Consider the following 57,671-nt stretch of genomic DNA (forward strand, 5'->3'; position numbering starts at 1 on the left):
TCCAGCCGCCTTCCTCGATGATATGAACAATTTGTGCAAACAGAGTGTCTGGTGCGGTGAGCGCTTCGCCAACAAACAGCGGGTTGCGCAGCATGATGGCAAGCCCGACCACGATCCCGGCGAAGGGGAACAGCAGAACCGGGGTAAACATTGCACCACCAAAACGTTGTATTTGACTGAGCATTTTTAAATCCTCATGTAACAACTTCGTAGAGTAAGAGGCGGCCTTATTTTTTTAGTTGGCCTGAGGCTGAGGATATGAGCGCGGGCGGTGGCTCGCCGCGTCAGGCGCAGCGATTCGTGATCGTATTCATGGTTTTTATTTGGCCAAAGTTGTCTACTTTTAGAGTTAAAACTAGACAATTAACCGACATATAACGGCGTGATAAAGCCTGGAGATGTCCAGCTATGATCTACAAATCAATTGCCGACAGGCTACGGCTGCGGCTTAATTCTGCCGACTACACCCTAGGCAGCCCCCTGCCTGGGGAAAAGAAGCTGGCTGAAGAATTTGGCGTGTCGCGCATGACGATTCGTAAAGCGGTGGATTTGCTTGTGGGCTGGGGTCTGGTTAATCGCCGCCAGGGCAGCGGCACCTGGGTGACAAAAAAAGACGTTCACCACGAAACCACTAACCTGACGGGTTTTGTGGAAGTGATGCGCAGCCAGGGCAAAGAGGTGCTGAGCGAGGTGCTGGAATTTAACGTGATGCCCGCGCCCCCGGCGATAGCCAGCCTGCTGCGCATTAAGATCGACGAAAAAATCTATTACTCCCGCCGCGTGCGCGCCGTGAGCGGCAAGCCGCTGATGGTGGAAGACAGCTATATGCCGGTCAAACTCTTTCGCAACCTGTCCCTGGCCCACCTTGAGGGGTCAAAATTCAGCTATATCGAAGATGAATGCCAGATAGTCATCAGCGGCAACTATGAAACGCTGACGCCGGTACTCGCCGACGCAAAAACGGCAAAACTGCTGAACATCGCGGAGGCGACACCGATTTTGCGCATCACCTCGCTCTCCTACAGCGATAAAGGCGAGTTTCTTAACTATTCGGTGATGTTCAGAAATGCCAGCGAATATCAGGTGGATTACCACTTACGCCGGGATCATTCGAGGGTGCCGCCCGGCCAGTCGGGCGGCGGAGAGCTATAGTCCCCAGAACAGCAGCGCCAGCAGCTGGGGAGTAATAATGCGCAGGAACATCACCAGCGGGTAAACCGTAGCGTAAGAAAGCGCGGCGGCTCCACTGGTCGCATGCAGCCCGTTGGCAAAGGCCAGCGCAGGTGGGTCTGTCATCGAGCCCGCCAGCATGCCGCACAGCGTCAGGTAGTTCATCTTCACCAGCAGGCGAGCAAGCAGGCCGACGGTAATCAGCGGCACCGCGGTGATCAGAATGCCGTAGCCAATCCAGCTTACGCCGTCGCCCACCAGCAGCGTGTCGATAAAATCCCCGCCGGACTTGAGCCCGACCACCGCCAGAAACAGGACGATACCCAGCTCACGCAGCGCCAGGTTCGCGCTCGGCGGCATAAACCAGTAAAGCTTGCCGATGCTGCCGATGCGCCCGAGGATCAGCGCCATAATCAGCGGCCCACCAGCCAGGCCAAGGCGCAGCGCCGCCGGGAAACCGGGGATAAACAGCGGAATGGAGCCCAGCAGCACGCCAAGCCCGATGCCGATAAACACCGGCAGCATTTGCACCTGCTGCAACTTATGCTGCGCGTTACCGACCTCTGCGGCCACCGCGTCGATCGATTGAGGGCGTCCGACCAGGTTGAGGATGTCGCCGAATTGCAGGCTGGCGTTGCTGCTGGCCACCAGCTCGACCCCGGCGCGGTTAAGGCGAGATATCACCACGTCATATTTCTGCTTCAGATGCAGATCGCGGATCTTCTTGCCCAGAACCTTTTCGTTGGTCACCACGACGCGCTCAACCCGCAGATCCGTGCCTCGCGTGGAAAGCGAAGTATCCACTTCGTTGCCGATCACCAGTAGCGCTTTGTGCAGATCTTTTTCTGCCCCAACGAGGTGCAGCAGGTCGCCAGTCTGAACGAGGGTGCCTGGAGAAGGCACCATCAGCAGTTCGCCGCGCTTGAGGCGGGAGCAAATTATCTCGTCGCTGTTAAGAATAGGGATGTCCTGAATCATCAGACCGTTCAGGTTTGGGTTGGCGACGCAGATATTCATGGTGTGCAGCTGGGCGTGATTTTGGCCGCTGTTGGCTTCAAACTGCTGAGCTTCTTTGTCAACGCTGACGCGAAAGGCCATGCGTAACAGCCACATGGTCAGCAGGATGCCGCAAATCCCAAACGGATAGGCCATCGCGTAGCTCATCCCCATTTGGTCAACCAATTGCCCCGGCGTGCCGAGATCGGTCAGGATCTGCTGCCCGGCCCCCAGCGCTGGCGTGTTCGTAACGGCACCGGAGAAGATCCCCAATACCACCGGCAGCGGCACATCAAACAGCTTGTAGACCACGGCAGTGACCAACGCACCGAGCACAACGATAAGAATAGCGAACAAATTTAGCCGCAAGCCGGAAACGCGCAGGGATGAGAAGAAGCCGGGTCCGACCTGGATGCCTATCGTGTAAACAAACAGGATCAGCCCAAATTCCTGGATAAAGTGCAGCATGTCGCCGTTCAGGCCAATCCCGGCCTGATTGACAAAGTGGCCGACAATAATGCCGCCAAACAGCACGCCTCCGATCCCGAAGCCTACCCCGCGGATCTTGATATTACCGATCCACAATCCCACGACGGCAACCAGCGCCAGCATGCTGACGGTTAACGCTATTCCACTCATATATAATCCCTGTGAATAACATTATTGTTACTAAGGATTCTGGCAGAGCTATGGGGAGGATAATGGGGTGCGGAGCACAAAAAAGGCCCCATTTTCAGGGGCCTTAATACTTCATATGGGAAAATTATTTAGCTATTCAGCGCCGGGCGTTCGCTAATGGCGATCCGCTGCGGAGCAACCGCTTCCGGGATGTCCCTCACCAGGTCAATGTGCAGCAAGCCGTTGGTGAACGTTGCCCCTGAGACCTGCATATGCTCGGCCAGGGTAAAGCTCAGGCTGAACGGCTGAGTCATCAGCCCCTGATGCAGCCAGTTGGTCTCTTTTTCCGGTTTAACCGGGGTGCCCTTCACGCTCAGGCGGGTGCCTTCCAGCTCGATATCAAGATCTTCCTGGCGGAAACCGGCCAAAGCCAGCGTGATGCGGTAATGGTTATCGTCGCTTTTTTCGATGTTGTACGGCGGGAAGCCCTGGCTTTCACCGCTGGACTGCAGCGCGTTGGCCAGTTTATCGAAGCCGATCCATTGACGCAGAAGTGGGGATAAATCGTAGTTACGCATAGTGTTTTCTCCTTCTTTGAAGCAAGAAATAACCTGCCCGCATGCGAACGGGCATTGGCTCCCTGACGGCAAGCCAGCTTGATGACGGGCCGCGCACGGCGCGACCGCATGAATTAGTTGATTTCGATGCGGCGAGGCTTCATCGATTCAGGAATTTCGCGTTCCAGGCTGATGTACAGCAGGCCGTTGACCAGGTTTGCGCCACGAACGTGGATGTTTTCCGCCAGCTGGAATTTGCGCTCGAAGTTGCGTTCGGCAATGCCCTGGTAGAGGTAAGTCCGCTCTTGCTGCTCGCCCGCGTGCGCCCCTTTGACGATAAGCAAGTTATCCTGGGCAGTGATCTCAAGTTCGCTTTCTGCGAAACCGGCGACGGCGATAGCAATGCGATAGTGGTTTTCGTCCACTAATTCAACGTTGTACGGAGGGTAGCCGCCGTTACTTTGGCTCTGGTTGCTTTCCAGCAGATTAAACAGACGGTCAAAACCAATGGCGGAACGGTACAGCGGAGAAAGATCGAAGTTACGCATAATAAAAAGCTCCTGAAATCAGCGAGTAAGATGTAAAAGCCTTCCCTTTGGACAGGCCATGAACCTGAGTACCCAATCGGCGTACTCTCTCTGGCTACCCTACTAAAATGTGGCTTGCTTAAAATTTTTCAAGGCGCCTGAACGCAAATTTTTTGCGTGAATGGCTTTCCTTACTTAGACTGGCAAACAGCATAAAAGGTTAAAAATATGCGATAGCCGCCGCAGAGCGGAACGAGGAACATTTTTAAATCACGGGCGGGTGTTATAACTCCGCTGGGGCTGGTACTCCGCCAACCATTGAAGATGACAGCAAAATGATAATGAGAAACTGGTTTCCAACTCTGGTGATTAGCAGCGGGCTGTTATTACTGACCGGCTGCTCAAGTATGATGTCACACAGCGGCGGCAAAGAAGGCTTGTATCCTGGTACCCGAGCCAGTGCAGCAACGCTTGGCGACGACGACACCAGTTGGGCAATCAAGCCGCTGGTTGCGCTGGACCTGCCGTTTACCGCCGTGCTCGACACGGTGCTGCTGCCGTGGGATATGTTCCGCAAGGACAATTCGGTGAGATCGCGTGTGGAAGCCAGCGAGCAACAGAATCTGGCCACTAACGCCGTTATCCCACCGGCAGAACTGCCTCACTGAATCATTTACAGGCCGGTCTCCGCGCTCCATAACTGGCGGAAACCGTCGGCGTCCTGCATCCAGGCAACCTGCTTGCCGTTCGGGGAGAAGACGATGGCATCGCCAGAAGGTGCTTCGCCCTCTGCCGAACTTAATGGCGTAATGACCCCGCTTTGCGCGTCACACAGCACCACACGCCCCTGCTGCACAAACCCAAGAGCTTTACCTGAAGGATGCCAGTTAAAGGCCGACTGAATGTCGTGCTCACCGTGGGTAACCTGCCGGGGCTCACCGCCGTTCGGGGATATCACCCAAAGCTGCACCACGCCGCTGTCGTCGCGCATCAGGAAGGCAAGCTGGCTGCCGTCCGGGCTGCTGCGGATCCAGTGCCGGGGCTGATTCACCAGACCCGGATAACGGCGCTGATGGGTAAAGGTCAGCCGACGTTGCATCACGCTTTTTGGCGGCGCTGGCAACGTCGTGGCGGTGCCACACAGCGGTTCACTTCCGGCCTGCTGGTAAGCCTGCGGCTCATTGGGAAGGTCCACGATAAACAGCTCGGGCACCTTCTCGCCGTTTGCTAACCGAGTATCGCCGATAAACGCCAGCGCCCAGCGTTGAACGCTGCCGTCTGGCTTCCGGTAGCCATGTTCCCCGACCCAGCCTTCTTCGTAGGCACGGTTAATCTCATCGCTGCCGGGCTCTGGCTCTGCCGTCGTGCGGCTCACCAGCACGCAATAATGGCTCCCGCCGTATTCTCGTGGATGCTGTTTAGCCGGCATCACGGGGCCAAACGGCAGCGCGACGCCGACGTTACGCAGGTCGAGGCGCGCATCAAGCTCGTGCATAACGTGGTCGTTGTAGGTGAAGCTCAAGCGACTGCCGTCCGGGCTCCAGACGTGAACATGGCTGCCGCCGCGCAGCGCCCCTGGGGTATAGGGCGAGGTAATGTCCATTGCATCAAGATTGCTGGCCTCACCCTGCGCCACAACCACGCCACGGCGGTGGTGGAAGTCATAGTGCCAGTCGACGTCCGGGTTTTCCGGGCCATGGATAAAAACGTAGCGCTCCGGCTGCCGTGGGTTCACGGTCACCACGCCAACGTGGGCGCCTTCAGGGGCGCGATAAACCACCTCGACGTCACCGTTCTGGATATTAACTCGCTCGATGGTTGTGCCGGTAAAAGAGGCTCCCGAAGGCCGAACGTCGAAGGCCAGCCACTGGCTGTCCGGCGTCCAGGTGTTAACGTTGGTAAGCTGATGATGACGCGGTGCGAAGGTGAGTTGTTTGATCACGATTTTGCCCTGAAGCGCTGAGTACGCCTCAGGGTAAAAGAATTAGCCAGGCCTTTCCACTTTGCCAGGCAACCTGCCCCGGAGCCACGCGCAAAACTGGCGGGTTAACGGGTCATTTTCGCTTTCACGATGGATAAGCCACGCCCAGTCAGCGCCGCGCACGGTTTGCTCCACCAGCGGGCGAAGTTGCTCAATTTCCCTTTTTCTTTCTGCCAGCAGCTGGCTGACAAGCGCAATACCCAGCCCGTCTGCGGCGGCGTCAAGCAACAATCCAGGATCGGAGAAATTCATCCCCTGGCTTTGCTGGCCGACGTCCACCCCGCCAGCCACGCTCCAGTGCTCCCAGCTCATCTCGCGTTCGCCGTGCAGCGTTAGTCGCTGCTCTACCGGCAAATCCTGCACGGCGGGATGGCTGGCCGGATAAAGTCTATCCTTGTACAACACCTCGAAAAGACATTCTGCCTGCTGGCTGAGGTCATCCCGGATAGCCACATCTACGGTTTCGCTGGCCATATCCGGCGGGTCGAAGCTGGTGAACAGTCAAAGATCGGTCTGCGGATACCGGCGATTAAAGTCCGCCAGATTAGGCAACAGCCAGTGCCTGGCGAAAGCGGGCGTGGTGTTCACGATAAGCTGATTCGGCTTGCGGTACTGATCGAGCCGACGAATACCCACCGCCAGCTGTTGCAGCATGACCTGCGCGGTGCTGTAGAGATCCTGGCCGGCGTCTGTCAGGCTGACGCTGCGCCCGCTGCGAAAGAACAGCGGCTGCTCCAGGTAAACCTCCAGGCTGCGGATTTGCTGGCTGATGGCCGACTGGGTCAGATGCAGTTCAGACGCAGCCTGGTGAAAGCTTCCCAGACGCGCGGCGGCTTCAAACCCACGCAGGGCATTTAACGGTGGCCAGTGTTTTAACATGTCGATAAGCCAGGCTAATCAGATGTCCGCTAAATATATCGTTGGAAGCCGAATTCAGCCAGTGATGAAATATCCATCTGTAATACTGAGCAGAATTTCTTACGTTAAAACAGCTATACGGGAGTCCGGTATGTCAACGCGTCGTGAATTTATTAAATGTGCCTCGGTGCTGGCCGGGATGGGTATGGCGGGTTCTCTCGGGCTGCCTGTTTCTGCCTTCGCGGCCGTTAGCCCGGGCTGGCGTATGCCTGACGAAGGAGAACCGCAGCAGCGTGCATTTATCGCGTTTGGCGCTCAGCGCGCCATCTGGAAAGATTTTACCCCTGACGTGCAGGATGCCCTGGGGCGCATCGCGCACGCCATCGCCGGTTACCAGCCGCTGACGGTATTTTGCCGGGAGCACGAACGCGCGCTGGCGGAGGAAAAATGCGGCAGCCACAACGTCACTTACGTGGTGACCGAGCTGGACGACATCTGGATGCGGGACACCGGCGCGTGCTTTGTCACTTCATCGGCAGGCAAACTCGCCGCCGTGGGCTTTAACTTCAACGGCTGGGGCAATAAGCAGCGGCACAGCAAAGACACGAAGCTGGCGGCATTTATGGCCGAAAAATACGGTGCAGCGCCGTTCATCCGCAACGCGCTGACGGGCGAAGGTGGCGGGATTGAAGTGGACGGGCACGGCACCGGCATCATGACCGAAAGCAGTTGGGTAAACGCCAACCGCAATCCGGGCTGGAGCCGCGACCGGGTAGAGCAGGAGCTGAAAACACAGCTTGGCCTGAAAAAGATCATCTGGCTGCCGGGCATCAAAGGCAAAGATATTACCGATGCCCATGTCGATTTTTACGCCCGTTTTGTTGAGCCCGGCATAGTGATCGCCAACCTCGATCCCGACCCGGATTCCTGGGACCACAAAGTGACGCAGACGCACCTGGACATCCTCAGGCAGGCCACTGACGCCGAGGGTCGCAGGCTACAGGTTCACACCGTCACACCACCGCAGGTCCCACGCGCAAGCCGCTTCAGCGAAGGAAACCCGGACTTTGCCGCCGGGTACATCAATTACTTCGTGATTAACGGCGCGATTATCGCCCCGGAGTTTGGCGATGAAGAGACGGACGAGGCAGCGCTTAGTTTGCTGTCGACGCTTTACCCTAAGCGTGAGGTTGTGCAGCTTAACATCGACGCAATTGCCGCCGGAGGCGGAGGGATTCACTGTGTAACAAATCAGTTACCCGCAGTGAAATAACAAAAGGGAGCGCACCTGGCGCTCCTTTTTCTCTAATCAACCGACCCTTTCTACTTTCCCTACCAGCAGGATGTAAGAAAGCGCACCTAACAGCGCTACCACAGAGATATAAACCAGCGCCGGGGCGAAGCCGTAGCTTTGGGCGAGATAGCCAATCACCAGCGGCACGGTGATCCCGCCCAGGCCGCCGACGAAGTTAAACACCCCGCCCGTCAGGCCAATCAGGCGCATTGGTGCCAGGGAGGACACCAGCGACCAGGTGATGGACGCAAAGCCGTTGCCGAAGAAGGCGATCGCCATCAGCGTCATGATCCATACCGGATCGTTGGTGTAGTTGGCACCCATAATACAGGTAGAGATCAGCAGCCCGCAGATGATGGGTGTTTTACGCGCGATCCCCAGGGAATACCCTTTCCGCACCAGGCGGTCCGCAACCCAGCCTGAAAGTAACACGCCGAAGAAGGCCGCCAGGAACGGCACCGTGGTCATAAATCCCGCCTTCAGCGCGGTAATGCCTTTTTCCTGCGTCAGGTAGTTCGGGAACCAGGTCAGGAAGAACCACAGGGTAGACGTAACAGCAAACTGCCCGAGGTACACGCCCACCAGCTTACGGTGGAACACAAGTTTCCAGTCGGCAGCGCTCAGCGGCTTACGCGCTTTCTTTTCTACAGGAGCATCGCCGTCCACCAGGCCACCGCCTTCGCGAATGTAGTCCAGCTCGGCGGAGTTTATGCCTTTACTCTTACGCGGCGGCTGATAAACCTTCAGCCAGATAATCGACCAGATGATGCCGATGCCACCGGTCACGATAAACACCCAGTGCCAGCTTAAAAGCTCCTGAATCCAGATCAACAGCGGCGTTAAAAACGCCAGGCCAACAAACTGCCCGGAGGTGTAAAAGCCTACTGCAGAAGCACGCTCGTGCTCCGGGAACCAGCTTGTCACCATGCGGTTATTGGTCGGGAATGCCGGAGCCTCAAAAATGCCGGTAATCGCACGCAGACCAATCAGCGACATCAGCCCGGTGGCGAATCCCTGAAAAAGCGTCGCGACGGACCAGCCGAAAATCGCAATGAAGTAGGTCAGACGAGAGCCTACGCGGTCGAGAAACCAGCCGCCCGGGATCTGGCACAGGGTATAAAGCCAGGCAAAGGCCGAGAAGATATAGCCCATTTCCGTTTTGGTGATGCCAAACTCTTCCTGAATATGGGCCGACGCGACCGCGAGGTTGGCACGGTCAACGTAGCAAATCACCACCGTAATAAAGATCATCACCAGCGTTAAATAACGGCGGCGCGTAGGTTTCGCCGCAGTTGCAGAAATATCCATGATATTTCGTCTCCAAAAAATGGCATAGCGAAGCTGATCACCATGCCCTGTTATACAGAGGGTGTTTATAATGTTTTATTTTTTACTGCTGACTTCTGGCGTTATTTCTTTACCATTCAGCCACGGAACCGTCGGCGTGGCGCCATAAAGGGTTTCGCCAGTCGGTAACGCTTTTACTGCGGGCAATCACCTGTTCTTCGTCAATTTCAACCCCAAGACCCGGTTTCATCAGCGGCAGGAAATAACCCCCGTCCATTTTAAAGTCATCTTTATTTTTCACGAAATCGAGTAGCTCGGCACCTTTGTTATAGTGAATGCCCATACTTTGCTCCTGGAATACCGCGTTACGAGAAACAAAGTCGATGTGCAAACAGGCTGCCAGTGCAATCGGCCCCAGCGGGCAATGCGGTGCCAGAGAAACATCATAAGCCTCTGCCATACCGGCAATTTTGTAGCATTCCGTGATACCGCCTGCGTGAGAGAGATCCGGCTGCAGAATGGCGATCCCACCCGCTTCCAGCACGCGCTTAAATTCAAAGCGGGAGAACATGCGTTCGCCTGCCGCGATAGGAATGTGCGTTTGCGCAGCCAGGCGTGGGTAATATTCCGCCTGCTCCGCCAGAACCGGCTCTTCAATAAACAGAGGGCGATACGGCTCAAGTTCTTTAATTAATACTTTTGCCATCGGGGCGCTTACTCGCCCATGAAAATCGAGACCAAATTCAATTTCATTGCCGAAGACTTCGCGAATTTGAGCCACGGTATTTACAGCAGCATCAACGGCGCGGGAATTATCAATAATGCCCATTTCCTCGCAGCCATTTAACTTAAAAGTATCAAAGCCAATTTTGCGTAATGACTTAATTCCGTCGATCACTTCCGCCGGGCGGTCGCCGCCTACCCAGCTGTAGGCTTTAATTTTATCCCGCACCAGGCCGCCCATCAGCTGCCATACCGGCGCGTTAAGCACCTTACCTTTAATATCCCACAGCGCCTGATCGATTCCGGCAATGGCGCTCATCAGAATCGGGCCACCGCGGTAGAACCCGCCGCGATACATCACCTGCCACAGGTCGTTAATGCGGGCCGGATCCTGGCCAATCAGGTATTCGCTTAGTTCATGCACCGCTGCCTCAACGCTGCGGGCGCGGCCTTCGATAACCGGCTCCCCCCAGCCCACTACGCCCTCGTCAGTCTCAATTTTCAGGAACATCCAGCGGGGCGGTAAACGGTACGTCGTCAGTTTGGTAATTTTCATTGCACGGCCTCTTGATACGCTTTAACAAATGCTTTTGCCCTTTCGCTGGTGCGGCTCACCGGCTGTCCGGTGCGGTATAAATCACTGCCCAGCCCCGCCCCGGCGCAGCCAGCCTGCAACCAGATGTGCAGGTTTTCCGGCGTGACACCCCCGACGGCAAACACCGGCACCTCTGGCGGAAGCACGGCTTTCAGCGCCTTGATGTAGTCCGGCCCGAAGGCAGAAGAAGGGAAAATTTTCAGCGTCTGCGCGCCCGCATCCAGCGCGGAAAAGGCTTCAGAGGCCGTCGCACAGCCCGCACAGACCGTCATACCGCTTGCCACGGCGCGGCGAATCACATCCGGCTGCGTGTTGGGTGTGACCATCAGCTTGCTACCCATCGCCGCCAGCTCGTCCACCTGATCCGCCTTGAGCACCGTGCCCGCCCCGATCAGCGCTTTATCGCCGAACTCCGCGACCATAGAGGCGATGCTTTGCTGCCACTGCGGGGAGTTGAGGGGAATTTCAACCGCATCAAACCCGGCGTCCAGCAGCGCGCTCACGTGCGCCTGAACCTCCTGCGGGGTGATGCCGCGTAAAATCGCGATCAGCGGAAGCTTAGTTTGCCACTGCATTTGCAATACTCCTTATTCCTGCCTGGAAAGCATTGTCGCCATCCACCACCTGGCTGCTAAAACCGAGCAGGGATAAAGCTGCCTGATAGCGAGCGCTAAGCGCGGGATTGGCCACAATGGTGACAGGCTGCCCGACCGGACAGGCGAAACGGCACGTCATCGTCGCCACTTCGCTGCCAATCAACAGCCCGGAAAGGAAATCGCTTACCTGCTCTCGGGGTAGCTGCCCCAGCACGTGCGCGGCGCGTACCTCAAAGAGCTGCGGCAGCAGGTCGCCATCATTGATTCCGCGTTCCAGCCCTGCACTAAACGCCTTCGGGCTGGCCTGTTGTTCCGGCAGACCGGCACCAATCAGGGAGTGCTGAAGCAGCAGATGATGCAGTTCACCGGTCAATACTGTGCGGAAATCGGCTACCGACTCATCATCCGTTTGCACCCATTTGCAGTGGGTACCGGGCATAATATAAAGCGGAGCAGGCTGCAACGAGCGGGCACCCAGCAGCTGGGTCTCTTCGCCGCGCATCACGTTTTGGTTATCTTCACGCTGCACACACAGGCCAGGGACTATCCACACCTGCTCAGCCACGGCGGTCATCTGCTCGCTGAAATTGGCAAAACGCGCGGGGCAGGTCAAATATGGGGCAATTTTCCAGCCCGCATTGCTGCCAACCATACCGGCCATCAACACAGGCGTGAGCGTATCTCGCCAGCCTACAACAATCTCACTAAACACCGCCTCCGGGGATCTGCCGCCCAGGCGAGTCACGCCTGAAGGACTTTTGCGGCTGTCGATGCATTCCCCGTCCTGGTAGAGCCAGGCGCGAAGGTTGGTCGACCCCCAGTCAATAGCGATGTAGCGAGATGTCATGTAATGTCCTTTAGTCGTTTAGTGGAGCTGGCGATCATGGTGAGCGCCGCCTGCTCCGCTGCTGCGCTGTCCTGATGACGGATCGCGTCATACAGCGCTTTATGTTCCTGAAGGGTTCTCGGCATGTTGGCCTCATCGCCCATCCAGGTTCGCTCAAAAACGGCCCGCTGCAGGGAGCTGATAGCAATACTCAACTGCTGCAAAACAGGGTTATGCACTGACTCCAACACCGCTTCGTGATAGCGGATATCCGCCTCGTTAAACGCATCGCGATTCTGGTTGTTCGCTACCATATCGTTCAGCGCACCTTCTATTCGGGCCAGATCATTCGATGTCGCGCGCTCCGCCGCCCAGCGAGCAATGGCGGGTTCAACCAGATTTCGCACTTCACTCATCGCGGCGATGAGGCGCGGGTCGTAGTCGTTCGCCAGCACCCACTGCAGCACCTCGGTATCGAGATAGTTCCACTGGTTACGGGGCTGAACGAACGCGCCGCGATAACGCTTCATTTCAATCAGCCGCTTTGCCATTAGCGAGCGAAACACTTCCCGAATGATGTTCCGCGAAGTTTCAAATTCTTCGCACAACTCGGCTTCTGCCGGTAATGCCGCGCCCGGCGCGTATTTGCCACTCACGATTTGCTGGCCCAGCGTGACGATGATGCGGTCGGTTTTATTGAGGGTCATGACGGGTTCCTTGTTCACAAAGTCTTACCCGCTACTTTACCGCTCCCGACGAATTTCACCGCATTTTTGAAGTACAAATGTGAGACCAACTACCGTTTCATTGCGCTCAATGTAGTACAATATATTCATGTTGTACTACAATATGGATCACATAATAGGCAAATGACGATCAAAAGGGTAAAAAAAAGCCCCGGCAGAGCCAGGGCAGCAAGCGCGAGAAACGGTCGTTAATTCAGCACAAACTTCTCGATAGCGTAGGCCACGCCGTCTTCCAGGTTGGATTTGGTGACGAAGTTGCTGACGGCTTTCACTTTGTCGGTCGCGTTGTCCATCGCCACGCCCATACCGGCGTATTCCAGCATTGCGATGTCGTTTTCCTGGTCGCCAATGGTCATCACTTCTTCCGGCTTAATGCCCAGTTTCTCCGCCAGTGACTTCACGCCGGTGCCTTTGTTGACGCGCTTGTCGAGGATTTCCAGGAAGTAAGGCGAGCTTTTCAGCAGCGTATACCGCTCAAAGACGTCGGCCGGGATTCGGGTGATGGCCTCATCGAGAATAGCCGGCTCGTCAATCATCATGACTTTCAGGAACTCGCCGTTTTTATCCATGTTTTCCGCTTCGCAGAACACCAAAGGAATACTGGCGATAAAGGACTCATGCACCGTGTAGTAGCTGATATCGCGGTTCGCGGTGTAAAGGGTATGACGATCCAGCGCATGGAAGTGTGAGCCCACTTCGCGGGACAGGTTTTCCAGGAAACGATAATCGTCATAGTTCAGCGCCGTCTGGGCGACGGTGCTGCCGTCGCTTGCCTTCTGCACCAGCGCGCCGTTGTAAGTGATGCAGTAGTCGCCGGGCTTATCCATCTGCAGCTCACGCAGGTAGCTTTCAACGCCAGCAAACGGACGACCGGTACAGATCACGACGTTCACGCCGCGCTCGCGCGCCGCCGCAACGGCCTGTTTTACCGCCGGAGAGATAGTGTGGTCTGGCAGCAGCAGCGTGCCATCCATATCAATTGCAATCAGTTTTATGGTCATGAGATCTTCAGAGGTAATGGATTTACCTCATGCTAACGCGATTCCGCTCAAAAAACAGCAGCAAACTCCGGGGAAAAGGGGGATGAGAGGCGGCAGGCAAACTCCTCTTTTAAAAGCCCCGGACATACAGCCGGGGCCAACAAAAAGGTCAGCTGAACAACTTACCTTTCAACAGGTTAACGCCAGCACTTAGCAAGTCGTTATGGGCTTCCGGCGTCACTTCACCGTTTGGCGACAGCGCGTCGATCACCTTCGGCAGGTATTCCGCCAGTAAAGCGGAAGCCGAGCCGGTATCCACGCCCAGTTTTTCCCCCAGCGCGGCAACGGACGGCGAACCCAGGGCCTGAGTTATCTGGTCGCCGCTCAGCGGCTGATTTGTACTGTTGCTGCTGAGCCACGAGGAGACGATTTCGCTTAAGCCGCCCTGGCGCAGCTTGTCCAGCAGCGCCTGAATACCGCCCTGCTGTTCTACCCAGCTTAGAATGGCCTGATATTTACCGGCGTCACCGTTCAGCAGCGAGCCCGCAACCTGATCAAAAAGTCCCATGGAGTTTCCCTCTGTGATGTAGAAAATCGACACCGGAAAGTATAGCGCCCATAAAAAAAGCCGTGCTAAAAGCACGGCTCCATCACGATGGTGAGGCAAAGGTATAGATGAAATACCAGAGGACACCAAAAAATAAACCAGGAAAATCAATTCATTGATTTTCGGCTGCTAGCCACAAAAAAGGAAAAGCCGTGCTAAAAGCACGGCTCTTTAGTCTGGCTGGGCAGGCCTTAGATATCGATGTTCGCCGCTTTCAGGGCGTTCTCTTCAATAAACGCACGACGTGGTTCAACCGCATCGCCCATCAGGGTGGTGAACAGCTGGTCCGCAGCAATCGCGTCTTTAACGGTCACGCGCAGCATGCGACGGCTGTCAGGATCCATGGTGGTTTCCCACAGCTGATCCGGGTTCATCTCGCCCAGGCCTTTATAGCGCTGGATTGCCAGACCACGGCGGGACTCTTTCTGCAGCCACTCCAGCGCCTGCTCGAAGCTGGTTACCGGCTGACGGCGTTCGCCGCGTTCGATAAACGCATCTTCCTCAATCAGGCCACGCAGCTTCTCACCGAGAGCGCAAAGACGGCCATATTCGCCCCCTTCCACAAACTCTTTTTCCAGCACGTAGTCAGTGTCCACGCCGTGAGTACGCACGCGTACAATCGGCTCAAACACGTTCAGCTCGCTGTTATGGTGAATATCGTATTTCCAGGTGCTGCCGTGCTGCTCTTTTTCGTTCAGCGTCACGGTCAGCGCAGAAATCCACTGCGTCACTTTCGCTTCGTCGGCCAGGTCGGCCACCTGCAGCGTTGGGTGATAAACCAGGTTGTTCAGCAGGTTGCGTGGATAACGGCGCTCCATGCGGCCAATCATTTTCTGCGCGGTGTTGTATTCCGCCACCAGCTTCTCGAGTGGTTCACCGGCCAGCGCAGGTGCACTTGCGTTGGTGTGCAGAGTCGCACCGTCAAGGGCGATAGCGATTTGGTACTGGTCCATCGCTTCATCGTCTTTGATGTACTGTTCTTGCTTGCCTTTCTTCACTTTGTACAGCGGCGGCTGTGCAATATAGACGTGGCCGCGCTCAACAATTTCAGGCATCTGACGGTAGAAGAAGGTCAGCAGCAGCGTACGAATGTGGGAACCGTCGACGTCCGCATCGGTCATGATGATGATGCTGTGGTAGCGCAGCTTGTCCGGGTTGTATTCGTCACGGCCAATGCCGCAGCCCAGCGCGGTGATAAGCGTCGCCACTTCCTGAGAAGAGAGCATCTTGTCGAAGCGCGCCTTCTCAACGTTAAGGATTTTACCTTTCAGCGGCAGGATCGCCTGGTTCTTACGGTTACGCCCCTGTTTTGCAGAGCCGCCCGCAGAGTCCCCTTCCACAAGGTACAGTTCAGACAGCGCCGGGTCGCGTTCCTGGCAGTCCGCCAGCTTACCAGGCAGGCCAGCCAGGTCGAGCGCGCCTTTACGGCGGGTCATTTCACGTGCGCGACGTGCAGCTTCACGAGCGCGCGCCGCATCAATAATTTTGCCGACAACGATTTTCGCGTCAGACGGGTTTTCCAGCAGGTATTCGGCCAGCAGTTCGTTCATCTGCTGCTCAACTGCGGATTTCACTTCCGAAGAAACCAGCTTGTCTTTGGTCTGGGAAGAGAATTTAGGATCCGGCACTTTCACGGAAACGACGGCAATCAGGCCTTCACGCGCATCGTCACCGGTGGCGCTGACTTTGGCTTTTTTGCTGTAGCCTTCTTTGTCCATGTAGGCGTTCAGGGTACGGGTCATCGCCGCGCGGAAGCCCGCAAGGTGAGTCCCGCCGTCGCGCTGAGGAATGTTGTTGGTAAAGCAGTAAATGTTTTCCTGGAAACCGTCGTTCCACTGCAGCGCCACTTCCACGCCGATACCGTCTTTTTCAGTGCTGAAATAGAACACGTTCGGGTGAATCGGGGTTTTGTTCTTGTTGAGGTACTCAACAAACGCCTTGATGCCGCCTTCGTAGTGGAAGTGATCCTGCTTGCCGTCGCGCTTGTCGATCAGGCGGATAGACACGCCAGAGTTCAGGAACGACAGCTCGCGCAGGCGCTTAGCCAGGATTTCGTATTCGAATTCGGTTACGTTGGTGAAGGTTTCATGGCTCGGCCAGAAACGCACCTGAGTCCCGGTCACATCGGCGTCACCGGTCACTGCCAGCGGAGCCTGAGGCTCACCGTGGATGTAGGTTTGCTGATGCACTTTACCTTCGCGGCGAATGACCAGCTCAAGCTTCTGGGACAGGGCGTTAACCACCGAGACGCCTACGCCGTGCAGGCCGCCGGACACCTTATAGGAGTTGTCATCAAACTTACCGCCAGCGTGCAGTACGGTCATGATAACCTGCGCGGCAGAAACGCCCTCTTCCGGGTGAATACCGGTAGGAATACCACGGCCATCATCGGTTACCGAGACGGAGTTATCCGCGTGGATAGTGACCACGATGTCTTTACAGTGGCCCGCGAGCGCTTCGTCGATAGCGTTATCCACGACCTCAAATACCATGTGGTGCAGACCGGTGCCGTCATCCGTATCGCCGATATACATGCCCGGGCGCTTACGTACCGCATCCAGCCCCTTAAGGACTTTGATACTGGAGGAGTCATAAGAATTCGACATCAACGTTTCTCGCTCATTTAATCTTGGGTTAATCCGCTATTTTACCCTGATCCACGGCGAACATCTTTGAATTTTTGTCCGCCATATCCATCACATGTTCGGCGCTGATCGCGCTAACAAAAACTTGTGACTCCGTGGCCTTTAACCGGCTGGCCAACAGGCCGCGCCTGGCGTCATCCAGTTCAGAGGCAAAATCATCTATCAGATACAGGCAACGCCGCCCGTTCTGCCGGGTGAGAAACTCACCCTGCGCCAGTCGTAAGGCGCACATCAGTAATTTAAGCTGCCCGCGCGAGAGCGTGTCTTCCACCGGCGCCCCGTCGGCACGAATACGAAAATCCGCTTTATGTGGGCCGTGCGCGGTATAGGTCAGCATCCGGTCGCGTTCGAAATTGCGCTCCAGCACTTCGCTATAGTCGCTCTCTTTCTCCCAGCCGCGCTGGAAAGAGAAGCTCAGGGCAAATTCCGGTAAAAACTGTGCGCAGGTATCGGCCATATCTTCCGCAATGGCGGCGCTGTAGTCGGCGCGCCAGCGGCTGATTTGCTCGGCCAGCGGAATCAGCTCCTGATCCCACGGGCGCAGCTGCGCGTAGCGTGTCACCTGGCGCAACGCGGCGTTACGTTGCTTCAGCAGGCGTTTGAGGTTACTCCAGGCCACAAAAAAGCCAGGTTCATTGTGAAAGCAGCCCCAATCAAGGAAAGCTCTACGGTATTTGGGGCCGCCGCCCAGCAAAGTAAACCCCTCGGGGGTAATCAGCTGCATCGGCATCATCATCGCCAGTTCGGCGATTTTGTGGCCGTCGCTGCCGTCAATACGTACTTTGCTGTCGCCGGTGCGGTCTTTGGTCAGGCCGATTGAGGTTTCCCTTTCACCGTCCTGAAGCCGCCCGTGCAAAACAAAAGCGTCCTGCTCATGGCGGATCACGCGTTCAATTTTCAGGCTGCGAAAAGCACGACCGTGCCCGAGGGTATAAATCGCCTCAAGCACGCTGGTTTTGCCGCTGCCGTTAGCACCGACCAGAAAATTAAAGCCAGGAGAAAGAGCGAGATCCGCGTTTTCGATGTTGCGAAAGTCTTTAATCAGCAAACGCGTAAGTGACATCTACAGTCTCATTGGCATAACAACATAGGCCGCCGCCTGGCTGGCCGCGTCTTCAATCTGCACGCTGGAAACGGAGTCGGTCAGCAGAATGCGGACGTTCTCACACTTCAGGGCGTTCAGCACGTCCAGCACATAGCTGACGTTGAAGCCGATTTCCATCTCGGTACCGTCGTAGGAAACGTCCAGAATCTCTTCTGCTTCTTCCTGCTCGGGGTTGTTTGCCGTGATTTTCAGCTGGTTCTCGCTGACGAACAGGCGCACGCCGCGGAATTTCTCGTTCGACAAAATCGCCGCACGGGCAAACGCCTGCTTCAACAGGTCGCAGCCTGCATCGAGGTGTTTATCTGGGTTCTTCGGCAGCACGCGACGGTAGTCCGGGAAGCGGCCATCCACCAGCTTGGAGGTAAAGATGAAGTCGCCGACGTGAGCGCGAATGTTATTGCTGCCGATTTGTACGTGCAGCGGGGTTTCACCGCCGTCGAGCATACGCATCAGCTCAATCACACCTTTACGGGGCACGATAACCGAATGATTAGGCAAAGGTTGACCAACCGGCATCGAACAAACCGCCAGGCGGTGGCCGTCCGTTGCGACGGTACGCAGGTCTTCGCCTTCGGTTTCGAACAGCATGCCGTTCAGGTAATAACGAACGTCCTGATGCGCCATAGAGAACTGCGTGGCTTCGATCAGGCGCTTCATGGTCGCCTGCGGCAGGGTAAATTCTACCTCGCTCTGCCAGTCGTCCAGGTTCGGGAAGTCTGCCGCCGGCAGCGTGGAAAGCGAAAAGCGGCTACGCCCGGAGCGCACCAGCATGCGGTCGCCCTCCAGCTGTACCGCAATTTCAGCGCCTTCCGGTAGGCCACGGCAGATATCGAAGAATTTACGTGCCGGTACGGTCGTTGCCCCAGGTTCATGAGGCTGTACCAGCGCCACGCGCGCCACCATCTCCATTTCCAGATCGGTACCGGTTAAAGAGAGTGCACCTTCAGCCACCTGCAGCAGCAGGTTGCCCAGGATAGGCAGAGTCGGGCGGCCTCCGAGGGGGCCACTTACCTGCTGCAGCGGTTTTAATAAATGTTCACGTTCAACGGTAAATTTCATAGCGTCACGAAGATAATGTTCTGATTAAATTGGAGAAATCTTCTTTGATATCGTGGCTTTCTTCACGCAACTGCTCAATCTTGCGGCAGGCATGTAAAACCGTGGTGTGGTCGCGTCCACCAAAAGCATCGCCAATTTCCGGCAGGCTATGGTTGGTCAGCTCTTTTGCCAGCGCCATCGCCATCTGGCGCGGACGGGCAACGGAACGGGAGCGACGCTTGGACAGCAAGTCAGCGACCTTAATTTTATAATACTCGGCCACCGTTTTCTGAATATTATCGATGGTGACCAGCTTCTCCTGAAGCGCAAGCAGATCGCGCAGCGCTTCACGCACGAAGTCGATGGTAATCGCCCGGCCGGTAAAATTGGCGTTGGCGATTACGCGGTTCAGCGCCCCTTCCAGCTCGCGGACGTTGGAGCGCAGTCGCTTGGCAATAAAGAAGGCCACTTCGCCCGGCAGACGGATATCGTTCTCGTCGGCCTTTTTCATCAGGATCGCCACACGGGTTTCAAGCTCCGGCGGCTCGATCGCCACCGTCAGCCCCCAGCCGAAACGGGATTTCAAACGATCCTCCACGCCGTTGATCTCTTTTGGATAGCGATCCGACGTCAGAATGATCTGTTGATTCCCTTCCAGCAGGGCATTAAAGGTGTGGAAAAACTCTTCCTGTGAACGTTCTTTATTGGCAAAAAACTGGATGTCATCGATAAGCAGCGCATCCACCGAACGGTAGTAGCGTTTGAACTCTTCGATGGCGTTATTCTGCAGTGCTTTAACCATGTCCTGAACAAAACGCTCAGAGTGCATGTACACCACTTTGGCATTCGGCTTGCGGGCCATGATGCCGTTACCCACCGCATGTAAAAGGTGCGTTTTACCTAAACCGGTGCCGCCATAAAGGAAGAGCGGGTTATACGCGCCGCCTGGGTTATCGGCCACCTGGCGTGCTGCCGCGCGAGCCAGCTGGTTCGATTTACCTTCAACGAAGTTATCAAAGGTGTGTTTCAGGTTAACGTTAGAACGGTAGGACGGCTCAGCAGGCGCAGGCATGTTATCCCAGCTTGGGCGCATCGGCGCTGCAGCGCGTGCAACCTGGGCAGGGGCCGCCGCGGTTGCCATAGCGGCAACGGGCTGAGTCACGGGTTTGCTGCCAACTTCGAAGCGTAATAAAGGTGCATCGCTGCCGCAAAAATCGTTGAGCAACCCATTGATATTATTTAAATATTTATCCCGCACCCAGTCGAGCACGAAACGATTAGGCGCGTACAAAGCCAGCGTGTTATCGCTCAGTTCCGCCTGTAGGGGGCGTATCCACATACTGAATTCTGTGGCTGGTAACTCATCCTGCAATCGGGCAAGACACTGCTGCCAAAGCGAAAGTGACACGGCGGACTCCACTCGAACAAAGTCGATAAAAAGACGAAGACTGAAAGTTATACATTCATGATTGTTGACACGCGCTCTCAGGCTGTGGGAGGCGCGCGAACCGCTATTTGCGGTTTCCCCGGTGAAGGCTGGATCACGATCGGGACCGCGGATCATAGCCTAAAGCGCGGCAGAGATCTTCTGTTTCTCACAGATTCTTCACGAATTATCCACAGGGAAGTTTTGAGCGGGTTAAGTGTAATCGATCCTGCCACACGTGCAGCGTATAACCGCCTCATATTGGAAAATTTAATGACTAGCGCACAAATATCGCTAAAGAGATCTGATGAAGATCCTCGTGGATCCTTGCGCTTTCACGGTAAGCCCGTATAATTCTCAACCCGTCGCGTAATGCCGCTGTCATTCAGCGGAGATCCGGGCCTCTTTTCGGGGTCAAAAAGGGCGCAGCAGTAAGGGAATTGAATTGACTCCGGAGTGTACAATTATTACAATCCGGCCTCTTTAATCAGCCACACTGAAGCGTAAGTCGTTCGCAGACCCTGTTGGGCATTACGCAAATCCAGTGAAATTTAATAGTTTAGGTAGAAATCGCCATGAAACGCACTTTTCAACCGTCTGTACTGAAGCGCAACCGTTCTCACGGCTTCCGTGCTCGTATGGCTACTAAAAATGGTCGTCAGGTTCTGGCACGTCGTCGTGCTAAAGGCCGTTCTCGTCTGACCGTTTCTAAGTAATAAAAGCTAACCCCTGCGTGGTTAAGCTAGCTTTTCCCAGGGAGTTACGCTTGTTAACTCCCCATCATTTCACATTCGTCTTCCAGCAGCCACAACGGGCTGGCACGCCGCAAATCACCATTCTCGGCCGCCTTAATTCGCTGGGGCATCCCCGCATCGGTCTCACCGTCGCTAAAAAAAACGTAAAACGCGCCCACGAACGCAATCGGATTAAACGTCTGACGCGTGAAAGCTTCCGTCTGCGTCAGCACGAACTGCCAGCAATGGATTTCGTGGTAGTAGCGAAGAAAGGGGTTGCCGATCTGGATAACCAGGCTTTATCGGAAGCATTGGAAAAGTTATGGCGCCGCCATTGTCGCCAGGCTCGCGGGTCCTGATAGCCCTTATCAGGGTCTATCAACGCCTGATTAGTCCGCTTCTCGGGCCGCATTGCCGTTTCACCCCAACCTGTTCTCACTACGGAATTGAGGCCTTGCGCAGGTTTGGAGTGTTAAAAGGCAGTTGGTTAACGATGAAACGCGTACTAAAATGCCACCCTTTGAACCCTGGTGGAGACGATCCCGTTCCGCCCGGACCTTTTGATACCAGAGAACACTAACGATGGATTCGCAACGCAATCTTTTTCTCATCGCTTTGTTGTTCGTGTCTTTCATGATCTGGCAAGCCTGGGAGCAGGACCACGCTCCTCAACCTCAGGTGCAGCAGACCACGCAGAACACGAACAGCCAGGGTAACGCCGCTAACCAGGGTGTGCCGGCCAGTGGCCAGGGAAAACTCATTACGGTTAAAACTGACGTTCTTGAACTGACCATCAACACCCGCGGTGGTGATGTAGAACAAGCGCTGTTGCCAACCTACCCGAAAGAGCTGAAATCCTCAGAGCCGTTCCAACTGCTGGAAACCACGCCTGAATTTATCTACCAGGCGCAGAGCGGCCTGACCGGTCGTGATGGCCCGGATAACCCGGCGAACGGCGATCGTCCGCTGTATAACGTCACTGCCGATACCTTCGCACTGGCGGATGGCCAGAACGAACTGGTTGTCCCGATGACGTTTACCGACGCCGCTGGCAACACCTTCACCAAGACCTTCACCCTGAAACGCGGTGAGTTCTCTGTCGGTGTGGACTACAACGTGAAGAACGTGGGCGAAAAACCGCTGGAGCTGGCAACCTTTGGTCAGCTGAAGCAGTCCATCAACCTGCCTTCTCACCGCGATACCGGCAGCAGCAACTTTGCGCTGCATACCTTCCGTGGTGCAGCGTACTCCACCCCGGACGCGAAATACGAAAAAGTTAAGTTCGACAACATCGCTGATGGTGAAAACCTGAACCTCAACGCTAACAGCGGTTGGGTGGCTATGCTGCAGCAGTACTTTGCTACCGCATGGGTGCCGCATACTCAGGGCGCGAACAACTTCTACACGACCAAGCTGAGCAACGACGTTGCGGCGATTGGCTATAAGTCTGCCTCGCAGATCGTCCAGCCAGGCCAGACCGCTCAGATGGGCAGCACCCTGTGGGTCGGTCCGGAAATTCAGGACAAAATGGCGGCCGTTGCGCCACACCTTGACCTGACCGTAGATTACGGCTGGCTGTGGTTCATCTCTCAACCGCTGTTTAAGCTGTTGAAATTTATCCACAGCTTCATCGGTAACTGGGGCTTCTCCATTATCGTTATCACCTTTATCGTTCGTGGCATCATGTACCCGCTGACCAAAGCGCAGTACACCTCGATGGCCAAAATGCGTATGCTGCAGCCAAAACTGGCGGCCATGCGTGAGCGTATCGGTGACGACAAGCAGCGTATGAGCCAGGAAATGATGGCGCTGTACAAAGCTGAGAAGGTTAACCCGCTGGGCGGCTGCTTCCCGCTGATCATCCAGATGCCAATCTTCCTGGCGCTGTACTACATGCTGATGGGCTCCGTTGAACTGCGCCACGCGCCGTTTGCACTGTGGATCCACGACCTGTCTGCACAGGACCCGTACTACATCCTGCCGATTCTGATGGGCGCCACGATGTTCTTCATCCAGAAGATGTCGCCGACCACCGTAACCGACCCGATGCAGCAGAAGATCATGACCTTTATGCCGGTCATCTTCACCGTGTTCTTCCTGTGGTTCCCGTCAGGTCTGGTGCTGTACTATATCGTCAGCAACCTGGTGACCATCCTTCAGCAGCAGCTGATTTATCGCGGTCTGGAAAAGCGTGGCCTGCATAGCCGCGACAAGAAAAAGACCTGATAATATTTGGCATTAAGCTTACGAAAGGCGGTCGATTGACCGCCTTTTTCTTTTTGATTCAAGGTCTGAGATAAACGATGAGCAATCATGACACTATCATTGCCCAGGCTACTCCGCCGGGGCGTGGCGGCGTAGGCATCCTGCGTATTTCCGGCCGCCAGGCGCGCGAGGTCGCAGAGGCGGTGCTCGGTAAGCTGCCGAAGCCGCGCTACGCGGATTACCTTCCCTTTCGCGATGCCGACGGTAGCGCGCTGGATCAGGGCATTGCACTGTGGTTTCCTGGCCCGAATTCCTTTACCGGTGAAGATGTTCTCGAACTGCAAGGGCACGGCGGCCCGGTCATCCTCGACCTGCTGCTAAAACGCATTCTGGCGCTGCCGGGTTTACGCATCGCCAACCCCGGTGAGTTTTCAGAACGCGCTTTCCTGAACGATAAGCTCGACCTGGCGCAGGCAGAGGCGATTGCCGACCTGATCGATGCCAGTTCCGAGCAGGCCGCTCGTTCAGCGCTTAATTCGCTGCAGGGGGCTTTCTCCGCGCGTATTAACCACCTGGTGGAAGCGCTGACTCACCTGCGTATTTACGTGGAAGCGGCTATCGATTTCCCGGATGAAGAGATCGACTTCCTCTCCGACGGTAAAATCGAAGCCCAGCTGCATCGGGTCATTGGCGATCTTGACGCGGTACGCGCCGAAGCCCGCCAGGGCAGCCTGCTGCGTGAAGGCATGAAAGTCGTTATTGCCGGCCGTCCAAACGCCGGTAAATCCAGCCTGTTGAATGCGCTGGCCGGGCGTGAAGCGGCTATCGTCACCGATATCGCCGGCACCACGCGTGACGTCCTGCGCGAACATATCCACATCGACGGAATGCCGCTGCATATCATCGATACCGCGGGCCTGCGCGAAGCCAGCGATGAAGTTGAACGCATCGGGATTGAACGTGCCTGGAAAGAGATTGAGCAGGCGGATCGCGTGTTGTTCATGGTGGACGGCACCACCACCGACGCCGTTGACCCGGCGGCGATTTGGCCTGATTTCATCGCCCGTCTGCCGGAGCGTTTGCCGATTACCGTGGTGCGCAATAAAGCGGACGTCACCGGCGAAACGCTTGGCCTGAGCGAAGTAAATGGTCACTCACTTGTTCGTCTTTCCGCCCGTACCGGGGAAGGTGTTGACGTGCTGCGCGCGCATCTGAAAGAGAGCATGGGCTTCGAAACCAACATGGAAGGCGGCTTCCTCGCCCGCCGCCGTCACCTGCAGGCGCTTGAGCAAGCCGCTGAACACCTGCAACAGGGCAAAGCCCAGCTGCTGGGTGCCTGGGCCGGAGAATTGCTGGCAGAAGAGCTGCGCCTGGCGCAGCAGAACTTAAGTGAAATCACCGGCGAATTTAGCTCTGACGACCTGTTAGGGCGCATCTTCTCTAGCTTCTGTATCGGGAAATAACCCTTACCGCCGCCCCGCGTCACACTTCAGAATGCGGGGCATTTTCCTCATATTTAAAATACTTCATCATTTCAAGACGATGTCTTCAGAACGACATTTTTAAGTGCTCCACTTACGCAAACCACTAAGAATTTTCCCAGGATTGAATATATAATATATTGCTCAAAAAATAGTTCATGCTATTGAAGAGCATCAATGACAGCGCATTGAGCCAGAGACTACTCTTCGATCCCTGACAAGATTCAGGATCGGACGCGGAGCGCTGTTTCAGCCACCCGAAACAGCATGACATCGACTGACCATTATCAAGGAGCGACAAATGGCGACGCATTTTGCAAGATGGGCTCTGAACCCTCCCAACCTCACTTCACCCCGACTGAACGACGAAATTCTTAACGCCGCCAGCCTGATGCCAGAACATCGCCGCACGCGCTATCTCGCGTCGCGTACGCTGGTCGCAGAGATGATGTTTATGCTGTACGGTACCCAGCGCCTGCCGCAAATCATTACGTCTACCGCAGGTCGCCCGCGCTTTGCCGACGCCGAACTGCCGGATTTCAGCATCGCCTACGCCGGTAACATGGTGGGCGTGCTGCTGGCAACCGAAGGGCGCTGCGGGCTGGACATGGAGCTTCGCCGCAGTTTCCAGGCCCCGTCCCCGGTTGTGCCACCGTCTCAGTCCAGCAGCAGCGAAATGACCTGGATCAATAACCAAAACGATCCCAACGAAGCCAGAACCCAGCTGCATACGCTGCGGCGCAGCGTCCTGAAACTAACGGACAATCCCCAGACCAGCCTCAGCACACTACAATTATTGCCAGGCTCTGGTCGTCTGCGCGTCATAAACGAGCCGCATATTGAAGCTATCAGCGATGCGGAAGATATCCTCATCTGGGGCTGTGCCGTGGCGCCAGGCGTGGAGCGCCTGAAGCTGTGGGAATTCGACGGCCAACAGGGCTGGAACGCCCTGCCGGATGCCGAAGCTCGCAGCCGAAGCGCTCAGGCGCGCATCATTCGCCTGACGGGTATATCATCAGAGGCAGCAACGCCGCATAACACATTTTCCCGAACGTCCTGACACATAAAGGAGTACCAATGTCTGATTCGTTGAAGATAGTGACTTTACTGGGGAGCCTGCGTAAGGGTTCATTTAACGCGATGGTCGCCCGTACGCTGCCGAACATCGCCCCGGCAGGCATGCAGATAGATGCCCTGCCTTCCATCGGCGATATCCCGCTGTACGATGCCGATATCCAGCAAGAAGACGGTTTCCCGCAGAGCGTGGAAGCCATTGCCGCACAAATCCGCCAGGCGGATGGCGTGGTGATTGTGACGCCGGAATACAACTATTCCGTGCCGGGTGGCCTGAAAAACGCCATCGACTGGCTTTCTCGTCTGCCTGAACAGCCGCTCGCCGGCAAGCCAGTGCTGATTCAAACCAGCTCCATGGGCGCTATCGGCGGCGCGCGCTGCCAGTATCACCTGCGCCAGATCCTCGTTTTCCTGGATGCGATGGTGATGAACAAGCCTGAGTTTATGGGCGGCGTGATTCAGAACAAAGTTGATCCGCAGAGCGGCGAAGTGGTGGATCAAAGCACGCTTGACCATCTGACCGGGCAGCTCACCGCCTTTGGCGATTACATCAAGCGCGTTAAAGCCTGATTCCAGGCCAAAAAAAACGCCAGTCGCATGACTGGCGTTGTTGTTTTTAGCGTCTGGCTTTAATCAACAAACACAATTTTCAGCACAAACAGCAGCGCCACGATGATCACGCACGGGCTCAGCTCGCGCCAGCGGCCGGTGCCCAACTTCATGACACAGTAGGAAATAAAGCCCAGCGCAATACCTTCAGTAATCGAGAAGCTGAACGGCATCATCACCGCGGTAACAAACGCCGGTACCGCTTCGGTCAGGTCATCCCACTTCACGCGGGCCAGGCTGGAGGTCATCAGCACGCCAACGTAAATCAGCGCCCCGGCGGCCGCATACGCAGGCACCATGCCCGCCAGCGGTGACAGGAAGATAACCAGCAGGAACAGCAGGCCAACCACAATCGCGGTCAGGCCGGTGCGGCCCCCGACGGAAACGCCGGATGAGCTTTCGATGTAGGCAGTAACGGAAGAAGTCCCGAAGAACGAGCCGGTCACGGAAGAGATACTGTCCACGAACAGCGCCTGCTTCATGCGCGGGAACTTGCCCTTCTCGTCGGTTAACCCGGCTTTGTCCGTGACGCCAATCAGGGTGCCGGAGGAGTCAAACAGGTTCACCAGCATGAAGGAGAAGATCACGCCTGCAAGGCCCAGATTCAGCGACCCGGCTAAATCCACCTGCCCGACAACGCTGCTCACGCTCGGCGGCGCAGACACGATGCCGTGGTACTGCACGTCGCCCAGCAGCCAGCCCAGCAGCGTGGTTACCACGATAGAAACCAGCACCGCCGCGTGAATATTACGGGAAGCGAGAATCGCAATGATAAAGAAGCCCAACGCCCCCAGCAGCACGCTGTGGGAAGTCAGGTTCCCGATGCTGACCAGCGTCTCTTTGTTGGCCACGATGATCCCGGCATTTTTCAGCCCCATCATGCCGATAAACAGGCCAATACCGCTGGTAATGCCAACGCGCAGGCCAAGCGGGATATTCGCAATCATCCAGTAGCGAACGCGGAAGATGGTCAGCAGCAGCAGGCCTACGGCGCCCCAGAAAATCGCGCCCATGCCGACTTGCCAGGACAGACCCATCGCGCCGACGACCACGAAGGCGAAAAAGGCATTCAGGCCCATCGCCGGTGCCAGTGCCACCGGCAGGTTGGCAAAAAGCCCCATCAGGATGCTGCCAAAGGCGGCTATCAGGCAGGTGGTGACGAATACCGCCTGGGTATCCATCCCGGCCGCGCCAAGGATCTGCGGGTTAACAAAAACAATGTACACCATCGTCAGGAAGGTGGTGAACCCGGCGATCACCTCGGTGCGGGCGTTAGTACCGTGTTCGCGTAATTTGAACGCGCGTTCGAGCAGCCCCGGGGTTGTTTCCGGAGTGGACTGTGGTTGGCTCATTATCGGTTTCCGAACTAAAAGAGGAAAAAATACGCCGCTATCCTATACCAAAATTGGCGGGGGATAACGCAAATCATCCACTTTTTTCGCTGAAATTACCGCAACGGGATCGATTGCGTTGCGCAAAAAGCATAAAGTAAACGTTAAACCAAAGAGAAAGGAAATGGCATGTCCCGGATAGAAGCGGTGTTTTTTGACTGCGATGGAACGCTGGTCGACAGCGAGGTCATCTGCTCCAAAGCCTACGTACATATGTTTGCGCAATATGGCATTCAACTTGCGCTCGAAGATGTCTTCAAGACCTTCAAAGGCGTCAAACTCTACGAAATTATCGACACCATCAACGCTGAGTACGGCACCAGCCTGCCTAAGCTCGAGCTGGAAGTGATCTACCGCGCCGAAGTTGCCCGCCTGTTTGACAGCGAACTTCAGGCAATCGCCGGGGCGAACACGCTGCTGGCGCAAATCAATAAGCCGATGTGCGTGGTATCCAACGGCCCGGTCAGCAAAATGCAGCACTCTCTCGGCAAGACCGGAATGCTCGGCTACTTCCCGGATGCCCTGTACAGCGGCTACGACATTCAGCGCTGGAAGCCGGACCCGGCCCTGATGTTCCACGCGGCGGAACAGATGAACATGGACGTAGAGCGCTGCATTCTGGTGGATGATTCTATGGCAGGTGCGCAGTCGGGCATTGCGGCAGGCATGGAGGTGTTTTACTTCTGTGCCGATCCGCATAACAAGCCGATCGACCATCCGAAGGTGACGACGTTTACCGATTTGGCTGAGTTACCGGGCTTGTGGAAAGCGCGCGGCTGGGAAATTACGGCGTAGAAGTTGCCCCTCATCCCGGCTCTCTCCCCAAAGGAGCGAGAGGGAAATACCCCCCTTCCTTCTGGCTGCTCGATTGCACGGAAGCAGACGGCGGTCGATCCCCTCTCCCTTTTAGAGAGAGGGTTAGAGTGAGGGTCACCTGCCGGGAGCGGTCAAAAAACTAAAGGAACATCCCGCCGGAAACCTCAATCCGCTGCGCGTTCATCCAGCCCGTCTCATCACTAAGAATCGCCGCAATCGCATCACCGATATCGTCCGGCTGACCTACACGCCCTAATGCGGTTTGTGCTGCAATCGCCTTCGAAACGTGTTCGTTGTCGCGCACAATACCGCCGCTGAAATCGGTGGCAATAGCGCCTGGCGCAATAATATTCACCGCAATCCCACGCGATCCCAGCTCTTTGGCCTGGTACTTGGTCAGCACTTCCATCGCCCCTTTCATCGTGGCGTAGGCGGCTTTACCCGGCAGCGAGAAGCGGGTCAGGCCGGTGGAAACATTCAGAATGCGGCCGCCGTCTTTAATCAGTGGCAGCAGGCCCTGAGTCAGGAAAAAAGGCCCTTTAAGATGGATGTTCATTATTTCATCGAACTGTGCTTCGGTGGTCTGGGCAAACGATGCTTCAAGACCTATCCCAGCGTTGTTCAATAAATAATCAAACGTGTCTCGCTGCCAGACCTCGCGCAACGTTTCTTTCACCTGCTCAACAAACCCAGCGAAGGTAGAAGAATCACCGACGTTGAGCTGGATTGCGGCCGCTTTCACGCCTTTTTGCTCAATTTCGCGCACAACATCTTCGGCTTCCTGGCGCTGGCTATTATAGGTCAGCAGAATACCGATTCCGCGTGCAGCCAGCTTCAGCGCTGCGTTTTTGCCTAAACCACGGCTGCCGCCGGTCACTAAAGCGATACGTTGACTCATGATAAACCCCTTATTTGGCTGTCAGGACATTGAGATGCAGCTTATTAGCTGATACAAAATCAATAAATATGGCCAAATGCGCATCACTGTTTCATCTTCAGCAACAATGTGGTGATAAGATGGATAAAATACACGCAATGCAGCTTTTCGTGCGGGTTGCGGAGCTGGAGAGCTTTACCCGCGCCGCGGACACGCTTGGGCTGCCGAAGGGCAGCGTTTCTCGTCAGGTCCAGGCGCTGGAAACCTCACTCGGCACGCGCCTGCTGCACCGCACCACTCGCCGGGTTCAGCTCACCCAGGACGGCATGGTCTATTACGAACGCTGCCGCGACCTGTTAACTAACCTCGATGAACTCGACGGCCTGTTCCAGACCGATCCCGCCAGCGTCAGCGGGCGCATCAGGATCGATATGCCCGTTACGCTGGCGCGCGGCTTGATCATCCCGAAACTGCCGGGATTTCTGCAGCAATATCCAGGCATAGAGCTAGAGCTTAGCAGCAGCGACAGAATGGTGGATGTCGTCCGGGAAGGGTTTGACTGCGTGGTGCGCGTGGGCCACCTCAAAGACTCAGGTCTGGTAGCCAGGCCGCTGGGGAAATTCACCATGATCAACTGCGCCAGCCCCGACTACCTCAGCCGCTTTGGCTATCCCGAAAGCCTGGACGACCTGGCTTCGCATGCCCTGGTGCATTACGCTCAAAATCTCGGCACCCGCCCACAAGGCTTTGAAGTCTGGCTGGATAAAACAACGCAGTGGGTGAAAACCGGTGGCCTGATCACCGTTAACAGCACGGAAACCTACCAGGCCGCCTGTGTCGCCGGGCTGGGGATCATTCAGGTACCTCGCGTGGGCGTGAAAACCCAGCTCAAAGAGGGCACTCTGGTGGAAATTTTGCCTCAGTACCGCGCCGAGCCGATGCCGATTTCGCTGCTTTATCCGCATCGCCGCAACCTCTCCCGGCGAGTGCATTTGTTTATGGAATGGCTCACTGACGTACTCAAAGCCTATGTCGATTAGCGTTATGACTATAATTTCCTTAAGATCCTGCCACAGCAAAAGGAAAATTGACCCGATGACGACGCCGGATAACCGCGAAAAACGCCCAACCCACGAGCTCAAGTATGAGCCTGTTATACCTATCGAAACCCAGCAGGATGAAGCCCCAGGCGAGCCTGCAGAGAATGAACCGCTGGTGAAGCTTAAAACCAGTAACGCCGCGGTGAACAGCACCATATCCGCGGTCAACAAAACGGTCAGGCAGCCGATGGTTGCCCACCTGCTCCGCGCCGCAGAACGCTTTAACGACCGGCTGGGGAATCAGTTTGGCGCCGCCATTACCTACTTCTCGTTTCTGTCACTGATCCCCATCATGATGGTGGCCTTCGCGGTAGGCGGTTATGTGCTTGCCTCTCACCCGACGCTGCTCGAAGACATTTTTGCCAAAATCCTTGAGAACGTCAGTGACCCGACGCTTGCCGCCACCCTGAAAAACACCATCAATACCGCGGTTCAGCAGCGCACCACCGTTGGCCTGGTCGGGCTGCTGATTGCGCTTTACTCCGGCATTAACTGGATGGGCAACCTGCGTGAAGCGGTGCGCGCTCAGTCGCGGGATAAGTGGGAACGTAGCCCGCAGGATCAGGAAAAATTCTGGGTAAAATACCTGCGTGATTTTATCTCATTGATTGGACTGCTGATTGCGCTGATCGTTACCCTGTCTATTACCTCGATTTCCGGCTCGGCCCAGACGCTGCTGATCGGCCTGCTGCACCTGGGTGATATCGAATGGCTGAAACCGGTCTGGCATCTGGTCGGCCTGGCGATTTCTATTTTTGCCAACTATCTGCTGTTCTTCTGGATCTTCTGGCGTCTGCCACGCCATCGCCCACGCCGCAAGGCGCTGATTCGCGGCACGCTGATTGCGGCCATCGGCTTTGAGGTGATCAAAATCATAATGACCTACAGCCTGCCGAAGCTCGTCAGTTCCCCTTCCGGGGCCGCTTTTGGCTCGGTGCTGGGGCTGATGGCCTTCTTCTACTTCTTCGCCCGCCTGACGCTGTTCTGCGCGGCCTGGATTGCCACCGCAGAATACAAAGACGACCCGAGGATGCCGGGAAAAACGCATAAATAATCCTGTCATGATTTCCGGTCAGGATAGGTGGCCTGCCGACCTTCAGGTTAGCAGGTCCACTTGTCTAAACCTCCGACCAGAGAACATGCCATGACAACTGCCTCCGTACCCAAACTCCAAAAAACTGTTATTGACCCCAGCGTTCGCCTGCGCGAAACACACATCGGCGAACAGTGTGAAGTACTCGCCAACAGCGTGCTGGAATACAGCACCCTCGGCGACTTCTCCTACCTCGGGGAACACTGCTGCGTAGCCGACAGCGAGATCGGTAAATTCACCGCCATTGCCAACCACGTTCGACTTGGCGCCCCCAATCACCCGATGGATCGCCCGTCACAGCACCGCTTTACCTACTGTCCCGAGTACTACGCCACTGATGTTGGCCGGGATAGCTCATTCTTTGCGCATCGCCGCGAGGACCGGGTGATAATTGGTAACGACGTGTGGATTGGCCACGGTGTTATCGTCCTGCCCGGCGTGACAGTAGGTGACGGCGCTGTACTGGCCGCGGGCGCGGTGGTCAGCAAAGATGTGCCGCCGTACACCATCGTTGGCGGCGTGCCAGCGAAACCTATTCGCAGCCGTTTCCCGCAGGAGGTGGCTGAAAGCCTGGGGCGTATCGCCTGGTGGGACTGGCCGCTGGAGAAATTAATGGCGCACCTGCCGGAATTTCAATCCGGTGAGATAGCCAGTTTTTGCGCTCGCTGGGACAAGCCGACCAACTCAGCAGATAAATCTAACTGGTAACTTTTATTTAACCTAAAACCAGTTTTATTCTCTATTTTGAAAATTTTGTGAAGCATTTCATAGAAGGTTACGGGCAGGCTTAAAAATTATCCACTTAATGCGCGTTTTTTGAGCCATTTCGCCCGGTGCGGCGCGTTGAAATGCTTCTTTTGCTATGCGTAAATGGACTTTCGTTCGCCATAAATAAGAAAAATCTATGCAAGCATCCGTTGCCACAACTCTCGATACCGGGGCTGACGCTACGCCCGTTAACTCACGCGGAAAAGTCGTTGTTGCTTCGCTGGTCGGCACGGCCATCGAATTCTTCGACTTCTATATCTATGCCACCGCGGCGGTGATTGTCTTCCCGCACATCTTCTTCCCGCAGGGTGACCCGACGGCTGCCACGCTACAGTCTCTCGCCACTTTTGCCATCGCCTTTGTGGCTCGTCCGATTGGTTCAGCGCTATTCGGCCATTTCGGTGACCGCGTCGGTCGCAAAGTCACGCTGGTCGCTTCCCTGCTCACGATGGGGATCTCGACCGTTGTCATCGGCCTGCTGCCGGGCTATGCCAGCATCGGTATCTTCGCCCCGCTTCTGCTGGCGCTGGCCCGTTTTGGCCAGGGTCTTGGCCTGGGCGGTGAATGGGGTGGCGCGGCATTGCTGGCCACGGAAAACGCCCCGCCGCGCAAACGCGCGCTGTACGGTTCTTTCCCGCAGTTGGGTGCGCCGATAGGCTTCTTCTTCGCCAACGGCACCTTCCTGCTGCTTTCATGGCTGCTGACCGACGAACAGTTCATGTCCTGGGGCTGGCGCGTGCCGTTCATTCTTTCTGCGGTGCTGGTCATTATCGGGCTTTATGTCCGCGTTTCGCTGCATGAAACGCCAGTATTCGCGAAGATTGCCAAAGCCGGGAAGCAGGTTAAAGTCCCGCTGGGCACGCTGCTGACCAAACATTTGAAGGCGACGATCCTCGGCACCTTCATCATGCTGGCGACCTATACGCTGTTCTATATCATGACGGTCTATTCCATGACCTTCAGCACCGCGCCCGTTCCGGCGGGACTGGGCTTCTCGCGCAATGAGGTGCTGTGGATGCTGATGATGGCGGTGATTGGCTTTGGCGTGATGGTGCCGATTGCGGGCTATCTGGCGGATGCTTTTGGCCGCCGCAAGAGCATGATTGTGATCACCAGCCTGATGATTCTGTTTGCGCTGTTCGTCTTCCCGCCGCTGCTGGGTTCCGGGAACCAGGCGCTGGTGATGGCCTACCTGCTGATTGGCCTGAGCCTGATGGGGCTGACCTTTGGCCCGATGGGTGCGCTGCTGCCGGAGATGTTCCCGACGGAAGTCCGCTACACCGGCGCGTCATTCTCTTACAACGTCGCGTCCATTCTTGGCGCCTCTGTCGCACCGTATATCGCCACCTGGCTGCAGGCTAATTATGGCCTGTTCTATGTCGGCGTTTATCTGGCGGCGATGTCTGCGCTGACGCTGATTGCGCTGCTGCTGAGTAAAGAGACCCGCCATCAGTCGCTGTAATTTTTACCCTCACCTAACCCTCTCCCTAAAAGGGAGAGGGGATTACGATGCCCCCTCGCCCCTCTGGGAAGAGGGCCGAGGTGAGGAGCAGCCTTACTTCTTCATCTGCCCCAAAATCGTCCGGCACTGATTATCACTTCCTTCAGAAGGCGAGATCAGCGCGGCCAGCGCCGCCGCCGGAGTGACCAGCGTGGCAAGCGCCGCAGCCACTGCGCCACGAATAATCAATGGCCCCGGCTTCACGCCCGCATCCGGGCTCTTGAACGTGCCGCGCACATAGAGCGGAGAACGCAGGGTGATAATACGAATCCCTTTGCTCTCCGGATCGATGGTCAGATCCAGACGTTCGCTGGCAAAGTTTGTGCTGCCGGTGACGTTAATAAGCGCGTTTTCAGTATCAAAGGCAAAAATTCTCGGCGTCGCAATTCCGTTGCGTAAATCCAGGTTCGCAGCGGCGCAGTTGATCCGCACCTCATCATCGCCAAAAATCTTGCCGACAATGTAGTTGCCCACGTTAAGGCCAACGATTTCCATCAGGTTACGGCTGATAAGCCCGTCGTTCATCAACAGCTTCAGGCTGCCGTTACTGGTGCCCATCAGCGCCGCGACTGAGTTACCGCGTCCGCTCAGATTGGCATCGCCGTTCAGCTCGCCCAGCGTTTTCTGCATCGACTCAACCTTCGGCATAAGCTGCTTCAGCTGCAGACGACGCGCCTGAATATCCGCTTTCCCCTGCATCGGCTTTTTATCGCCCTCAAGGTGGATGTTGGCATTGATGGAGCCGCCCGCCATGCCGAATTTCAGCGGCTGCAGGCGCAGGTCAGCGTTATTCAGGATCACGTGGGTGGTGAGGTCGCTCAGCGGCAGCGTGCCGCTGTGTTCAATGCGCTGCCCTTTAAAGCGCACATCGGCATCCATCACGTTCCATTTGTCCGTTTCAAAGCGATCGTAAGGCAGCACTTTATCGGCTGGCTGCACCGTCCTGTCACCCCGCTGCTGTCTGGCTTTTTTCGTCTTTTCGGCATCCTTCCCGGAATCAACGCCAATCAGCGGCCCTAAATCGGCCAGCCGCAGCTGTTTAGAGACTAAATCGCCCTCAAGTTTAGGCCGCGGTTTACCCTGGCTGTAGGTCAGTGAACCGTGGATATCGCTGTCGCCAATGCGCCCGTTAAAATCCTGATAGCGGAAGACCGAGCCTTTATCCGTGTCGATTTTTGCCAGCAGATGGCCGTCCGTTTCAAACGGAGGCGTATCCGGCAGCAGCACGCCGGTCAGCGCGTAAAGATTCCCGAGGGAATCGCCGGAGAACTTGAGTCTGAGATCGACGCCTCCCATTTTCATCGGGTCGTTAACTGTGCCAACGAAGGCCACTCGCGATGTCCCCGAACGCACATCTGCCTGCACCGGGAATGCGCTATCGCCCTCGCTACGCAGCGCCAGCATACCGCCAATTTTACCGCTGCCCTCCACCGGCTGGCCGTTGTAGCGGCCATTCACTTTCAGGCCGAAAACGTAATCTGCCGCTTTCGCCGCATCTTTGCCCTGTGGCTTTTGGCCGGACACTTCGCTAAACGGCAGCGGTTTACCCAAAGGATCAACCAGGATCGTTAGCGCCGCCTTGGTCACTTTATCGTCCACGGCGATCCGGCCGTTATCAAACAGGATATTGTCGAGCCGGAAGGACCAGCCGGAGGGTTTTTGATTGGGATCGCTGCCGCCAGCACTGGCAAGGTTAAAGGTCCAGTTATTGTTTTTGTCCGACAGCCGGATAATACGGACATCCGGCTCAACCAGGCGAAGCCAGGGGATATAAACCGTTTTGGTTAACAGCGAAAGCGGGGCAAGCGTTGCCTCGACGCTGGGCAGATGAACCATGGTGACTTCGGGGATGTCAGGTGGGTTACCAAGCAGGATGTCTTCGGCATGAACGTGTGGCCAAGGCACCCAGCTGCGCCAGCCGGGCTCGTCTTTATTTCGTGCCCAAACCACCCCTAAATCGCCGCGAATGGCAAAGGGGCGGTTCAGCTCTGTCGAGACTTTTTGGTTGATGGTTGGTTTCAGCCGGTTCCAGTCAAACGTGGCGATCGCCACGATCGCTACGACAACCAACAACAAGAAAATCCCGGCGACTGTGCTGCTAATTTTACCCGTTTTTGTCATCCTTCTTACCTCTCCTGATGTTGGTCTACCTGACTAAAAGATAGTTCAGCGTGACCGAAACGACATCAGGGGAGGCGAATCAGAACGTTTTCCAGGTTTTCGAAGGGGACAGGGCGCGACAGGAAATAACCTTGTGCCGCATAAGCAGGCGAAGATTGAACATCTCGCCATTCTTCAACCGTTTCAATGCCTTCTACAATCACACCCTTGCAGTAGCGGTTCATTAATTGCAGCAGCATGGTAAATAAATTCCGTCCTTCATCGCTTTTTCGTAGCATGATGAAAAGCTCGCGCGCCACTTTGATATAGTCGTAGCGGACTTCGCTCAGCGCGGAGAAGTTAGCCAGGCCAGTACCAAAATCATCAAGCCAGAGCGGACCAAACTCGTGCATGCCGGCCAGCGTTGCCGCCTGCGGCAGGTTAATGTGCTCCACAAGTTCAAAACGTACCCACGGCAGTTTGGCGATCAGATCAAGAATCGGCTGATGCTGCTTCATGGCAATTAAAGTGGGGCCATCGACGTTCACCGAGGCCAGTATGCCGTGACCGATGAAGGTCTGCGCCCAGTCTTCCAGCAGACGCAGTTGCTCTTCCACCACCGCAAGACGCTGGCGGCTGGGGATCGCAGAGAAATAGCGGTCAGGCGGGATACGTACGTCAGCCTCAGCCGGATGCGTGACCACCGTCAGCAGTTCAACTGCCATCAATTTTCCGTCTGTTTTGTAAATCGGCTGAAAGGTGTAGCGGCGCTGGCATTGCAGCCAGAATCGTCGCTCCTGCAAACTTTCAACGCTCGCCTCAAGCGTATGCAGCCGGTGAGTGATCTGCTTCAACTTCATCTGTACATCCTGTTTGCCCTGATAACGCTACATGGCTCGTCGAAAGGTTATCGGCGTCGGAATAGAGAACTTTATGCTCGCTTTCGCAGCAAAATGCGCCGGAGCGATTTTTGTCACAATCACAATAACCTGGCGTACATCAAATATTTTCAAAACGCTGTTTTAAAATGTTTGACTCACTTTTCGCCACGGCGGAGAATGCGAAAAACAGCGTTTTTGTTCATTTAACCGCCAGGTTTCTTATGCTCACTCAGAAAATTGCCGTGATCGGCGAATGCATGATCGAACTGTCTCAAAGTGGGGCCCAGCTGCATCGCGGCTTCGGAGGCGATACCTTAAATACCTCGGTTTACCTCGCCCGCCAGGTCAGCGAAGGCGCGCTGGAAGTGCATTATGTCACCGCGCTCGGCGAGGACAGTTTTAGCCAGCAAATGCTGGACACCTGGCAACGGGAACACCTGCACACGGCATTGATTCAGCGCCTGGAGCACCGCCTTCCGGGCCTGTATTACATCGAGACCGATAGCCACGGTGAGCGGACGTTCTACTACTGGCGTAACGAAGCAGCGGCGCGGTTCTGGCTGGAAAGCGAGCGTTCAGGCGAAATATGTGCGGAACTGGCCCGGTTTGATTACCTCTACCTGAGCGGCATTAGCCTGGCCATCCTCAATAACGCCAGCCGGGAGAAGCTTTTCGCGATGCTGAAGCAGGCCAGAGCGAACGGCTGCAAAGTCATTTTCGACAATAACTATCGGCCACGCTTATGGACCAGCCCGGAAGAGACACAGCGTGTTTACCGGCAAATGCTGGCCTGCACGGATATTGCGTTTCTGACGCTGGACGACGAAGACGCGCTATGGGGCGTAGTCCCGGCAGAGGAAGTGATTCGCAGGACGCATGCTGCTGGCGTAGAAGAAGTGGTTATCAAACGAGGCGCTGAGTCTTGCCTGGTCTCGGTCAGCGGCGAGGATCTACTCGACGTCCCGGCGCTTCGTCTGGCAAAAGAAAAAATCGTGGACACCACCGCGGCAGGAGATTCCTTTAGCGCGGGTTATCTGGCGGTGCGTTTAACCGGGGGTACAGCAGAAGAAGCCGCGAAGCGTGGTCATTTGACGGCGGGCACGGTGATTCAATATCGCGGGGCGATTATCCCGCTGGATGCAATGCCCCAATAAGATGACCCTCACCCTAACCCTCTCCCTGGAAGGGAGAGGGGACGAAAAGAAAATGTCTGCGCAAGTTCCCCCTCTCCCCTGCGGGGAGAGGGGCAATCCCACCGCTAAGAAGCCGGTGGAATATCCGAAACTTCCGGCTTAGGATCGTCCGTCACCGGCGGCGGCGCAGCCGGCACCATCACCTTATCCCACGTCTCTTTCAGCTCCTTCATGTTGTACTCAGGTTCGCCTTTAGGCTGCAGCAGCACCATAGACATCTCCTGAGACAGCTGCTGACGCAGATCCTGATTGAGCATCGACACGGTCAGGCTGTCGAGGAAGTCCTGCCGGAGCTTCTGGTACTGCTCCGGTGCAATATCAACCACCTGATTCTGCAGCGAACGCAAACGCTGGCTTATCAGCACGTCGGTGTCGGTACGCGCGTAGGTAGCAAACAGCTTCGTCAGCTCATTCTTTTTCTGCGCTATCAGCGCGTCGAATTCTTCCTGAGACAACCCCTTATCGCGCACTCTCAACAGTTCACGCCCGACGCTGGTAAGGCTGGCGTTCAGCTTATCGTTCGGGGATTCAATGTTGATCCCGCACTGGGCGCGCAGATAAAGCACGCGGCAATCAAAGCTCAGATTGAGGTCTTTAACGCCATTTTTGCTCAGGCTTTGCTGCACATTCCAGAACAGCGCTTCACGGGCCAGGTCGGCACGCCAGTAGCGCAGCAGCGCCGCAGACTCACGAATCGGCTGCCAGCTGTTGTCCCACATCAGGGACAACCTGTCCTGACGCACGCTGTCGGTCATCAGGCTCACCGGCTCAGGGTTAAGCGGGGAAAGCGTTGGCACAGGCGCAGGCGTGTCGCGCTTGCCTTTTAGCTCACCAAAGGTTTTGTTGATTTGCTCCGCCACGCTGCGGCTATCCACGTTACCCACCACGATGAGGGTCATGGCATCCGGGGTGTACCACTTGTCGTAAAACGCTTTCAGCTGCGCGGCATCAACCGGGCGCTTGAGATTATCAGCCGGATCGTGGCCAAGCAGCGTGGAGCCTTTCAGGCGGTAGCGCCACCAGCTGTCTTTGGTGTTCATCGGCCAGGTTGCGACCATATCCGGCACATGCAGTGCCGCGGTGACGGTTGCCGGCGTCACGGCCAGTGACCCGATATTGGTCGACATAAACGTCAGCGCTTCTTTCAGCAAATCATTGCGGTTATTAGGCAAGCTTAAGTTAAACAGCGTGAAGTCATAGGAGACGATAGCCGGAGGAAGTGGACGCTCCGGGTCGCTGCTTTGGTGCCATAACGAACGCGCCTGGCTCGTCGGCAGACCGCCGGTCTGCGTCAACAGCATGCGCGGTAAAAAGTGGCTGTAACCGCTTTGTTGGGCGGTCTCTGTGAGTGAACCGCTATTCACCATCAGGCGAATTTCAACGCGGTCACTTGGACGCTGGGGGGTGGCCAAAACCTGCCACTGGAAGCCGTTAGAAAGCGTTCCCTGTTGCCAGGCCGGGTCCGGCTGGAGCGCTTCTGCCTGCACGTTGCTGGCCGTTGCGGCTAATAGCAACCCGCCAGCTAAAAGTCGAATCTTGGTGCCCTGCATGTGAACCCCTAAAAACAATCCTGGTTAAAAGTAGCACATCGGCCCGGCATTCGACGTCCGCAGACCGACATAGGTGACGTTTCACCAATCCGTTTGACCGCATTTCTGCGAAAACGTCACGTAAGAAAGTGAAAAATAGAGAATAAAGACCCTAAATAATTCGAGCTGCAGGTAGGCGGTAATTAACACACCTGCAGGATGAAGTATGACGGGTATTAGGGGGATTATGCAGAGTCGCCCGCAGCGAGGGCAAGTCGCTGCGGGCAATTGGTCGGATTAGTGGGAGACTTCGGTCACTTTTTTGTCAGATTTTGGATTATCCAGCTGCTGATGAAGTTGCTTTTCATCCAGCTGTTTTACCCATTTCGCGACAACGACGGTCGCCACGCCGTTACCGACCAGGTTGGTCAGCGCGCGCGCTTCGGACATGAAGCGGTCGATACCCAGAATCAGCGCCAGACCCGCAACCGGCAGATGGCCTACCGCAGAAATGGTTGCCGCCAGCACGATAAAGCCGCTTCCCGTCACGCCTGCAGCCCCTTTAGAAGAGAGCAGCAGCACAACCAACAGCGTGATCTGATGGAAGATATCCATGTGGCTGTTGGTCGCCTGAGCGATAAACACCGCCGCCATTGTCAGGTAAATCGAGGTGCCGTCCAGGTTGAAGGAGTAGCCGGTTGGAATGACCAGGCCCACAACGGATTTACGGCAGCCCAGCTTCTCCATCTTATCGAGCATACGCGGCAGAACGGACTCGGAAGACGATGTCCCCAGTACAATCAGCAGCTCTTCTTTGATATAGCGAATGAACTTGAAGATGCTAAAGCCCGTCGCGCGGGCGATGGAGCCCAAGACCAGAATCACAAACAGCAGGCAGGTGATGTAGAAGCAGACGATCAACTGGCCCAGCTGCACCAGAGAACCTACGCCGTACTTACCGATGGTGAACGCCATGGCCCCAAACGCCCCGATAGGCGCCAGGCGCATGATCATGTTGATGATGCCGAAGATAACCTGAGAGAAGCTTTCGATGACGTTAAAGATCATCTGCCCCTTGTGGCCCAGGCGATGCAGGGCAAAGCCAAACAGAACGGCAAACAGCAGCACCTGCAGGATATTCCCGCTGGCAAACGCACCAATCACGCTACCTGGGATCACGTCCAGCAAGAAGGCAATAACGCCCTGCTGCTGAGCTTGTTCAGCGTAAACCGCAACCGCTTTGGCATCCAGCGTCGCCGGGTCCACGTTCATGCCGGCGCCTGGCTGCAGCACGTTAACCACAACCAGCCCGATAATCAGCGCAATCGTGCTGACAATTTCAAAATAAAGTAACGCTACCGCGCCGGTACGGCCTACGGCTTTCATGCTTTCCATGCCAGCGATCCCGGTCACCACGGTGCAGAAGATGACGGGCGCAATAATCATTTTAATCAGTTTAACGAACGCGTCGCCAAACGGTTTCATTTGGGCACCCAATTCCGGGTAAAAGTGACCCAGCAAAATGCCGATGGCAATTGCGGTCAGCACCTGAAAATACAGACTTTTGAAGAGTGAGGTTTTCATTAGAGTATCCTTGAACGGAGAGTAACCGCAGCCCCGGCTCAGGAACCGGTATGACTGCGGCACTCAACATATCACCCTAAAAAAAACGCAGAAGTGGCCTGGATCGATTTTGTTAACGGAACTGTTAAAAACTTGAACTGAACCGATCCAGCTCTTAACATTTGTAACTATTGTTTTTCATTTACGCAGTAAGAAATTCACGTTCAAACTGCTCGAGGGTGCGCGCTTTGGCATACAGGAACCCCTGGGCATAGATAACCCCCTGCTGCACCAGCCACTCGCGCTGCGCTTCTTGTTCCACGCCTTCAGCCACCACTTTCAGATCCAGGGCTTTGGCCATCGCGATAATCACGCCCACCATCGCGTTATCTTCCGGCAGCCCTTCGATGAAGCTTTTGTCTATCTTCAGCACGTCAATCGGCAGCGCTTTCATGTGGTGCAGATGGTGCAGGCTGGCGTAACCCATACCAAAATCATCCAGCGCAATACGCACCCCGGCCTGGCGGAGCGGCCGCAGGATATTGACCGCCGCCTGTGGATCATCAATGCGGCGGCTCTCGGTAACTTCAAGAATCAGCGTGCCGGGCTGGATTCGGTAACGTCTGAGCAGCTCCAGGAGCGAAGGCACCATGGCTTCATGCAGCAGCTGGAGCGCGGAGAGATTGACGCACAGCGGCAGCGTAACGCCCCGGCTTTGCCAGGCAGACAGCGTGCGACAGGATTCCTCGAGGATCCAGCTACCGACGGTAATCATCAGCCCGCAGGCTTCAATACGCTCAATCAGCCCTTCCGGCAGGCTCCAGCTACCGTCAGCCTGGCGCTGGCGCAGCAGGACTTCGGCACTGACCACGCTCCCGTCACGCATATCCACCTGCGGCTGTAGCCAGATGGCAAACTGATGCTTCTCAAGCGCATTCAAAATATCGTGCTCTTCGGTCAGGCGCTGCTGGGCTATCTCCATCTGATCGGGATCGAAGAACTGAATTTGGTTTTTCCCGAAGCGGCGAGCCGCAAGCGTTGCCGAAGCCGCCCGGCGATAAAGCTGTTCTGCATCGAGGCCCCCTCTGAACATCGCAATGCCAATGCTGGCGGTCGGTTTCAGTTGCAATGCCTGAACGGGCAAACGGGCGTTGAGCGTTTCCATGATTTTCTGTGCCAGCGTCATGGCATTCCACGGGTCGCTGACGCCATAGAGCAGCAGCCCAAAATCATTCTGACTGAGCTGGGTCAGCACCGCGTTGGTCGGCAACACGGGTTTAATTTTCTCGACCAGCGTCAACAGCAGCATCTCGCGCTGCTCTTCGTTCAGCACGCCGGCCGCATCCTGGAGCGTTTCGCTCCCGATTAACATCAACGCGCCGCGTTTCTCGTTCGCCACCATCTGCTCAATCAGCGCCATCAGCAGCGCCTTATTTGGCAGCTCCGTGACCGGATGATGGGTACTCAACGCGCTCATTTGCTGCTGAAAACGCTGGGCAACCTGTTGATTGCGGTTATAGCTGCGTACCAGCATGCCAATCTCATCGTCATGGTGCAGCGGCGGCAGCGTGAGCTGGTGCTCACCCGCTTGCTGAGGATTCAGGTTACTCAGCTCGCGGCTAATCTTGCGGATCGGATGCACCACCAGCCGGTTAATGCACCAGCTGATCGCCACGGTCAAAATCAGCGCCAGCAGCAAATAGGTGGTCAGCAGAGTGGAAATCGTGCTGATGATAATGCGGTACATGCGCCAGGAATCAGCCTGTAGCACCAGGTAAGCCAGCGGCTGCGGGTTTGCCGGGCGTTCGAGGGAATAAAGCGGCAGGGAAATCTGCACCGGCAGCTCAAACACGCGGGTGATGAGCATCGGGATTTGGTGCTCCGGTATAAAGCTAATGCGAAGCGCCTGGAACTGATTGGGCAGCACGACGTCGGCTCGGCTGATGATGCCCGAAGGTTGGATCTGCTGAAGAATAGCCTCGGCCTGCGGAATATCCGCCCGCAAAATGGCCTCAGACAGCGGAAGACGCACGGAGTGGGCGATTTTCTCCATTTGCGTGGCGGTGTCGTAGCGGTTTTGCTGCACAAAATGGAACAGCTGAATGACGATAAAAATGAAAATAAACGCCAGGGCCACGGCTGACACCATCGCCATCTGTTTTATCGTTAGGGAACGACTGACTCGCAAGCTGACTCTCCGCTTTTGCTTAACCTGCGCCACGCCCGGCATCAGGATATTCTTATGCCCGCAGAGTATACTGCATTGCCGCTCTTTGTAATCCTGACCTCAGGAGAATCGGGTAATTCTGCATTTATGGGCAACTTTGCGCCGAATTCTGAGTAAAAAAACACAAACGGCGGGCTAACCCGCCGCTCTGCGTCACCGCTAATCAGAAGTCCGCGTAAGGCACCAGCGGCTGCGGCGGCATATCCATATCGCCCTGCCAGCCCGCCATGGAGTAGCGTACGAAAATCAACGCGTGGCTTGGGGTGTAGTCCTTGGCCTGCTGAATATCAATCCCGGCACCGATTGACCAGTGCGAGTTGATCCGCCGTTCAACCAGCGCTCTGGCCGTATAACCGAAACCATTGCTGCTGCTGCCCGAGAAGGTGTCATTGCGGTCCGGGTAGCCCTCTGGATCGTCCGGGTAGGGGTTCGTGTTATTTGGCACGAGGTTACGCAGCGGATAGCGCTGGCCCGCATTGCTGTGGGAGTAAGACCAGGAGCCGGAAGCGCCCAGTTCCCAGGACCAGTTTTCGGTACGTTTACGCCAGATGACCGGCACGGCGAACGACACGTATTTTTGCGGGCTGTAATAGCCGCCCTGGCCGAGGAAGTAGTCGCTGAGGTCTTTTTCGTAGCGCCAGACCATATTGGTCAGGCCCACGGTTAGCCGCTGATTATTCTCGTTAATCAGCTTGTAGTAGTAGCCCGTCATCCAGCGCACGCGCCAGTTATCGGCCACGTTTTTACCGGTCAGCGTGTCCGCGCTCAGGCTGGACCAGACGCCGTTAGCTTCGCCCTTGTCGTAGCTCAGGCTGATACCGCCGCCGTTAGCGCGAACGCCACCCCACACTTTATTGGTATTCGGATCCCGCTGCCCGCCGAAGGAGAGCAGCGAGCTGGAGATAGGCCGACGATGCGCATTGACGGTATAGCCAATTGGCCCGAGGTCGTTGCTGTAGCTCACGCCACCCACGACATCCACGACGTCAAAGCCCATCGGCGTGGTGCCAATGTCCGTTTGCCAGATATTGTTTTTCCAGCCAACGGCCACGCTTGCGCCGTTGCCACTCTGATTTGTGTTGCCGAAACAGTTGTGCTCCGCACAGGTGCCCCAGCGCTCGTTGTAACCCCCGCCGTTATCTTTGAACGAGCCAGCATTCATATTCACCATATCGGTACGGAACCACATCCGCCCGTCGCTGAGCGGAGCGTCCACCTGCAGCATCGTGGTATGTGCTTTCAGATCGGAATAACCTGGCGTGCCGCTTGAGCCCCAGTATTCGTGGTCAAGCGTCACGTTTACATCCTGCTGGCGGTAAAGATCGGCGGCATCGCTGCGCACGCCCCGCTTCAGCCAGTCGTCTTTCTCATCGTTGCGGGTCAGGCGAGTGAAGGTGTCGTTATCCTGCGGGCGCTGTTGGGCAACCCCCGAGGAGACCATAGCGTCTTTGTAAGTCTCCAGCGCCTGCTGCGGCTGGCCGCTGGCGGCCTGGAAACGCGCGGCATCACGCATCACCAGCGCGCTTTCCATCGACGGCGGCTGGCTTTTCGCCGCAACCAGAATTGGCGCGTAGGTTTGCGCGGCTTTTGCGTTGTCGCCCAGGGCAGCCCAGGCGTTCGCCACGCGGCGTTGCGTATTGATGGACGGTGTTTCACCTGCAGGTGCTTTCTGCAGCTTCGCTAGCAGATCGCGGGCCTGAGGTTTATCCCCCTCGGCAATCAGCACCTCGGTTAACCCTAACAGCGCATCTTCGTTGCCGGGTGAACGCTGCAGGACTTTCTGATACTGCGCTTTCGCCGTGGGGCGATCGCCACGTTCGGCGGCCCAGTCGGCGAGCGTTAAGTCGACGCGATCGGACGGCGTCTGCTGCTGAAGCAGCGCAATGGCGTCTTTTTCTTTGCCGCTGTCCCGCAGCCGGTTAGCCGTTTGCATCACTTCGTTAAACTGCAGCCGGTCTGCAAGCTCATGAATATTGTCGGTCCACTGCGCTTTGGGCAGCGTATTAAGGTGGCTTAGCGCCGCCGCATCGTGGTTATTACCTGAGAGATAAAGGCCGTAAGCGAAGACCTGCTCCGGGTCGCCGGGTTTACGCTGGGCCAGGCCGCGCATCAGGCTGTCTGCCTCGCTGTGTTTTCCGGCGGCATAGAGGTCGTTCGACAGGCGGTAGGTGATCCACACGCTGTCCGGGTCGAGTTTGAGCCGCTGGCGCTGGATCTCTGCCGCTTTTGCCCACTGGCCCTGGCTTTCCAGCGCAGTGGCCTGCTGCTCCAGCCGCTCGCCGGCCAGGCTACGTTCAATATCATCAATACTTTTGCGTTGGCTGGCCGAAAGGCTCTGAATATACGCCGTTGCACGCGCCGGCGACTGGCGGCGGTACACGTTCGCCAGGCCACGAATCGCGTTGCTGTTCCCGCGATCCATGCGTAGCGCCTGCTGATAATAACGCTCCGCGCTGGCATCATCTTTTTTGGCAACGGCCACATCGCCAAAGCCCAGCACCGCGTAGCTGTCAGTGTTATCCACCCTCTGCGCCTGCTGGTACTTCTGCAGCGCGGCGTCCGGGTTATTGGCTTTGAGCTGAGCATCACCTTGTTCAATCAACAGCCAGTAGCGGTTGGTTTTTAACAAGCTGTCCCACTTGCCCCGGTTGTCGCTTTGCGGGTCCATCTGAATGGCTTTCTCAAACTGCTGTACCGCGAGGGCGCGTTTTCCCTGCTGAGAATAAGCCTGCCCCAGGGCGCCAACCACTTCGCTATCGTTTTGCTTCGAGCTTAACGCCTCTTTCAGCTGCGGAATGGCCTGGTTCCCGCGACCACCGCCCACGTCTTCCAGCCCTTTTGCCCGGGCGAGGAAAGCCGGGTCAGACAACTGTTTTTGCTGCTGCGCCAGCCTGTCACGCGCGGTGGCCACCGTATCGCCTTCGGTAAAGACATTAAGAAAACGCTGCAGGGCCGCGACGCTTTGTGGCCCTGTCGGTAAGTTGCTGATTTGGCCATACCATAAAGCCGCCGCGTCTTCCCGGCTGCCGTTGGATTTCGCCATTTGCTCAAGCACCTGATAAGCCTCGGCGCTGCGGCCGTTGGCAAACATCAGCCGCGCCAGATTGCCACGCAGTTCGCCGTTCCCCGGCGCAGCGGCATCCAGCGCTTTCAGTTTATCGATCGCCTGGTTGGTGGTTGCCGGGCGCTTCGCCATCAGCATCCAGTATTCAATCGCTAAATCCCCTTCGGGAGGATTGCCGTCAAACAGCTTTTCATAGGCGGCAATAGCCTGTTCGGTATGCCCGCTGGTCGCTAATAAACGGGCCTGCTGCAGCTGCTGGCGGCCATCCGCGCCGGTCAGCATCATCGTAACCTGCGACTGTTTATATTCGGCAGAACCGGGGGCCAGTTTTGCCAGACGCTCAAGCTGTGCTTTCGCCCCGGCGTTATCCCCCTGGCGCAGCAGGTAGCGCATGCGGGCCGCAATCACGTCCGGATCGTCCGGTGCCATCAGCTCCAGCCTGGACAGCGACTGACGCACAATATCTTCGCGTTTGCTGGCCTCACCCATCCTCACCTGCTCCAGCAACTGCTGCTGGGGCGTCAACGCGGCCTGAGCCATCGGCATCAGCGCCATGCCCAATGAGAGAGTGACGAAACTTAATGAGAACTTGCGCATACCTGACCCCAGCGAGGGATTAATTCACCCCGAGAATTGAAGCGAAAACGATTTTGATCCCATCCCTGACCAAAGAGCGTTAAAACATAGCTGTAATAGGCATCAGCCTGGGGGAAATTATCTTTCACCCGCTGACGCTGCACGTCCCGCGCTTCGCTATCCTGTAAAAAAGGCAGCATGGCGGCGGAGAATCCCACTGGGCCATTGCCCTGAACGCTGCCGGTTTGCACATCGACTTTTTCCGGCGGCAAACCTTGTTTGATGGTGATATCTGCCATGGGCTGGAAGGCCTTCAGCAGCGCGGCTTTGTGCGGTGCGTCGTCGGCCATCATGCCAATCCACATGTAGACGCGGATTGAGTCATAGCTGCCGCTGCGGGCGTCGTCGGTCTGGAACTGCCAGCCTTTGCCTTCACGCCAGTCGGCCCAGTTGGGTGAAAATCCTTTGGGTGCGGTTTCAAGCAGTAATCTTTGGTTTGCCACCTGCATGGCCGACCACGGGCCGCGGTAACGCACCATTCGCTGCAGTACCTGCGGCGGGAGGTAGCTTGGATTCAGCCGCCAGTCAGGAGAATGATTAAACCCCACTCTCCCCGGCAACAGTGAAAATCCCAGCCCCGGGATTTTAATCACTTCCTCTTTCGCCACGCGCTTCAGCAGCTTTTCACCGAGGCGACTATAGGCAGGCTCATGCCACAGACGCCCCGCTTCAAGCAGGCTCCAGACAATCCACATATCGGCATCGGAGGCGGAGTTGCTGTCTAAAACCGTCCACGCATCTTTGTCGTTTTTGCCCCACAGCCAGGCCGGAAGATGGTCTTTCAGCGCCCCCTGAGCGAGGTTGTTTTCCGTCCAGAGCAGCAGCTTGTCGAACATCGCCCGATCGTTGGCCACCAGGGCAAAGAAAAGCGCGTAGCTCTGCCCTTCAGAAGTGGTGATTTTGCGCTCATCGCTGGGATCGATCACCCGGCCCTGGTCGCTGACATAGCTGGCTTTAAACTGCTCCCAGGCAGGCCAGCTACAGGCGGCCTGCCCGGAAACGGTTGTCAGCATCAGCCCGACCATCAGCAGTGCGGCGCTGATTTTCATCGTAATTACTCGTCTTCTGGATCGATACGGCGGCGGCTAAGGATGCGCAGGATACGCCACAGCACCCAGGCCAACAGCACGACGCTTATCGCGGCGAAGATAGCCAGCAGCACCGGATGGTTCGACAGCGCGTACCAGATGCGCTCGAACCACGGCAGGTGGCCCACATAGTAAATATCGCCGACGCGCAGGCTATCCACACCGGATTCACGAATCACCGCTACCGAGCCGGAAATCGCCGCCCGTTTGCCGCTGTCGTTGAGCGCATTGTTCAGCAGCTCGTAACCTCGCGGGCTGTCAGCCAGTAAAGCAAGGACGCTGCGCTGGTCGTTATACGGCGACTGGAAGCCGACGATCGCGGCCATGGCGCCTTTGGAGGTGACCTCCGTTTGCGTATCCGCCGCGCGATCTTTGGGATCGGAAACGCCGTTCAGCAGCGGAGTCTGGCGAACCGGGGTTTTCACCCAGCTTTGCGTGGCTTCAACCAGCAGATCGATACGTTTGTCATCTTTCATCGTTGGCGGAATAGTGCCGATGATCATGATATCCGCATCTTTGCCCTGGATGGTGCTGCCATCATCCGTCAGGCCCACGTTTACGGCAGGGAAGCCGGTTTGTGAACCAATGGTGCCAAGCGCGTCCAGCAGCGCAGTCACCTGAGCTGGGTTAGGTTCTTTGCTGACCACCACGATAGTTTGCGAGAGATCGGCCATGCGGCTGAACGGGAAGCCCGCATTCGCAAAGGTGCGCAGATCCGGCATGGCAATAAAGTGGTGATAGTTAGAGAAGTCGATGGTTGACTCATCTTCCACCACGACGTGGTTTTGGACCGGCTGGAACGTAATACAGTTCTCTATCGAGCCGCCAGGCATCGGGTTCATATACGAGAAGTCAAAGCGCAGCTGGTTGGCGGCGCCCAGACGCAGCGCGGGAATCGACACATCCGTTTTGCCGTCCAGCAGGCCCTGCAGCACCGGCAGGCGCAGCAGCAGCTTATTGTTCTCTTCGCTCGGCGTCAGGTTGAACGACTGCAGGAACTGGTTGTTCAGGCTAATGTCCATGCGCGAGCTGTCTTTCATCGCCGGTGCGGTGTAGCGATACTTCAGGTTGAGATCGATGCCGTTACTGCGCAGCAGATAGAGATCGGGCGGCAGATTCATCGTCACGCTAATGGCGCTCGGCTCCTGGCCACTGGACTGCAGCTGCTCCTGGTAAGTTTTCATCTCCCCCAGCGTTACCGGCCGGTCAGTTCTCACCCAGTTTGGTGCATCGTAAGGTTCACGTGGCTGCAAGGGCTTCACGTCATCCACGGTGACGCTACTGCCGCGGAACAGGATATTCCCCTGGGCAATGCCTTTTGCCGCCTGCACGAGGTCTTTATCATCACGGCCCATCACCACCAGCAGTTTGACGTACGGGTTATCCGGGTGGGTCATCATCTCAACGGTTGGCGCCTGCACGGCAGGATGATCGCGCAGGAAGTCCGGGCGCTTATCGTTGGTCGCAAAAACGATCCCGTTGCTGGCCGGCAACTGATTGAAGAGCACCGGGAAGCTCTGCCCACGCCATGCGGTACGGGAACCAAACCACGAGGCGACAATCCCGGCGGCACGCTGCTGTTCAATATCCGGGCTGGCAGCAAAAACGACAGGCAACGTCAGCGGGCGATCGTCTCGCGAGTCGAAGAAAGGCACCGGGAAATGCGACAGATCGTTTTGAACCGGCAGGCGCTGGTAGGTCAGCGCCAGCGAGCTGCTGCGACCGACATCCATCCACAGCGTGGTGCTGGCCGGATTCTCGCAGATGTCGCGGTAGTGGCCGACAAACTCCAGCCTCACGCGGTTAAAGTCGGTGATATACAGCGGGTCAACCGGCACCTGTGCAAAGGTCTTTTTGCCCAGTTGCTCTTTGGTCACCGGCAGAACGCCCATCAGCTCGTCGTTAAGATAGACTTTAAGCTGCGACTGCACCGGCAGCAGCGAAGGTGAAGGGGTATATTCCAGGTTCAGCAGCGCTTTCGAGACGATTTCATCCCGACGCATCCCAAACTCTACCCCGCCATTCGGGTTCACGCCGGTCAACACCATGCTGCCCGGCGGCGGCGCAATTTGCGCAAAATTCAGCTTCACATCGCGGGAGGGCACATTTTCGGCGACGATGGGCGCATTTGCGCCAGGTACGCCCGGTAAGACTTGCCCAACCGTCGGGGCGCTGCCAGCGGGCGTCGCGGGAACGATCGCCTCGGTTGAACCCGGCGCAGGCGTAACCACTGCCTGATTTGCCGTCGCCACGGCAGGAACCGTCGGAGCCGGCGTCGAATCAGCCGAATTTGCCACTGTAACAGGCAGGGCGCTGATGCCTACCGCCGCTGCATAAAACCAGGATATTTTTCTTTTCATCGCGTTATCATCAAATTAATCAAGCTGTTGACAAACCTCAGGCGAAAGAAGAAACACCAGAGAACATCAATTCGTGATTTCAGTTGCCGGCTACAAAGAGGGAAAAACCACGCTTTTTCCCTTTTGGTGAGCAATTTCGTTAAGCCAGGGCAGACAAAGTCCGCCGTTTTGCTGGTTTGGCCGTCGGGCTGTGCGGAATAAACGACACAATCCAGTCCACCAGCGTGGTGATCGCGTGGAAAACAAACTTCAATGACGGTGGAGCGAACTCCGCAAGGTGCCGGTAACCCCGGAATCCAAGCTTGAGAATATCCACCAGACTTTCCAGCGGCTTATCCTCAGGGAAACTGTCCTGCCACAGCGCCCAGGTATCGGCGCGGGCAAAAGTACACTGAATAAAATCGATATGCTGTTTGGTGGTCATCTGCGCCAGCTGCAGGCCGACTTCATCGCCAAAGACACGCATCACCTGAGCCGGGAAGAAGAACTCCTGTGCCCCACGCTTTAACAGCAGGTTCACTTTCTGCCCTTCCAGCACCTGAGTCGGGCCATGAATCTTGATCCCTACCCCGCCGTCTGAGTAGTCATGCACGGTGCACGGGAAGAGGTGACCATCTTCACGCGCCAGCGCGGCCGGCATGGCGATTTCAACACGGTGCGCTCGCCGGACCTGCTTACTTTCCACGGAAACGGCCACCGCGCCGCCCAGTATTATCAAGTTGTAGAACACCCACAGCAGACTCACCACCACCGTTAGCGCTTCGTTTTCCGGGCCGTAGAAGAAGCGCCATGCCCCAAAGGCAACGCCCAGCAGGTTAATCAGGACTAAAATCAGGTACGGACGCGTGATGACCCAATCCACATATTCGTTTTCAACCAGCCCGCCCTTTGCGGTCACGTTGAACTTCCCTTTGTGCGGATTAAACAAGGCCACCAGCGTAGGCTGAGCGATGTACCAGGCCAGCACAGTTTCGTAAATTTCACTCCAGAAAGAGTGGCGATATTTACCCTGGATTTTGGAGTTGGTCAGGCTGGCGTGGATCATGTGCGGCAAAACAAACAGCGCAATCATGATGGCCGGGGCGTAAATGATATAGGCGTGTAACAACAGGAACGCCAGCGGTGCCGTCAGGAAGATAAGCCGCGGGATCCCCGACAGGAAATGGAACATGGCGTTGGCATAACAGAGCCGCTGGGCAAACTTCAGCCCCTTGCCGAAGAACGGGTTATCGAGACGGAATATCTGCGTCATCCCTCGCGCCCAGCGAATACGCTGCCCAATGTGCGCGGAAAGGCTTTCCGTTGCCAGCCCCGCAGCCTGCGGAATACGCAGGTAAGCCGAGGTATAGCCCCTGCGGTGCAAACGCAGCGATGTGTGGGCATCTTCGGTCACGGTTTCAACGGCAATACCGCCAATTTCATCCAACGGGCCACGGCGAATCACCGCACAAGAGCCGCAGAAGAACGTGGCATCCCACATATCGTTCCCGTCCTGCACCAGGCCGTAGAACAGCGTCCCTTCGTTAGGCGTTTTACGGAAACGCCCCAGGTTGCGCTCGAACGGATCGGGCGAGAAGAAATGGTGCGGAGTCTGCATCATCGCCAGCGATTGTTCTTTGAAGAACCAGCCCATGGTTAGCTGCAGGAAGGAGCGTGTGGGCACGTGGTCGCAGTCGAAGATAGCGACAAAATCGCCCTTCGCGTGCTTCAGCGCGTTGTTGATGTTCCCCGCCTTTGCGTGCTCGTGCGTCGGACGGGCGATATAATTGACCCCGACCATATCGGCAAACTGCTTAAACTCGTCTCGCCCACCGTCATCCAGAATCCAGATATTCAGCTTGTCCTTCGGCCAGTCAATGCCCAGTGAGGCATAAATTGTCCCCTTCACGACGTGCAACTCTTCGTTGTAGGTCGGCACAAAAATATCCACCACCGGCCAGGTGCTTATGTCTTTTGGCATCGGCACCGGCTGGCGGTTAAGCGGCCACACCACCTGGAAATACCCCATCACCAGCACCAGCCAGGCGTAGGTCTCGGCAAACAGCAGCCCCAGACCGAAGACGAGGCTGAGCGGATCGTTCCAGTTCAGGGTCGAAGTGTAGCGCCACCAGATGTAGCGACAGGATACGGTGAGCGACAGCACAATCAGCATCAAGGCAGAGAAACGCCCCGGTAAACGCCGAACGATCAGGGCCACGCCCCACAACAGCATCAGGAAAATAAACTGTGACAGCGGGTTAAACGGCTGGGTAATACAAAGCAGGGCAAGAATGGCCGAAAACACAACAATCACGCCCAGAATGATCCGCCGGGTTGTGTGGTTGATATGGCTTAATTCTTTCTTTTCATCGAGATGCTGCGTCCGGTTGCTAATGTTTTCCGGCAGTTTATCAAGCCAGCCGTGCCAGCTTTCACGCCAGGCCTGCATCCGGCCAAAAGAGCGTACCCGCGGGCGCCCGGCTTGCTTACTGGCGCGGAGCAACAGCCAGAGGCTTTGGATACCATAACGCACCACGTCCAGCGGGCGCGGCCTGTCTGGATTGATATGCGGGTAGAACTGGTCATGCCCGGCGCGTATGCGCTGCCAGCGGGGGGCTTCAAGCGGCAGAAAAACCCAGGCAAGAATCAAGACGATGCAGCCCAGCGTCGCACTGAACATCGGGGCACCGTTGCGGCGAAAAGTACGATAACGCTCACCCAGCCGCTGGCTGGCAGCGGGGAGTAACAGCCAGGAGGCCAGATGACTCATGCCTTCTTCCCTGCGAGGTTCAACAGGCACCAGTTGGCGAGCGTCATGATTTCCTCGGCAATCAATGAATCCGGACGGTATTCGCCCAGAGGCTGTTTTACCGCCGCACTTTCGGCCATCGCCTCATCCCGGTGAAGAATAATGGGGATCATCGTGCGCTGGCTTTGCAGCCAAATTTGGTAGATATCATCCTGCAGCTGACTGGCCACCTGCAGATAGTTCACCAGAATATGCGCCCCTTGAGGCAAAGCCTGCTGGTGCAAACGAATATGGCAGTTGGTGTCCGGTTTAACCACCGTCACCACGCTGTCAGTTTGCGCTAAAATCTGGCGGGTCAGGGCGTTAAAGCCGTGGGGCAAGTCCAGTAATATCCACTGGTATCGCTGACTCGCTTTCAGGTCGGCAAGAAAATGGCTGAAGTTGCCAAGGGCTTTTTCCACCGTGTCGAACGTTTCATGCTCAGCCGGGCTGAGCTGGCCAAACGGCAGCACGTCGAGATGGCTGGTATAGCGCCATGCACATTTGCGCCAGTCTTCGTTATCCAGCATGGCCCGCGCCCAGCCCTTTGGCTCTGCGAAATCAATATTATAAAACAGACGCAGCAGGTTATCTGGCGAGATATCCACCACCAGCACCGATTCCCCAAGTTGCTGCAACGACCAACCAAGCGCCGCGGTAATAGACGTCGTCCCTACGCCACCACGCAGCCCTTGCAACCCAATGACAGCCATCAGGCCTACTCCCTATTGTTGCGTTAATTCAGCCAGCAGCGGCCAACGTTTAATTGCCGCCGCCAGTTGTTCCTGCTGCGATATATCGGTGTAATCTATTTCGGGCAGTGAAAATGCTTTACTCAGCGCCAGAAAATCATTTTGGAAGGCATAAACAAGCTTGTTTTCCTGAGCATTGCCAGTCTCTTCATCTTGCATTTTAGTTGTCATCTCTTGGTCAGGTTTCGTCAGCAGTGATAACGGCAAATGCCAGGAAAACGAAAAATGTTTTACAATGCTAAAACTGATGCTGTTTATTTTCAATGGTAGGTTTCTTTCTCAGCTTACGCTAGTAAACTGACATACATACTAATTTATCTCCAGGGGACGCCATGGAACCCATATTTTCGCTTGGCTTCCGTTCGTTGTGGAACGAATTGAACCACATGCCCACAGGCGGCGTCTGGTGGCTGAACGTAGAAAGTCAGGATGATGCAATAAGTATTGTTAATCAAACAGTTGTTTCCCAACAATCGACGGCAAAGGTTGCCGTCATTTCGATGTCAGCAAAGTCTGGGCAAGCCATAAAGCTCGATCCGACTAAAGGGCCAGAAAAAGTACGCCTTTTTACCATGCCCTCATCCATCAATGGGCTCAACGCGTTGCGCCGCGATCTCATGTGCAGTATTAATCCTGAGCACTACTTTTTTATACTTTTAAGCTCAGATAACGTCTGGGAAAATATTTCCCCAGAGGATTTACGTCATTGGCTCGCCGTAATGGGAAAATGGACTAAACGCAATAAGTGCAGTCTGCTTTTTGTTAATGTTGGAAATAACAATGATAAACAATTCTCATTATTAGTCAGCGAGCATCGCAGTCTTTCCGGGCTTGCCAGCCTGCGGGCGCAAAGCGATATCCATCGCTATGACATCGCCTTTTGGTGTAATGAAAAAGGCGTTACTGCCGATCAGCAGCTCAACGTCCACTGGCAAAACGGGGCATGGCAGGTTGTAGAGGATGCCGAAAGCGCGCCTCAGCCGCGCAGCGATGAAAAAAGCGTCCTCAGCCACATTGCTGTTCTGGAAGGTGCTCCTGCCCTGTCGGAAAACTGGCAGCTCTTCGAAAACAATGAGCAACTGTTTGACGCCGCGCGAACTGCACAGGCCGCCACAATTATTTTCTCGCTCACCCAGAATAGCCAAATCAACAGTATCGCCCGCCAGATTCACGCCCTCCGCCGCCAGCGCGGCAGCGCGCTGAAACTGATCGTGCGAGAAAACCAGGCCAGCCTGCGAGCCACCGATGAACGACTTCTGCTGGGCTGCGGGGCAACGCTAATTATTCCGTGGAACGCCCCGCTTTCACGCTGCCTGACGATGATCGAAAGCGTGCAGGGTGTGAAATTCACTCGCCATGTCCCCGAAGACATTACCGTGCTCATCGACCAGATGCAGCCGCTAAAACTGCGCGGTTATCAGAAATGGGACGTTTTCTGCAACGGTATCGGGACGCTGATGAACAACGCCCTGCTGCCGGAGGATGGCAAAGGCGTGATGGTCGCACTGCGCCCGGTGCCGGGCCTGCGCGTTGAGCAGGCGCTGACGTTATGCCGTCCAAACCGCATGGGCGATATCGTGACCATCGGAGAAAACCGGCTGATGCTGTTCCTCTCCTTCTGCCGTATTAACGATCTCGATACCGCGTTGAACCATATTTTCCCGCTGCCGGTGAACGACCTTTTCACCAACCGCATGGTGTGGTTTGAAGACAGCCAAATCGCCGCCGAAATACTCCAAATGCAGGCCATGCGCCCGGAAAAATGGGTAAAACCGCTGGCCGCCACGCTCGACCTGAACAGCGTTCGCCATGCCAGCCACGAAGGGCATAGCTGGCGCAGGCAGCCCACGCCTGTGACGCTGCTGGATGACACCCCGAGGGAACAGACACAATGATGAACATCACAGACATCATTCAGCTCGTCGTGCTTTGCGCGATAGTTTTTTTTCCGCTGGGCTATACCGCTCATCGCTGGCTTCCCCGCTTTACCGCCGCGGTGCGGCTGATGTTTTTAAAACCACGCTACGTTAAACCGGCCGGGACGCTACGCCGACCTTCCGCCAGGGCAGACCATCAACATGACTAATCACTCTCAAACGGCAAAATCGCCGGCTCATTTTCTGCAGTACTGGCGTGGTCTGGGTGGCTGGAACTACTACTTCCTGTTGAAGTTCGGTTTGCTATGGACCGGTTACCTGAATTTTCACCCGCTGGCGAACCTGGTCTTTCTTGCCTTTTTGTTATTCCCGCTGCCGCCGCTGAAGCTGCACAAACTGCGTAACTGGATAGCCCTTCCCGTGGGGATCGGCCTTTTCTGGCACGATACCTGGCTGCCCGGCCTCGACAGCATGATGAGCCAGGGGAGCCAGGTCGTTGGCTTCAGTGCAGACTATCTTCTCGACCTGGTAACCCGCTTTATTAACTGGCAAATGATCGGCGCGGCGTTTGTGCTGCTGGTTGCCTGGCTTTTTGTCTCCCAGTGGCTGCGCGTCACGGTGTTTGTCGTGGCTATCCTGGTCTGGCTCAACGTGTTGACAGTGGCCGGCCCGGCTATCTCTTTACTGCCCTCCGCCTCACAAACAACGGCCTCCGTTAACACCAGCGGTACCGCCGGGTCAACGGCCGCCGCCAATACTGCAGCACCTTCTTCCGGTGATATTCCGGCACAAACGGCCCCGCCGACAAGCGACAATATTACCGCCTGGCTGAACAACTTCTACGCCAGCGAAGCCAAACGGCAGACCAAATTCCCGGACGCACTGCCCGCTGACGCACAGCCCTTTGAGCTGCTGATCATCAATATTTGTTCCCTCTCATGGTCCGACATCGAGGCGGTAGGCCTCAGCTCGCACCCGCTGTGGAAACACTTCGATATTCTGTTCAAGAACTTCAACTCGGCGACCTCCTACAGCGGCCCGGCGGCTATCCGCCTGCTCCGCGCGAGCTGCGGGCAGTCGTCTCACAAAGGGCTTTATGAACCCGCCGGCAATCAATGCTATCTGTTTGATGACCTGGCCCGTCTCGGCTTCAAGCAGCAACTGATGATGGACCACAACGGGGTATTCGGTAACTTCCTGAAAGAAGTGCGGGAAAACGGCGGGATTCAGGTCCCACTGATGGATCAAAGCGGGCTGCCGAGCAATCTGCTGGCATTTGATAATTCGCCAATCTACGACGACACCGCCGTACTGCAGCGCTGGCTGCAGGGTGAGCAAAATGACGGCGCGAACCCGCGCACGGCCACCTTCTACAACCTGGTGCCGCTGCACGACGGTAACCATTACCCA

47 protein-coding genes and 2 pseudogenes (2 of these 49 running past the window's edge) are annotated in these 57,671 nt (G+C 56.2%); 19 read left to right on the top strand and 30 right to left on the bottom strand.

The features are described from left to right. On the bottom strand, positions 1 to 184 hold the 5' end (the start) of the coding sequence (locus tag AAIE02_RS13380; RefSeq protein ID WP_498532744.1) for an alpha-glucoside-specific PTS transporter subunit IIBC. It extends 1,439 nt beyond the left edge of the window; 184 of the gene's 1,623 nt are visible here — the first part of the coding sequence; the start codon lies at positions 182 to 184; its stop codon lies off the left edge, out of view. A gap of 224 nt (positions 185 to 408) precedes the next feature. Between AAIE02_RS13380 and AAIE02_RS13385 the strand changes: the two genes are divergently transcribed. After that, the gene (locus tag AAIE02_RS13385) at positions 409 to 1,152 is read left to right on the top strand and encodes a UTRA domain-containing protein (RefSeq protein WP_166994822.1); all 744 of its coding nucleotides are present in this window, start codon (positions 409 to 411) and stop codon (positions 1,150 to 1,152) included. Here AAIE02_RS13385 and AAIE02_RS13390 read toward each other — a convergent pair. The 3 genes from AAIE02_RS13390 to ibpA form a co-directional block, all read right to left on the bottom strand. Further along, complete coding sequence (locus AAIE02_RS13390; RefSeq protein WP_498532745.1) at positions 1,147 to 2,805, bottom strand: putative transporter; 1,659 nt, start codon at positions 2,803 to 2,805, stop codon at positions 1,147 to 1,149. The two genes, AAIE02_RS13385 and AAIE02_RS13390, sit on opposite strands and share 6 nt — an antisense overlap. Positions 2,806 to 2,933: 128 nt before the next feature. Beyond that, the gene (ibpB, locus tag AAIE02_RS13395; RefSeq protein WP_498532746.1) at positions 2,934 to 3,362 is read right to left on the bottom strand and encodes a small heat shock chaperone IbpB; all 429 of its coding nucleotides are present in this window, start codon (positions 3,360 to 3,362) and stop codon (positions 2,934 to 2,936) included. A gap of 113 nt (positions 3,363 to 3,475) precedes the next feature. Further along, positions 3,476 to 3,889 (bottom strand): small heat shock chaperone IbpA, encoded by a 414-nt coding sequence (ibpA, locus tag AAIE02_RS13400; protein ID WP_008460663.1) that lies wholly within the window; start codon positions 3,887 to 3,889, stop codon positions 3,476 to 3,478. Between the two features lie 314 nt (positions 3,890 to 4,203). On the opposite strand from ibpA, the gene AAIE02_RS13405 reads away from it, so the two are divergent. Then, on the top strand, positions 4,204 to 4,536 hold the full coding sequence (locus AAIE02_RS13405) for a YceK/YidQ family lipoprotein (protein WP_008460661.1): 333 nt from the start codon (positions 4,204 to 4,206) through the stop codon (positions 4,534 to 4,536). A gap of 5 nt (positions 4,537 to 4,541) precedes the next feature. On the opposite strand, the gene AAIE02_RS13410 is transcribed toward AAIE02_RS13405, so the two are convergent. Together AAIE02_RS13410 and AAIE02_RS13415 are read right to left on the bottom strand one after the other, a co-directional pair. Then, on the bottom strand, positions 4,542 to 5,807 hold the full coding sequence (locus tag AAIE02_RS13410; RefSeq protein WP_498532982.1) for a YidR family protein: 1,266 nt from the start codon (positions 5,805 to 5,807) through the stop codon (positions 4,542 to 4,544). Between the two features lie 45 nt (positions 5,808 to 5,852). Further along, positions 5,853 to 6,728, bottom strand: a pseudogene (locus AAIE02_RS13415) (LysR substrate-binding domain-containing protein). A gap of 130 nt (positions 6,729 to 6,858) precedes the next feature. Between AAIE02_RS13415 and AAIE02_RS13420 the strand changes: the two are divergent. Next, complete coding sequence (locus tag AAIE02_RS13420) at positions 6,859 to 7,980, top strand: agmatine deiminase family protein (RefSeq protein WP_498532747.1); 1,122 nt, start codon at positions 6,859 to 6,861, stop codon at positions 7,978 to 7,980. A gap of 36 nt (positions 7,981 to 8,016) precedes the next feature. Here the strand turns inward: AAIE02_RS13420 and AAIE02_RS13425 are convergent. The 11 genes and pseudogenes from AAIE02_RS13425 to dnaA all read right to left on the bottom strand — a co-directional run bounded on the left by AAIE02_RS13425 (position 8,017) and on the right by dnaA (position 20,557). Continuing rightward, positions 8,017 to 9,353: pseudogene (locus AAIE02_RS13425) on the bottom strand (MFS transporter). A gap of 65 nt (positions 9,354 to 9,418) precedes the next feature. Beyond that, a complete protein-coding gene (gene dgoD / locus AAIE02_RS13430; RefSeq protein WP_498532748.1) occupies positions 9,419 to 10,567 on the bottom strand; it encodes a galactonate dehydratase in 1,149 nt (382 codons plus the stop codon). Beyond that, the gene (locus AAIE02_RS13435; protein ID WP_498532749.1) at positions 10,564 to 11,181 is read right to left on the bottom strand and encodes a 2-dehydro-3-deoxy-6-phosphogalactonate aldolase; all 618 of its coding nucleotides are present in this window, start codon (positions 11,179 to 11,181) and stop codon (positions 10,564 to 10,566) included. The genes dgoD and AAIE02_RS13435 overlap by 4 nt, the downstream gene beginning before the upstream one ends. Beyond that, positions 11,165 to 12,049 (bottom strand): 2-dehydro-3-deoxygalactonokinase, encoded by an 885-nt coding sequence (locus AAIE02_RS13440; protein ID WP_336983206.1) that lies wholly within the window; start codon positions 12,047 to 12,049, stop codon positions 11,165 to 11,167. The genes AAIE02_RS13435 and AAIE02_RS13440 overlap by 17 nt, the downstream gene beginning before the upstream one ends. Continuing rightward, positions 12,046 to 12,735, bottom strand: a complete 690-nt coding sequence (dgoR, locus tag AAIE02_RS13445) for a D-galactonate utilization transcriptional regulator DgoR (protein ID WP_039298749.1) — start codon at positions 12,733 to 12,735, stop codon at positions 12,046 to 12,048. The genes AAIE02_RS13440 and dgoR overlap by 4 nt, the downstream gene beginning before the upstream one ends. 227 nt (positions 12,736 to 12,962) lie before the next feature. Further along, positions 12,963 to 13,775, bottom strand: a complete 813-nt coding sequence (gene yidA, locus AAIE02_RS13450) for a sugar-phosphatase (protein ID WP_008460655.1) — start codon at positions 13,773 to 13,775, stop codon at positions 12,963 to 12,965. A gap of 148 nt (positions 13,776 to 13,923) precedes the next feature. Next, positions 13,924 to 14,322 carry a YidB family protein gene (locus tag AAIE02_RS13455; protein WP_008460654.1) on the bottom strand — a complete coding sequence of 133 codons (399 nt, stop codon included), beginning with the start codon at positions 14,320 to 14,322 and terminating at the stop codon, positions 13,924 to 13,926. A 230-nt stretch (positions 14,323 to 14,552) separates the two neighbouring features. Further along, positions 14,553 to 16,967, bottom strand: coding sequence for a DNA topoisomerase (ATP-hydrolyzing) subunit B (gene gyrB / locus AAIE02_RS13460; RefSeq protein WP_008460653.1), 2,415 nt, complete (start codon positions 16,965 to 16,967; stop codon positions 14,553 to 14,555). Positions 16,968 to 16,995: 28 nt separating this feature from the next. After that, complete coding sequence (gene recF / locus AAIE02_RS13465) at positions 16,996 to 18,069, bottom strand: DNA replication/repair protein RecF (RefSeq protein WP_039298758.1); 1,074 nt, start codon at positions 18,067 to 18,069, stop codon at positions 16,996 to 16,998. After that, positions 18,070 to 19,170 (bottom strand): DNA polymerase III subunit beta, encoded by a 1,101-nt coding sequence (gene dnaN, locus AAIE02_RS13470; RefSeq protein WP_008460651.1) that lies wholly within the window; start codon positions 19,168 to 19,170, stop codon positions 18,070 to 18,072. It lies immediately after the preceding gene. Between the two features lie 4 nt (positions 19,171 to 19,174). Further along, positions 19,175 to 20,557 carry a chromosomal replication initiator protein DnaA gene (dnaA, locus tag AAIE02_RS13475; protein WP_008460649.1) on the bottom strand — a complete coding sequence of 461 codons (1,383 nt, stop codon included), beginning with the start codon at positions 20,555 to 20,557 and terminating at the stop codon, positions 19,175 to 19,177. Between the two features lie 593 nt (positions 20,558 to 21,150). On the opposite strand from dnaA, the gene rpmH reads away from it, so the two are divergent. The 7 genes from rpmH (at position 21,151) to AAIE02_RS13510 (ending at position 26,639) form a co-directional block, all read left to right on the top strand. After that, positions 21,151 to 21,291 carry a 50S ribosomal protein L34 gene (gene rpmH / locus AAIE02_RS13480; RefSeq protein WP_003849659.1) on the top strand — a complete coding sequence of 47 codons (141 nt, stop codon included), beginning with the start codon at positions 21,151 to 21,153 and terminating at the stop codon, positions 21,289 to 21,291. Positions 21,292 to 21,308: 17 nt separating this feature from the next. Then, a complete protein-coding gene (gene rnpA, locus AAIE02_RS13485) occupies positions 21,309 to 21,668 on the top strand; it encodes a ribonuclease P protein component (RefSeq protein WP_008460645.1) in 360 nt (119 codons plus the stop codon). Beyond that, the gene (yidD, locus tag AAIE02_RS13490; RefSeq protein ID WP_071530513.1) at positions 21,632 to 21,889 is read left to right on the top strand and encodes a membrane protein insertion efficiency factor YidD; all 258 of its coding nucleotides are present in this window, start codon (positions 21,632 to 21,634) and stop codon (positions 21,887 to 21,889) included. Before rnpA ends, yidD begins: the two co-directional genes overlap by 37 nt. Before the next feature lie 2 nt (positions 21,890 to 21,891). After that, positions 21,892 to 23,535 (top strand): membrane protein insertase YidC, encoded by a 1,644-nt coding sequence (gene yidC, locus AAIE02_RS13495; RefSeq protein WP_498532750.1) that lies wholly within the window; start codon positions 21,892 to 21,894, stop codon positions 23,533 to 23,535. A 77-nt stretch (positions 23,536 to 23,612) separates the two neighbouring features. Beyond that, on the top strand, positions 23,613 to 24,977 hold the full coding sequence (gene mnmE, locus AAIE02_RS13500) for a tRNA uridine-5-carboxymethylaminomethyl(34) synthesis GTPase MnmE (protein WP_008460641.1): 1,365 nt from the start codon (positions 23,613 to 23,615) through the stop codon (positions 24,975 to 24,977). Positions 24,978 to 25,296: 319 nt separating this feature from the next. Beyond that, on the top strand, positions 25,297 to 26,055 hold the full coding sequence (locus AAIE02_RS13505) for a 4'-phosphopantetheinyl transferase family protein (RefSeq protein WP_008460638.1): 759 nt from the start codon (positions 25,297 to 25,299) through the stop codon (positions 26,053 to 26,055). 17 nt (positions 26,056 to 26,072) lie between these two features. Continuing rightward, entirely contained in the window at positions 26,073 to 26,639 is a 567-nt protein-coding gene (locus AAIE02_RS13510) for an NADPH-dependent FMN reductase (RefSeq protein ID WP_008460636.1), read from the top strand. Positions 26,640 to 26,698: 59 nt separating this feature from the next. On the opposite strand, the gene AAIE02_RS13515 is transcribed toward AAIE02_RS13510, so the two are convergent. Then, positions 26,699 to 28,030 (bottom strand): NCS2 family permease, encoded by a 1,332-nt coding sequence (locus AAIE02_RS13515; RefSeq protein WP_336706628.1) that lies wholly within the window; start codon positions 28,028 to 28,030, stop codon positions 26,699 to 26,701. A gap of 168 nt (positions 28,031 to 28,198) precedes the next feature. On the opposite strand from AAIE02_RS13515, the gene yieH reads away from it, so the two are divergent. Next, the gene (yieH, locus tag AAIE02_RS13520) at positions 28,199 to 28,864 is read left to right on the top strand and encodes a 6-phosphogluconate phosphatase (RefSeq protein ID WP_166994834.1); all 666 of its coding nucleotides are present in this window, start codon (positions 28,199 to 28,201) and stop codon (positions 28,862 to 28,864) included. 160 nt (positions 28,865 to 29,024) lie between these two features. On the opposite strand, the gene AAIE02_RS13525 is transcribed toward yieH, so the two are convergent. Further along, positions 29,025 to 29,783 carry an SDR family NAD(P)-dependent oxidoreductase gene (locus AAIE02_RS13525; protein ID WP_498532751.1) on the bottom strand — a complete coding sequence of 253 codons (759 nt, stop codon included), beginning with the start codon at positions 29,781 to 29,783 and terminating at the stop codon, positions 29,025 to 29,027. Positions 29,784 to 29,902: 119 nt separating this feature from the next. Here AAIE02_RS13525 and AAIE02_RS13530 point away from each other — a divergent pair, with 119 nt between their 5' ends. The 4 genes from AAIE02_RS13530 to AAIE02_RS13545 all read left to right on the top strand — a co-directional run bounded on the left by AAIE02_RS13530 (position 29,903) and on the right by AAIE02_RS13545 (position 34,185). Next, positions 29,903 to 30,802, top strand: coding sequence for a LysR family transcriptional regulator (locus tag AAIE02_RS13530; RefSeq protein ID WP_008460628.1), 900 nt, complete (start codon positions 29,903 to 29,905; stop codon positions 30,800 to 30,802). 55 nt (positions 30,803 to 30,857) lie between these two features. Beyond that, on the top strand, positions 30,858 to 31,916 hold the full coding sequence (gene yhjD, locus AAIE02_RS13535) for an inner membrane protein YhjD (protein WP_498532752.1): 1,059 nt from the start codon (positions 30,858 to 30,860) through the stop codon (positions 31,914 to 31,916). Positions 31,917 to 32,006: 90 nt separating this feature from the next. After that, the gene (locus AAIE02_RS13540; RefSeq protein ID WP_498532753.1) at positions 32,007 to 32,663 is read left to right on the top strand and encodes a DapH/DapD/GlmU-related protein; all 657 of its coding nucleotides are present in this window, start codon (positions 32,007 to 32,009) and stop codon (positions 32,661 to 32,663) included. A 196-nt stretch (positions 32,664 to 32,859) separates the two neighbouring features. Beyond that, positions 32,860 to 34,185, top strand: a complete 1,326-nt coding sequence (locus AAIE02_RS13545) for an MFS transporter (RefSeq protein WP_039288941.1) — start codon at positions 32,860 to 32,862, stop codon at positions 34,183 to 34,185. A gap of 93 nt (positions 34,186 to 34,278) precedes the next feature. Here AAIE02_RS13545 and AAIE02_RS13550 read toward each other — a convergent pair whose 3' ends face one another. Both AAIE02_RS13550 and pdeH read right to left on the bottom strand, forming a co-directional pair. Next, positions 34,279 to 36,345 carry an AsmA family protein gene (locus AAIE02_RS13550; RefSeq protein WP_498532754.1) on the bottom strand — a complete coding sequence of 689 codons (2,067 nt, stop codon included), beginning with the start codon at positions 36,343 to 36,345 and terminating at the stop codon, positions 34,279 to 34,281. Positions 36,346 to 36,410: 65 nt separating this feature from the next. Continuing rightward, positions 36,411 to 37,184, bottom strand: coding sequence for a cyclic-guanylate-specific phosphodiesterase (gene pdeH, locus AAIE02_RS13555; RefSeq protein WP_213713567.1), 774 nt, complete (start codon positions 37,182 to 37,184; stop codon positions 36,411 to 36,413). A 242-nt stretch (positions 37,185 to 37,426) separates the two neighbouring features. Between pdeH and kdgK the strand changes: the two genes are divergently transcribed. After that, positions 37,427 to 38,359 carry a 2-dehydro-3-deoxygluconokinase gene (gene kdgK, locus AAIE02_RS13560; RefSeq protein WP_498532755.1) on the top strand — a complete coding sequence of 311 codons (933 nt, stop codon included), beginning with the start codon at positions 37,427 to 37,429 and terminating at the stop codon, positions 38,357 to 38,359. 104 nt (positions 38,360 to 38,463) lie between these two features. On the opposite strand, the gene AAIE02_RS13565 is transcribed toward kdgK, so the two are convergent. From AAIE02_RS13565 to bcsR, 9 genes are all read right to left on the bottom strand, one after another. Beyond that, positions 38,464 to 39,948, bottom strand: a complete 1,485-nt coding sequence (locus AAIE02_RS13565) for a M16 family metallopeptidase (RefSeq protein ID WP_008460615.1) — start codon at positions 39,946 to 39,948, stop codon at positions 38,464 to 38,466. A 276-nt stretch (positions 39,949 to 40,224) separates the two neighbouring features. Beyond that, positions 40,225 to 41,511, bottom strand: a complete 1,287-nt coding sequence (locus AAIE02_RS13570; protein ID WP_008460613.1) for a dicarboxylate/amino acid:cation symporter — start codon at positions 41,509 to 41,511, stop codon at positions 40,225 to 40,227. A 181-nt stretch (positions 41,512 to 41,692) separates the two neighbouring features. Then, positions 41,693 to 43,678, bottom strand: a complete 1,986-nt coding sequence (hmsP, locus tag AAIE02_RS13575; RefSeq protein ID WP_498532756.1) for a biofilm formation regulator HmsP — start codon at positions 43,676 to 43,678, stop codon at positions 41,693 to 41,695. 202 nt (positions 43,679 to 43,880) lie between these two features. Beyond that, positions 43,881 to 47,378 carry a cellulose synthase complex outer membrane protein BcsC gene (gene bcsC, locus AAIE02_RS13580; RefSeq protein WP_498532757.1) on the bottom strand — a complete coding sequence of 1,166 codons (3,498 nt, stop codon included), beginning with the start codon at positions 47,376 to 47,378 and terminating at the stop codon, positions 43,881 to 43,883. Next, positions 47,360 to 48,466, bottom strand: coding sequence for a cellulose synthase complex periplasmic endoglucanase BcsZ (gene bcsZ, locus AAIE02_RS13585; protein WP_008460608.1), 1,107 nt, complete (start codon positions 48,464 to 48,466; stop codon positions 47,360 to 47,362). Before bcsZ ends, bcsC begins: the two co-directional genes overlap by 19 nt. A 5-nt stretch (positions 48,467 to 48,471) precedes the next feature. After that, positions 48,472 to 50,865, bottom strand: a complete 2,394-nt coding sequence (bcsB, locus tag AAIE02_RS13590; RefSeq protein ID WP_166994848.1) for a cellulose biosynthesis cyclic di-GMP-binding regulatory protein BcsB — start codon at positions 50,863 to 50,865, stop codon at positions 48,472 to 48,474. A gap of 139 nt (positions 50,866 to 51,004) precedes the next feature. Next, positions 51,005 to 53,614, bottom strand: a complete 2,610-nt coding sequence (bcsA, locus tag AAIE02_RS13595) for a UDP-forming cellulose synthase catalytic subunit (protein WP_498532758.1) — start codon at positions 53,612 to 53,614, stop codon at positions 51,005 to 51,007. Further along, complete coding sequence (bcsQ, locus tag AAIE02_RS13600) at positions 53,611 to 54,345, bottom strand: cellulose biosynthesis protein BcsQ (protein WP_166878813.1); 735 nt, start codon at positions 54,343 to 54,345, stop codon at positions 53,611 to 53,613. Before bcsQ ends, bcsA begins: the two co-directional genes overlap by 4 nt. 12 nt (positions 54,346 to 54,357) lie before the next feature. After that, on the bottom strand, positions 54,358 to 54,543 hold the full coding sequence (gene bcsR, locus AAIE02_RS13605; RefSeq protein WP_038483072.1) for a cellulose biosynthesis protein BcsR: 186 nt from the start codon (positions 54,541 to 54,543) through the stop codon (positions 54,358 to 54,360). Between the two features lie 173 nt (positions 54,544 to 54,716). On the opposite strand from bcsR, the gene bcsE reads away from it, so the two are divergent. The 3 genes in view from bcsE to bcsG are tightly spaced (each overlapping or abutting the next) and all read left to right on the top strand, a layout consistent with a single transcriptional unit that may run on beyond the window. Beyond that, a complete protein-coding gene (bcsE, locus tag AAIE02_RS13610) occupies positions 54,717 to 56,279 on the top strand; it encodes a cellulose biosynthesis protein BcsE (protein WP_336983216.1) in 1,563 nt (520 codons plus the stop codon). Then, positions 56,276 to 56,470, top strand: coding sequence for a cellulose biosynthesis protein BcsF (bcsF, locus tag AAIE02_RS13615; protein WP_008460596.1), 195 nt, complete (start codon positions 56,276 to 56,278; stop codon positions 56,468 to 56,470). Before bcsE ends, bcsF begins: the two co-directional genes overlap by 4 nt. Further along, on the top strand, positions 56,463 to 57,671 hold the 5' portion of the coding sequence (bcsG, locus tag AAIE02_RS13620) for a cellulose biosynthesis protein BcsG (RefSeq protein WP_498532759.1). 474 nt of this gene lie beyond the right edge of the window; only the first 1,209 of its 1,683 coding nucleotides appear in the window; the start codon lies at positions 56,463 to 56,465; the stop codon falls past the right edge of the window. The genes bcsF and bcsG overlap by 8 nt, the downstream gene beginning before the upstream one ends.

This window comes from Cedecea sp. Ae19-4 (genome assembly GCF_059801165.1).

Excerpts from the sequence above, each read along its gene's own strand:
- AAIE02_RS13515 (WP_336706628.1), bottom strand. The coding sequence starts at position 28,030 with ATGAGCCAACCACAGTCCACTCCGGAAACAACCCCGGGGCTGCTCGAA.
- bcsA (WP_498532758.1), bottom strand. The coding sequence starts at position 53,614 with ATGAGTCATCTGGCCTCCTGGCTGTTACTCCCCGCTGCCAGCCAGCGG.
- dgoR (WP_039298749.1), bottom strand. The coding sequence starts at position 12,735 with ATGACCCTCAATAAAACCGACCGCATCATCGTCACGCTGGGCCAGCAA.
- bcsR (WP_038483072.1), bottom strand. The coding sequence starts at position 54,543 with ATGCAAGATGAAGAGACTGGCAATGCTCAGGAAAACAAGCTTGTTTAT.
- AAIE02_RS13385 (WP_166994822.1), top strand. The coding sequence starts at position 409 with ATGATCTACAAATCAATTGCCGACAGGCTACGGCTGCGGCTTAATTCT.
- dgoD (WP_498532748.1), bottom strand. The coding sequence starts at position 10,567 with ATGAAAATTACCAAACTGACGACGTACCGTTTACCGCCCCGCTGGATG.
- rpmH (WP_003849659.1), top strand. The coding sequence starts at position 21,151 with ATGAAACGCACTTTTCAACCGTCTGTACTGAAGCGCAACCGTTCTCAC.
- pdeH (WP_213713567.1), bottom strand. The coding sequence starts at position 37,184 with ATGAAGTTGAAGCAGATCACTCACCGGCTGCATACGCTTGAGGCGAGC.
- yieH (WP_166994834.1), top strand. The coding sequence starts at position 28,199 with ATGTCCCGGATAGAAGCGGTGTTTTTTGACTGCGATGGAACGCTGGTC.
- AAIE02_RS13505 (WP_008460638.1), top strand. The coding sequence starts at position 25,297 with ATGGCGACGCATTTTGCAAGATGGGCTCTGAACCCTCCCAACCTCACT.
- AAIE02_RS13545 (WP_039288941.1), top strand. The coding sequence starts at position 32,860 with ATGCAAGCATCCGTTGCCACAACTCTCGATACCGGGGCTGACGCTACG.
- bcsB (WP_166994848.1), bottom strand. The coding sequence starts at position 50,865 with ATGAAAAGAAAAATATCCTGGTTTTATGCAGCGGCGGTAGGCATCAGC.
- mnmE (WP_008460641.1), top strand. The coding sequence starts at position 23,613 with ATGAGCAATCATGACACTATCATTGCCCAGGCTACTCCGCCGGGGCGT.
- recF (WP_039298758.1), bottom strand. The coding sequence starts at position 18,069 with ATGTCACTTACGCGTTTGCTGATTAAAGACTTTCGCAACATCGAAAAC.
- ibpA (WP_008460663.1), bottom strand. The coding sequence starts at position 3,889 with ATGCGTAACTTCGATCTTTCTCCGCTGTACCGTTCCGCCATTGGTTTT.
- yidC (WP_498532750.1), top strand. The coding sequence starts at position 21,892 with ATGGATTCGCAACGCAATCTTTTTCTCATCGCTTTGTTGTTCGTGTCT.
- ibpB (WP_498532746.1), bottom strand. The coding sequence starts at position 3,362 with ATGCGTAACTACGATTTATCCCCACTTCTGCGTCAATGGATCGGCTTC.
- AAIE02_RS13435 (WP_498532749.1), bottom strand. The coding sequence starts at position 11,181 with ATGCAGTGGCAAACTAAGCTTCCGCTGATCGCGATTTTACGCGGCATC.
- AAIE02_RS13390 (WP_498532745.1), bottom strand. The coding sequence starts at position 2,805 with ATGAGTGGAATAGCGTTAACCGTCAGCATGCTGGCGCTGGTTGCCGTC.
- dnaN (WP_008460651.1), bottom strand. The coding sequence starts at position 19,170 with ATGAAATTTACCGTTGAACGTGAACATTTATTAAAACCGCTGCAGCAG.
- yidD (WP_071530513.1), top strand. The coding sequence starts at position 21,632 with ATGGCGCCGCCATTGTCGCCAGGCTCGCGGGTCCTGATAGCCCTTATC.
- bcsQ (WP_166878813.1), bottom strand. The coding sequence starts at position 54,345 with ATGGCTGTCATTGGGTTGCAAGGGCTGCGTGGTGGCGTAGGGACGACG.
- gyrB (WP_008460653.1), bottom strand. The coding sequence starts at position 16,967 with ATGTCGAATTCTTATGACTCCTCCAGTATCAAAGTCCTTAAGGGGCTG.
- yhjD (WP_498532752.1), top strand. The coding sequence starts at position 30,858 with ATGACGACGCCGGATAACCGCGAAAAACGCCCAACCCACGAGCTCAAG.
- AAIE02_RS13525 (WP_498532751.1), bottom strand. The coding sequence starts at position 29,783 with ATGAGTCAACGTATCGCTTTAGTGACCGGCGGCAGCCGTGGTTTAGGC.
- kdgK (WP_498532755.1), top strand. The coding sequence starts at position 37,427 with ATGCTCACTCAGAAAATTGCCGTGATCGGCGAATGCATGATCGAACTG.
- AAIE02_RS13405 (WP_008460661.1), top strand. The coding sequence starts at position 4,204 with ATGATAATGAGAAACTGGTTTCCAACTCTGGTGATTAGCAGCGGGCTG.
- AAIE02_RS13530 (WP_008460628.1), top strand. The coding sequence starts at position 29,903 with ATGGATAAAATACACGCAATGCAGCTTTTCGTGCGGGTTGCGGAGCTG.
- bcsZ (WP_008460608.1), bottom strand. The coding sequence starts at position 48,466 with ATGAAAATCAGCGCCGCACTGCTGATGGTCGGGCTGATGCTGACAACC.
- AAIE02_RS13440 (WP_336983206.1), bottom strand. The coding sequence starts at position 12,049 with ATGACATCTCGCTACATCGCTATTGACTGGGGGTCGACCAACCTTCGC.
- AAIE02_RS13550 (WP_498532754.1), bottom strand. The coding sequence starts at position 36,345 with ATGACAAAAACGGGTAAAATTAGCAGCACAGTCGCCGGGATTTTCTTG.
- AAIE02_RS13565 (WP_008460615.1), bottom strand. The coding sequence starts at position 39,948 with ATGCAGGGCACCAAGATTCGACTTTTAGCTGGCGGGTTGCTATTAGCC.
- AAIE02_RS13420 (WP_498532747.1), top strand. The coding sequence starts at position 6,859 with ATGTCAACGCGTCGTGAATTTATTAAATGTGCCTCGGTGCTGGCCGGG.
- AAIE02_RS13540 (WP_498532753.1), top strand. The coding sequence starts at position 32,007 with ATGACAACTGCCTCCGTACCCAAACTCCAAAAAACTGTTATTGACCCC.
- yidA (WP_008460655.1), bottom strand. The coding sequence starts at position 13,775 with ATGACCATAAAACTGATTGCAATTGATATGGATGGCACGCTGCTGCTG.
- AAIE02_RS13570 (WP_008460613.1), bottom strand. The coding sequence starts at position 41,511 with ATGAAAACCTCACTCTTCAAAAGTCTGTATTTTCAGGTGCTGACCGCA.
- bcsC (WP_498532757.1), bottom strand. The coding sequence starts at position 47,378 with ATGCGCAAGTTCTCATTAAGTTTCGTCACTCTCTCATTGGGCATGGCG.
- bcsF (WP_008460596.1), top strand. The coding sequence starts at position 56,276 with ATGATGAACATCACAGACATCATTCAGCTCGTCGTGCTTTGCGCGATA.
- AAIE02_RS13455 (WP_008460654.1), bottom strand. The coding sequence starts at position 14,322 with ATGGGACTTTTTGATCAGGTTGCGGGCTCGCTGCTGAACGGTGACGCC.
- bcsE (WP_336983216.1), top strand. The coding sequence starts at position 54,717 with ATGGAACCCATATTTTCGCTTGGCTTCCGTTCGTTGTGGAACGAATTG.
- AAIE02_RS13510 (WP_008460636.1), top strand. The coding sequence starts at position 26,073 with ATGTCTGATTCGTTGAAGATAGTGACTTTACTGGGGAGCCTGCGTAAG.